The 53,627-nt window shown below is 37.3% G+C and carries 46 protein-coding genes; 40 read left to right on the plus strand and 6 right to left on the minus strand.

Annotated elements, in window-relative coordinates; genetic code table 11:
• Positions 1-17 precede the first annotated feature (17 nt).
• Positions 18-833, minus strand: coding sequence for a pyrroline-5-carboxylate reductase (gene proC, locus DOK81_RS10815; RefSeq protein ID WP_206910788.1), 816 nt, complete (start codon positions 831-833; stop codon positions 18-20).
• A 143-nt stretch (positions 834-976) separates the two neighbouring features.
• On the opposite strand from proC, the gene mprF reads away from it, so the two are divergent.
• Together mprF and ispE are read left to right on the plus strand one after the other, a co-directional pair.
• Complete coding sequence (gene mprF / locus DOK81_RS10820; RefSeq protein ID WP_206910790.1) at positions 977-3,550, plus strand: bifunctional lysylphosphatidylglycerol flippase/synthetase MprF; 2,574 nt, start codon at positions 977-979, stop codon at positions 3,548-3,550.
• Between the two features lie 172 nt (positions 3,551-3,722).
• A complete protein-coding gene (ispE, locus tag DOK81_RS10825) occupies positions 3,723-4,574 on the plus strand; it encodes a 4-(cytidine 5'-diphospho)-2-C-methyl-D-erythritol kinase (RefSeq protein WP_206910791.1) in 852 nt (283 codons plus the stop codon).
• A 220-nt stretch (positions 4,575-4,794) separates the two neighbouring features.
• Here the strand turns inward: ispE and DOK81_RS10830 are convergent, their stop codons facing one another.
• The gene (locus DOK81_RS10830) at positions 4,795-6,003 is read right to left on the minus strand and encodes a multidrug effflux MFS transporter (RefSeq protein ID WP_206910792.1); all 1,209 of its coding nucleotides are present in this window, start codon (positions 6,001-6,003) and stop codon (positions 4,795-4,797) included.
• A gap of 336 nt (positions 6,004-6,339) precedes the next feature.
• Here DOK81_RS10830 and DOK81_RS10835 point away from each other — a divergent pair, with 336 nt between their 5' ends.
• The 6 genes from DOK81_RS10835 (at position 6,340) to DOK81_RS10860 (ending at position 12,362) form a co-directional block, all read left to right on the plus strand.
• On the plus strand, positions 6,340-7,284 hold the full coding sequence (locus tag DOK81_RS10835) for a metal ABC transporter substrate-binding protein (protein WP_206910793.1): 945 nt from the start codon (positions 6,340-6,342) through the stop codon (positions 7,282-7,284).
• A gap of 20 nt (positions 7,285-7,304) precedes the next feature.
• Entirely contained in the window at positions 7,305-7,985 is a 681-nt protein-coding gene (locus DOK81_RS10840; protein WP_206910794.1) for a metal ABC transporter ATP-binding protein, read from the plus strand.
• On the plus strand, positions 7,958-8,785 hold the full coding sequence (locus DOK81_RS10845; RefSeq protein ID WP_206910796.1) for a metal ABC transporter permease: 828 nt from the start codon (positions 7,958-7,960) through the stop codon (positions 8,783-8,785). The genes DOK81_RS10840 and DOK81_RS10845 overlap by 28 nt, the downstream gene beginning before the upstream one ends.
• Before the next feature lie 163 nt (positions 8,786-8,948).
• The gene (gene purR, locus DOK81_RS10850) at positions 8,949-9,770 is read left to right on the plus strand and encodes a pur operon repressor (RefSeq protein ID WP_206899014.1); all 822 of its coding nucleotides are present in this window, start codon (positions 8,949-8,951) and stop codon (positions 9,768-9,770) included.
• A 157-nt stretch (positions 9,771-9,927) separates the two neighbouring features.
• On the plus strand, positions 9,928-11,301 hold the full coding sequence (gene glmU / locus DOK81_RS10855) for a bifunctional UDP-N-acetylglucosamine diphosphorylase/glucosamine-1-phosphate N-acetyltransferase GlmU (protein ID WP_206910797.1): 1,374 nt from the start codon (positions 9,928-9,930) through the stop codon (positions 11,299-11,301).
• Positions 11,302-11,393: 92 nt separating this feature from the next.
• A complete protein-coding gene (locus tag DOK81_RS10860; protein WP_067484661.1) occupies positions 11,394-12,362 on the plus strand; it encodes a ribose-phosphate diphosphokinase in 969 nt (322 codons plus the stop codon).
• 173 nt (positions 12,363-12,535) lie between these two features.
• Here the strand turns inward: DOK81_RS10860 and DOK81_RS10865 are convergent, their stop codons facing one another.
• Positions 12,536-13,312 carry a hypothetical protein gene (locus tag DOK81_RS10865; protein ID WP_206910798.1) on the minus strand — a complete coding sequence of 259 codons (777 nt, stop codon included), beginning with the start codon at positions 13,310-13,312 and terminating at the stop codon, positions 12,536-12,538.
• A gap of 264 nt (positions 13,313-13,576) precedes the next feature.
• Here DOK81_RS10865 and DOK81_RS10870 point away from each other — a divergent pair, with 264 nt between their 5' ends.
• From DOK81_RS10870 to DOK81_RS10955, 18 genes are all read left to right on the plus strand, one after another.
• Positions 13,577-15,289, plus strand: coding sequence for a patatin-like phospholipase family protein (locus tag DOK81_RS10870; protein WP_206910799.1), 1,713 nt, complete (start codon positions 13,577-13,579; stop codon positions 15,287-15,289).
• Positions 15,259-15,477, plus strand: coding sequence for a YdbC family protein (locus DOK81_RS10875; protein WP_067484668.1), 219 nt, complete (start codon positions 15,259-15,261; stop codon positions 15,475-15,477). Before DOK81_RS10870 ends, DOK81_RS10875 begins: the two co-directional genes overlap by 31 nt.
• 16 nt (positions 15,478-15,493) lie before the next feature.
• Positions 15,494-16,384 (plus strand): YicC/YloC family endoribonuclease, encoded by an 891-nt coding sequence (locus DOK81_RS10880; protein WP_206910801.1) that lies wholly within the window; start codon positions 15,494-15,496, stop codon positions 16,382-16,384.
• Positions 16,385-16,416: 32 nt separating this feature from the next.
• Positions 16,417-16,701 carry a hypothetical protein gene (locus DOK81_RS10885; RefSeq protein WP_206910804.1) on the plus strand — a complete coding sequence of 95 codons (285 nt, stop codon included), beginning with the start codon at positions 16,417-16,419 and terminating at the stop codon, positions 16,699-16,701.
• A 231-nt stretch (positions 16,702-16,932) separates the two neighbouring features.
• Entirely contained in the window at positions 16,933-17,547 is a 615-nt protein-coding gene (gene gmk / locus DOK81_RS10890) for a guanylate kinase (RefSeq protein WP_206899008.1), read from the plus strand.
• 4 nt (positions 17,548-17,551) lie between these two features.
• Positions 17,552-17,857 carry a DNA-directed RNA polymerase subunit omega gene (rpoZ, locus tag DOK81_RS10895; RefSeq protein ID WP_206899007.1) on the plus strand — a complete coding sequence of 102 codons (306 nt, stop codon included), beginning with the start codon at positions 17,552-17,554 and terminating at the stop codon, positions 17,855-17,857.
• 181 nt (positions 17,858-18,038) lie between these two features.
• The gene (gene priA / locus DOK81_RS10900; protein WP_206910806.1) at positions 18,039-20,447 is read left to right on the plus strand and encodes a primosomal protein N'; all 2,409 of its coding nucleotides are present in this window, start codon (positions 18,039-18,041) and stop codon (positions 20,445-20,447) included.
• A 13-nt stretch (positions 20,448-20,460) separates the two neighbouring features.
• On the plus strand, positions 20,461-20,952 hold the full coding sequence (def, locus tag DOK81_RS10905) for a peptide deformylase (RefSeq protein WP_206910808.1): 492 nt from the start codon (positions 20,461-20,463) through the stop codon (positions 20,950-20,952).
• Positions 20,945-21,886, plus strand: a complete 942-nt coding sequence (gene fmt / locus DOK81_RS10910) for a methionyl-tRNA formyltransferase (RefSeq protein WP_206910810.1) — start codon at positions 20,945-20,947, stop codon at positions 21,884-21,886. The genes def and fmt overlap by 8 nt, the downstream gene beginning before the upstream one ends.
• A complete protein-coding gene (gene rsmB / locus DOK81_RS10915) occupies positions 21,886-23,244 on the plus strand; it encodes a 16S rRNA (cytosine(967)-C(5))-methyltransferase RsmB (RefSeq protein WP_206910812.1) in 1,359 nt (452 codons plus the stop codon). Before fmt ends, rsmB begins: the two co-directional genes overlap by 1 nt.
• 12 nt (positions 23,245-23,256) lie before the next feature.
• Positions 23,257-23,997, plus strand: coding sequence for a Stp1/IreP family PP2C-type Ser/Thr phosphatase (locus tag DOK81_RS10920; RefSeq protein WP_206910813.1), 741 nt, complete (start codon positions 23,257-23,259; stop codon positions 23,995-23,997).
• The gene (gene pknB / locus DOK81_RS10925) at positions 23,994-26,042 is read left to right on the plus strand and encodes a Stk1 family PASTA domain-containing Ser/Thr kinase (protein WP_206910814.1); all 2,049 of its coding nucleotides are present in this window, start codon (positions 23,994-23,996) and stop codon (positions 26,040-26,042) included. Before DOK81_RS10920 ends, pknB begins: the two co-directional genes overlap by 4 nt.
• 182 nt (positions 26,043-26,224) lie before the next feature.
• A complete protein-coding gene (gene rsgA, locus DOK81_RS10930; protein ID WP_206910816.1) occupies positions 26,225-27,121 on the plus strand; it encodes a ribosome small subunit-dependent GTPase A in 897 nt (298 codons plus the stop codon).
• Positions 27,122-27,132: 11 nt separating this feature from the next.
• A complete protein-coding gene (gene rpe, locus DOK81_RS10935) occupies positions 27,133-27,783 on the plus strand; it encodes a ribulose-phosphate 3-epimerase (RefSeq protein ID WP_206910818.1) in 651 nt (216 codons plus the stop codon).
• A 1-nt stretch (position 27,784) separates the two neighbouring features.
• Complete coding sequence (locus tag DOK81_RS10940) at positions 27,785-28,423, plus strand: thiamine diphosphokinase (protein ID WP_206910820.1); 639 nt, start codon at positions 27,785-27,787, stop codon at positions 28,421-28,423.
• Positions 28,424-28,590: 167 nt separating this feature from the next.
• A complete protein-coding gene (mreC, locus tag DOK81_RS10945; protein WP_206910822.1) occupies positions 28,591-29,448 on the plus strand; it encodes a rod shape-determining protein MreC in 858 nt (285 codons plus the stop codon).
• A gap of 3 nt (positions 29,449-29,451) precedes the next feature.
• Complete coding sequence (gene mreD / locus DOK81_RS10950) at positions 29,452-29,961, plus strand: rod shape-determining protein MreD (protein ID WP_206910823.1); 510 nt, start codon at positions 29,452-29,454, stop codon at positions 29,959-29,961.
• 173 nt (positions 29,962-30,134) lie between these two features.
• Positions 30,135-31,694: an NlpC/P60 family protein gene (locus DOK81_RS10955; protein ID WP_206910824.1), complete on the plus strand. Its 1,560-nt coding sequence runs from the start codon at positions 30,135-30,137 to the stop codon at positions 31,692-31,694.
• 122 nt (positions 31,695-31,816) lie between these two features.
• Here DOK81_RS10955 and DOK81_RS10960 read toward each other — a convergent pair whose 3' ends face one another.
• Positions 31,817-33,616, minus strand: a complete 1,800-nt coding sequence (locus tag DOK81_RS10960) for a M3 family oligoendopeptidase (protein ID WP_206910825.1) — start codon at positions 33,614-33,616, stop codon at positions 31,817-31,819.
• 119 nt (positions 33,617-33,735) lie between these two features.
• Here DOK81_RS10960 and DOK81_RS10965 point away from each other — a divergent pair, with 119 nt between their 5' ends.
• On the plus strand, positions 33,736-34,242 hold the full coding sequence (locus DOK81_RS10965; protein WP_206910827.1) for a VanZ family protein: 507 nt from the start codon (positions 33,736-33,738) through the stop codon (positions 34,240-34,242).
• Positions 34,243-34,310: 68 nt separating this feature from the next.
• On the plus strand, positions 34,311-35,036 hold the full coding sequence (locus DOK81_RS10970) for a YebC/PmpR family DNA-binding transcriptional regulator (protein ID WP_206910828.1): 726 nt from the start codon (positions 34,311-34,313) through the stop codon (positions 35,034-35,036).
• A gap of 48 nt (positions 35,037-35,084) precedes the next feature.
• Here DOK81_RS10970 and DOK81_RS10975 read toward each other — a convergent pair whose 3' ends face one another.
• Together DOK81_RS10975 and DOK81_RS10980 are read right to left on the minus strand one after the other, a co-directional pair.
• Positions 35,085-36,485 carry a L,D-transpeptidase family protein gene (locus DOK81_RS10975; RefSeq protein ID WP_206910829.1) on the minus strand — a complete coding sequence of 467 codons (1,401 nt, stop codon included), beginning with the start codon at positions 36,483-36,485 and terminating at the stop codon, positions 35,085-35,087.
• A gap of 201 nt (positions 36,486-36,686) precedes the next feature.
• A complete protein-coding gene (locus DOK81_RS10980) occupies positions 36,687-37,658 on the minus strand; it encodes an L-lactate dehydrogenase (protein WP_206898990.1) in 972 nt (323 codons plus the stop codon).
• Between the two features lie 350 nt (positions 37,659-38,008).
• Between DOK81_RS10980 and pth the strand changes: the two genes are divergently transcribed.
• The 12 genes from pth (at position 38,009) to lysS (ending at position 53,097) form a co-directional block, all read left to right on the plus strand.
• Positions 38,009-38,569 carry an aminoacyl-tRNA hydrolase gene (gene pth, locus DOK81_RS10985; RefSeq protein WP_206910830.1) on the plus strand — a complete coding sequence of 187 codons (561 nt, stop codon included), beginning with the start codon at positions 38,009-38,011 and terminating at the stop codon, positions 38,567-38,569.
• A 14-nt stretch (positions 38,570-38,583) separates the two neighbouring features.
• Positions 38,584-42,105, plus strand: a complete 3,522-nt coding sequence (gene mfd / locus DOK81_RS10990) for a transcription-repair coupling factor (protein WP_206910832.1) — start codon at positions 38,584-38,586, stop codon at positions 42,103-42,105.
• 15 nt (positions 42,106-42,120) lie between these two features.
• Positions 42,121-43,719, plus strand: a complete 1,599-nt coding sequence (locus DOK81_RS10995; RefSeq protein WP_206910834.1) for an oligosaccharide flippase family protein — start codon at positions 42,121-42,123, stop codon at positions 43,717-43,719.
• Positions 43,720-43,728: 9 nt separating this feature from the next.
• Positions 43,729-43,995, plus strand: coding sequence for an RNA-binding S4 domain-containing protein (locus tag DOK81_RS11000; RefSeq protein ID WP_206910836.1), 267 nt, complete (start codon positions 43,729-43,731; stop codon positions 43,993-43,995).
• 71 nt (positions 43,996-44,066) lie between these two features.
• A complete protein-coding gene (locus DOK81_RS11005) occupies positions 44,067-44,492 on the plus strand; it encodes a septum formation initiator family protein (protein WP_206910838.1) in 426 nt (141 codons plus the stop codon).
• A gap of 44 nt (positions 44,493-44,536) precedes the next feature.
• Positions 44,537-45,019, plus strand: coding sequence for a S1 domain-containing RNA-binding protein (locus DOK81_RS11010; RefSeq protein ID WP_206898984.1), 483 nt, complete (start codon positions 44,537-44,539; stop codon positions 45,017-45,019).
• Between the two features lie 153 nt (positions 45,020-45,172).
• Entirely contained in the window at positions 45,173-46,588 is a 1,416-nt protein-coding gene (gene tilS, locus DOK81_RS11015) for a tRNA lysidine(34) synthetase TilS (protein WP_242590003.1), read from the plus strand.
• On the plus strand, positions 46,569-47,114 hold the full coding sequence (gene hpt, locus DOK81_RS11020; RefSeq protein ID WP_206898982.1) for a hypoxanthine phosphoribosyltransferase: 546 nt from the start codon (positions 46,569-46,571) through the stop codon (positions 47,112-47,114). Before tilS ends, hpt begins: the two co-directional genes overlap by 20 nt.
• 88 nt (positions 47,115-47,202) lie before the next feature.
• A complete protein-coding gene (gene ftsH, locus DOK81_RS11025; protein ID WP_206910845.1) occupies positions 47,203-49,356 on the plus strand; it encodes an ATP-dependent zinc metalloprotease FtsH in 2,154 nt (717 codons plus the stop codon).
• A 241-nt stretch (positions 49,357-49,597) separates the two neighbouring features.
• Entirely contained in the window at positions 49,598-50,485 is an 888-nt protein-coding gene (gene hslO, locus DOK81_RS11030; protein WP_206910850.1) for an Hsp33 family molecular chaperone HslO, read from the plus strand.
• A complete protein-coding gene (gene dusB, locus DOK81_RS11035) occupies positions 50,486-51,484 on the plus strand; it encodes a tRNA dihydrouridine synthase DusB (RefSeq protein ID WP_206910853.1) in 999 nt (332 codons plus the stop codon). It begins immediately after the preceding gene.
• Positions 51,485-51,600: 116 nt separating this feature from the next.
• A complete protein-coding gene (gene lysS, locus DOK81_RS11040) occupies positions 51,601-53,097 on the plus strand; it encodes a lysine--tRNA ligase (protein ID WP_206910856.1) in 1,497 nt (498 codons plus the stop codon).
• The last annotated feature ends 530 nt before the right edge of the window (positions 53,098-53,627 follow it).

The following is a 53,627-nucleotide window of genomic DNA, read 5'->3' on the forward strand; positions in this document are numbered from 1 at the left end:
CATTGGTCTTTTTTTATTTATTTTTGATCTTTTTGTGCAAGCATTTCTTGATCTTTTTCAATAGTAGTATTGATTCCCTTGATGATTGCTGGAATAAATCCAGCTTCTTCGAGGGCAACGACTCCGGCAACTGTCGTTCCTCCTGGAGAAGAGACCTGGTCAACTAATTCCCAAGGATTTTCATTGCTCTCAAGGAATTTTTCACATGAACCTAAAATTGCTTTGGCAGAGATTTCAGTGGCTATTTTTTTGGGTAATCCGTTGAGCACCCCGGCTCTTCCCATAGCATCAATGAGCATGTAAACAAATGCAGGCGAACTTCCAGCTAAGCCAATGAAAGTACTGAAATCTGATTCAGGTAAAGGATACACACTACCAATTGCTTCAAAAATCTGTGTTGCTTGTGTTAATTGTTCTTCTGTAGCAACAGAATTTTTACAAATGGCTGAGACTCCGGCACCAACACTCACATTCACATTTGGCATAACACGAACAATCGCGGCTTGTGAGCTATTTAAAGCTGCTTCAAGATCACTTAAAGTTGTACCAGATGCAATAGAAATGAAAAGGATTTTTTGACTATAGTCTTGTAATTCATGAAGTACGGTTGAAATAATTTTGGGTTTTACTGCGAGTAAAAGAATGTCTACTTGTTCAGCAACTTCTTGGTTTGTTTGACAAGCAGTGACTCCCGTTTGTTTGGCAAAGGCTTGTGCGTTTTCAAAATGACCACTCGAAACAAAAATCTCATTTTTTGAAAAGGTTTCTTTTTCGAGTAGACCACGAATAATTGCTTGTGCCATATTTCCTGTTCCAATAAATCCAATATTCATTTTATTTCCTCCCTTTTGATTTTAGAATAGCTTTGTTTGCTAGGAATCGCAAGTAACGTGTTAAGCAAAAGTGGAAAATTATAATTAAATAAGCTAACATTAGTGTTATGAAATGAAAGTACATGAGTATGGAAGGTAAAAATGTGAAAAATAAAATACAATGGATCCTTCAATGGATGAAAAATCATAGTCTGATTTTAAAGTTGATTTTTTTTGGTTCAGTGTTAGTCTTTGTCGCAAATCAGGTTGCTAATATTGCAAACGGCATGAGCTGGCAAGATATTTGGGAAACGATGGATAAACAGAATCACGTAACCATTGTTTTGATGACGTTACTGGGATTGCTTGGGGTGTTGCCGATGCTTTTATATGATTGGGTGACACTTAGCGTATTGGAAAAGCAAGGAAAACCCAAGATGCCAAGGCAAGAGTTTTTTCTAGCAGCTTGGATCACGAATACAATCAACAATTTGGCAGGATTTGGCGGTGTCGTGGGCGCTAGTTTGCGAGCTAATTTTTACGGCAAACAGACGGATCGAAAAAAGGTACTAGCAACCGTTTCAAAAGTGGCAGTGTTTATGATAACGGGTCTATCAGTTTGGTCGCTGTTCACTTTTGTAGATGTCTTTTTTATTCAAACAGAAAGTATTTTTCGAAGTTACTGGATTTGGCTACTAGGTGGCAGTTTCGTTGCACCAGTTATTTTCTTTTTTGCATATCTTAAAAGAAGAACATTGTTTTCAGAGTTTTATCCCAAAGGCTTAGCAGGTTTGTTTTTTGCTTCATTTGGTCAGTGGACAGGTGCGTTAACCGTGTTTTTATTGATTGGCAAGCTGATGGGAATCGACATATCACTTCATTCGATATATCCCATGTTTATTGTAGCAACGTTGATTGGTATGTTAACGATGGTACCAGGTGGCATGGGAACATTTGATGTGTTGATGATTCTTGGCATGAGTCAATTATCTGTTCGTCAAGATGTTGCAGTTGTGTGGTTATTGTATTATCGCTTATTTTATTATGTAGTTCCGTTTTTAACAGGGATTCTTCTGTTTATTACGCATACAGGTGTAAAAGTAAACCGATTTCTTGATAATATTCCACGCTTGTTTTTCCAAAAAGTGGCACATATTATTTTAGTTAGTGCTGTTTATTTTGCGGGAATTATGATGGTTTTATTGTCAACAATTACAAATTTATCTGCAATTAGTCGCTTGTTTCAAATATTATTGCCTTTTTCATTTAATTTTTTAGATCAGACACTCAATTTACTTGTCGGATTTTTACTGTTAGGTTTGGCTCGTGGTTTAGCAATGAAGGTGAAAAAAGCTTATTTGCCAACTATCATCTTACTGATTTTTGGTATTTTGAATACAATTACTCGAACCTTGTCATGGGAATTGATTTTAGTTTATGTACTCATTTTGTTAGCAGTTTGGCTAGCACGCAAAGAATTTTATCGCGAAAAGTTTGTCTATTCTTGGGGCGCAATTGTTTTTGATGCTTGCTTGTTTGGTTTCTTGTTTATTGTTTATGCAATTGCAGGTTATCATAGTGGACAATTTTGGGTAGGACGAATGACTGCAAATAATTTTATTTTGTTTCCTTCAGATGAAGTCTGGTTTTCTGGACTGATTGGCCTAGGTATCTCGTTGTTAGCGTTGGTGGCATTATATCAATATTTAGCAACGGCAACGAATGAACTTGGAACGGAGTTAGAGGTAGAAAGATTGAATCGACTGATTGATCGATATGGTGGAACTGCTTCTAGTCATTATTTGCAACTGCCTGGTTATAAATATTTTTATTATCAAGAAGAAGGTGAGGATCAAGTAGTTTTCGGCTATCAGGTAAAAGGAAATAAATGCTTTGTGCTGGGAAATCCAATTGGCAATCCAGCTATGTGGCGAACAGCAACCAAAAGTTTCCTCAAAAAAGCTGATTGCTTGGGTTATCAACTGGCTTTTTATAAAGTTTCGGAAAAATATGTCGTGATGTTGCATGAAGTTGGTTTCCGTTTTGTCAAAGTAGGGGAAGCTGGGATTGCTGACTTAACGGTTGCAGATGTTCCTTGGTTCAATCAACAATTAGAATACCAACGATTAACCAATGAGGGTTATCACTTTACTTGGTATGATAAAATTCCTGATGAGCTACTTCCAACGCTGGAAGAGGTTTCGCAAGCTTGGCTGAATGGTGAAACAGAAAAACATTTTTCTGTTGGGCGATTTGACACAGAGTACGTGAAGACCAGTGGTGTGGGCGTTGTTCGAAAAGAGCAACAAGTAGTTGGATTTGTGACAGCACAACCAATGACACAAACACAAGTAGGATATGATTTGCTACGTGTGTTGCCGGGAGAACCTGTTGCATTGAGTGATTACTTGTTAGCCAATTTGTTTGTTGAATATCAAAAACAAGGGTACTTGGAAGCAAATCTTGGTTTAGCACCTTTGGCGAATGTTGGAGAAACAGACTTTTCATTTATTCAAGAAAAAATGATGAATATCGTTTATAATTATGGGAATTTTTTCTATGCTTTTCAAACAACATATGAAAGAAAATCAAAGTATGTCAGTCATTGGGAAGGTCGTTACTTTGCTTATATGAAAGGGAGCAATTTTGTATTCGCAACTCTTCAATTATTTATTCTGATTGGTCGAGGAAAAGGAAAAAATCCAAGTTTAGCTCAAGAAGTTTTGATTGAATTATAAAAATGAAATGAGTATGAGATATAAGGAGAGGATAAGATGTCATTCATTCTAGTCCTCTCCTTTTTCTTTTTGTATTAGTTGAAATAGGAATTTAAGGCGGAAGTTAGCTATACTTTTATTTTCCCCTATGATAGAATACTTTCGACTTAGACTTTTCGAATGGGTGAGAGGTATGGAACTAATTGAAAAAGCACCAGCCAAAATAAATTTAGGATTGGATGTATTATATAAGCGACCAGATGGGTATCACGAACTTGAAATGGTTATGTCGAGCGTGGACTTAGCAGACCATTTGATTTTTGAAGAATTACCTGAAGATCAAATCATTGTAGAAACAAATAAAGCTTTCTTGCCTGTAGATCAACGAAATAATGTCTATCAAGCAGCCTTATTATTAAAAAATAAATTTAAAATCAAAAAGGGTGTTAAAATCGTTGTTCAAAAAAACATTCCAGTGGCTGCTGGCTTAGGTGGAGGTAGTACCGATTGTGCTGCAGCCTTGCGCGGAATCAATCAATTGTGGGATTTGGGTTGTTCTTTAGAAGAACTCGCAGAAATTGGATTAGAAGTTGGCACAGATGTTCCTTACTGCGTATATGGGAATACGGCATTTATTGGTGGCAAAGGGGAGAAAGTAAACCTGATTCCATCCATGCCACAATGTTGGGTCATTTTAGTCAAACCAAGAATGAGTGTTTCCACGCGAACGGTATTCAGAGATCTTGACACGCAAGCCATTCAGCATCAGGATGTTGCCGGATTGGTGGAAGCAATCCAGCAGCAGGATTATCAACGAATGATTCAAAAAATGGGCAACAGTTTAGAAGATGTGACGGGTAAAAGGCATCCTGTGATTCATCAGATCAAAGAGCGAATGATTAAGTATGGGGCGGATGTGGCATTGATGAGCGGTAGTGGGCCAACTGTTTTTGGTTTATGTCAGCATTATTCGAGAGCACAACGAGTATATAACGGATTAAAGGGATTTTGTGATGAAGTTTATCTTGTACGCACATTGCGTTAAGTATAACGAGTTTAGTAAAAGCTTCTTTGTAGTCGATTGACTAACTGTAAATCAATTAAAAAAGCATATACGTTTAGTTTTCTTTTGCGACTAAACTTATGTGCTTTTTTTTTCTATTTATACTAGCTATAAGTTGCTAATTCTAATTAATGAGTAATCGAATAAATTAAAAAGTTGTACGAAACAATGGATTGTCTCGTACAACTTTTATTAATGGCTCTTATTTTTCTTTTTTTATCGTTACACTTTTGATACAAAGCAGTGAAATCAGTAGTAAAACGAGGCAAAAGAGTGGTAGTACAAAAAGAGAACCATTATGCAACAAGCTGATCAAAAAAGTACAGAGGCTGACAACAATGTAGTATCCAAGACTAAGAAATGCGCCAGCCGTGCCAGCTATCGATGCAAATTTTACAAGTGCTAGGCTTAGGCAATTAGGTAATGCCATACCTACACCAGCCAGTAAAATAAAAATCCCAAGAATGTACATCGTTACTTGGCTGACGAAATGAACTGGCAGAGACGCTGTTAGTCCAAGGAAAATAGCTCCAAGCAAGGCAAGTTTAATTCCATTTGTAATAATGGTTTCAGGTGCTAAATGATTTAATTCGCGATTTGATAGCCACGCACCAACTACTGTGGCTAAAGCCACGATGCTTCCCATGAACCCATATTGACTCTGAGTAAAATGAAACTTTTCGATAAAGATCGTGGGTGCTTCTGAATGGTAACTAAAAAGAATCCCATTAAAAATCCCAATCAGTATTCCAAATGAAATTGTATAACGATCTAACAACATTTTTTTACCTACTGAAAAAACTTTTTTCGTATCGACTCTAGTTTGAGTAAACATAGCTGTTTCTGGTAATCCTTTAAGACTCCAGAAAAGAAGAATCATCCCCATGATCACTAAGAACAAAAAGACAGCTCTAAATCCATAAAATTCACCTAGAAGTCCACCAATCAAAGGACCAATGGCTGGCGAAAAAGCGAGCGCCGCAGAAATTTTTGCAAATAATTGATGTCTTTCGTTGCCTGAGTAGTTATCACGTAAAATGGTTTGTGTGGTTACAGATCCTGTACTTGCACCAAATGCTTGAATGAAACGACCAACAAAAAGTAGTTCGATAGTTTTAGATGCTAAACAGAGGAAACAACCAAGAACATACACTAGAATTCCTAGGTTCATTGCTTTTCTTCGACCAAAAAAATCTGATCCAATTCCCCAAAAGAAGACACCAAGTGCAAAGGAAATGAAATAGATGCTCAACGTCATTTGAGCAATATTGAGTTGGACACCATATTTCTGAGCGATTTCTGTCAAAGATGGCGTATAGATTGTCTCACTGATTTGTGGAAACCCAACTAAGCAAATTAGTAGCGATAAATTTATTTTTTTATTTTTATTTTTTTCGATGTTTTTTTCCAATGTTAAAACTCCTACTAGTTTATTTATCTAGGGAAAAAACATCCATTCCAGGGAAATGGTGGAATCATGATTTTTATCCAATTGTAAAAATTCATGGAATCACCCCTTTCGTAAAGTTCACCGCCATTCTATCCGAGATGAGAATGATTGTCTAGTTTGTAGAAAATTAGTCCATTCTATGAGAAAGTATTCAAATGTTTTACGGTTTATCTCCAAATATACGTCGTAAATCAGAAGATTTCCGAATTCTATTGACTGTAATTTTTTATTTTGATACATTAGTTCACGTTGATAAATCGTAAAATTACGATTTGCTATTTTAGAGAGGGGTAAACAATGATTAAAAAATATGTATGGGCAACGATAGCTGTTGCAGGAATGTTGTTATTTGCTGCTTGCGGACAAACTGAAAAGAAAAGTGAGTCAAAGACAGACGAATTAACCATTATTACTTCTTTTTATCCAATGTATGATTTTACGAAGGAAGTTGTTGGTGACGAAGGAAACGTTGAGTTACTGATACCTGCAGGAACAGAGCCACATGACTTTGAACCGAGTGCGAAAGAAATGGCGAAAATTTCGGATGCAGATGTTTTCGTGTATAATAGTTCAGACATGGAAATTTTTGTTGATTCAATGAAGAAGTCGGTCGATCAGGAAAAAACATTGATGATTGAGGCAGCTAAAGGAATCGAACGCTTAGAAGGATCAGAAGACCATGATCACGAAGCCGAAGCGGAGCATGATGCGCATGACCATGAATATGATCCTCATGTATGGTTAGATCCAGTCCTAGCAATCCAAGAAGTTCAAACAATTGCGAAAGAGTTGGGAGATAAATATCCTGAGAAGAAAGCAACATTTGAAGAAAATGCGGAAGCTTACATCAAAAAATTAGAAGAGTTAAATCAAAAATATGTAACAGAACTAAAAGACGCAAAAAATCGAACTTTTGTTACGCAACATGCTGCATTTGCCTATTTAGCGAATCAATATCAGTTAACTCAAAAATCGATTTCAGGTATTTCACCAGATCAAGAGCCAACCCCAAGTCGTTTGGCAAAATTGAAAGAATTTGTTGAAGAAAATCAAACAAAAGTCATTTATTTTGAAGAAAATGCTTCTTCGAAAGTGGCGGAAACGCTAGCCGCTGAAACAGGCGTGAAGCTTGAAGTATTAAATCCACTGGAAAGTCTAACGGAAAAACAAATAGCTGCGGGTGAGAATTATATTTCTGTGATGGAAGAAAATTTAGCGGTATTGAAAGAAAGTATCAAGTAAGTTTAGAAGGAGGTCTAGTGATGCATTATATCGAAGTATCTGATTTGACCTTTTATTATGAAGAAGAGCCAGTGTTAGAGGATGTATCTTATCATGTCGATGCTGGGGAGTTTGTCATTTTAACTGGAGAGAACGGAGCAGCAAAGTCAACGCTGATTAAAGCAACCTTGGGTTTATTGAAGCCAACCAAAGGAACTGTCACGATTGCTGCAGAAAATCAAGAAGGAAAAAAATTGAAGATTGGTTACATTCCCCAACAAGTGGCATCATTTAACGCGGGATTTCCAAGCACAGTGATTGAGTTAGTTCGTTCAGGGCGATTTCCTCGAGGTAAATGGTTCAAACGTTTAACTAAAAAAGATCACGAATATGTAAAACTTGCCTTAGAGTCTGTTGGAATGTGGGATATGCGGCATCGTCGAATTGGGGAGTTATCAGGCGGACAAAAACAGCGAATTAGTTTGGCACGTTTGTTTGCAACTGATCCAGATTTATTTATTTTAGATGAGCCAACGACAGGAATGGATGAAGAATCTAGAAATGAATTTTATCGATTGTTGCGACATAGCGCACATGTACATGGAAAATCTGTCTTGATGATCACTCACGACCATGAAGACATCAAACAGTATGCAGATCGACAAATTCGTTTGGTAAGGAAGGAGGACTCACAATGGCGTTGCTTTCATATGAATTCATGAGAAGAGCCTTTCTGGCTGCGATTTTTATTGCAGGGATTGCTCCGATGTTGGGGGTTTTCTTAGTAATTAGAAGACAGTCGTTGATGGCTGATACACTTTCTCATGTTTCGTTAGCAGGGGTAGCGTTGGGGTTCTTTCTCAATTTGAACCCAACAATTACCACAATGATTGTTGTAGTCTTAGCTGCAATTGTTTTAGAATATTTACGTACGATTTATCGAACATACTCTGAGATTTCGATTGCAATTTTAATGGCTGGTGGATTAGCGTTAGCGTTAGTTTTGATGAATTTAAGTGGTGGAAATTCTGCAACGAGTATCCAATCTTATTTATTTGGCTCAATCGTGACGATCACATGGGACCAAGTCATTTTCTTGGGCATTTTATTTGTGGTCATTGGTGTCATGTTTGTTTTATTCAAACGTCCAATGTATGTCTTAACTTTTGATGAAGATGTGGCACATGTTGATGGGCTACCCATTCATGCAATGTCAATGATGTTCAACGTGATAACTGGTGTTGCAATTGCAGTGATGATCCCAATAGCAGGTGCATTGTTGATTTCTGCAATCATGGTGTTACCTGCAGCAATTGGTATGCGTTTAGGTCGAAGCTTTAACGTCGTAATTGCGATTAGTATTTTTGTTGGATTTATCGGGATGCTTTCTGGGTTAGGTAGTTCCTTTTATTTGGACACACCACCTGGAGCAACAATCACGTTAGTCTTTATTGGCTTATTCTTACTCGTTAATATAGTCAAACGACTATCGATTGGTGTAAAACGAAAAAATCGAGTATAAAATAGCCTGAGAGGAACAGTGGAAACGAAATATTTCCGCTGTTTCTTTTTTTATAAATCAGAAATACCGAACTATTTTCTTCTTTTTTTATAAAATGCTCGAATTTTTGAAAAAAAACTTATATAATGAAAAACGACAATTTTAAAAAAGGGAGCTGGAATATGTGAAAGTACGTCGCAGTGAGCGTCTTGTTGATATGACTCAATATTTATTAGATCATCCACATGAATTGATTTCGTTAACAAGTTTTGCCGAACGTTATGAATCTGCTAAATCTTCCATCAGTGAGGACTTAGGGATTATCAAGAAAACATTTAAAGAAAGAGGTTACGGCACACTAGAGACAATTCCTGGTGCGGCGGGTGGTGTCTTGTTTATTCCTGAGATTCCTTATGAAGAAGCAAAAAAATATATTGAATCTTTAGCCGAACGCCTATCAGAGCAAGACCGTTTGTTGCCAGGTGGCTATGTTTACCTATCGGATTTATTAGGGGAACCTGAGTTATTAAGACAAGTTGGAAAAATCATTGCATCAAAATATTTAGGTGAAAAAATTGATGCGGTGATGACAGTTGCGACAAAAGGCGTACCAATTGCCCAAGCTGTTTCTTATTATTTAAATGCGCCATTTGTCATTGTTCGACGTGATTCAAAAATCACGGAAGGATCAACTGTAAGCGTAAATTACGTTTCAGGTTCATCAGAACGAATTGAAAAAATGGAGCTTTCTAAAAGAAGTTTAAAACGTGGTTCAAGAGTTCTTGTCGTCGATGACTTTATGAAAGGTGGCGGAACAGTGAACGGGATGAAGAGTTTGATTGAAGAATTCGAGTCTGAATTAGTTGGTATCACTGTTTTTGCCGAATCAAAATTCCACGGACATCGTGCAATCGATGATTATACTTCTCTACTTTATGTGAAAGATGTGGATACAAAAACGAAAAATATTACTGTTGTTCCTGGAAATTATTTTTCAGAAGAATAAATTTTTAGCGAAATGAACTAAGTGTAGAAGAGGTTGGGACAAAAATTTGTCCCAACTTTTTTGTTTTTAATTGAATTTTTTAAAATAATCGTTAGTTGAAAAAAAGCGAGCACTGGGCTAAACTTAACACAGGAAATGATAACTAGGAGTGAAGTAAGTGGAAGCACGTTATGCAATTATTTTGGCAGCGGGGAAAGGAACCCGCATGAAGTCAAAACTCTATAAAGTATTACATCCAGTTTCTGGAAAACCAATGGTCGAACACATCATCAATCGAGTAAGCGAAACAAACCCTGACGAAATCATCACAATTGTAGGTCATGGTGCTGAGCAAGTGAAAGCACAACTGGGTGAACGTAGTGAATATGCTTTACAAGCAGAACAATTAGGAACTGGACACGCAGTTTTACAAGCAGCTTCTTTCCTAGAAGGCAAAAAAGGAACGACTTTAGTCATCAGTGGGGACACACCTTTACTAACGACGGAAACATTAAATAATTTATTTGAATACCATCAAGGGAAAAATGCTAGTGCAACGATTTTAACAGCACATGCACAAAATCCTACCGGTTACGGACGAATTATTCGTGATCATGTTGGGATTGTAGAAAAAATTGTTGAACAAAAAGATGCTTCACCAGAAGAAGCTCGTGTACAAGAAATCAATACCGGTACTTACTGTTTTGATAATGAAGCTTTATTTACTGCATTGAATAAAGTTGGGACGAATAACGCTCAAGGTGAATATTATTTAACCGATATTATTGAAATCTTAAAAGAAGATGGAAATACAGTTGCTGCTTATCAAACGGAAGATTTTGAAGAGTCTATGGGTGTGAACGATCGTATCGCATTGGCAAAAGCAAATGAAATTATGCGTAAACGAATTAATGAAGCACACATGACTAATGGTGTTAGTTTTGTTGATCCAGCGTCAACTTATATTGATGCGGGTGTCGTGATTGGTTCAGACACAGTGATTGAAGCAGGCGTACAATTGCAAGGCGAAACGGTCATTGGAATGGATTGTATGATTGGCGCACATTCACGAATCGTAGATAGTGTAATTGAAGATAACGTTGTAATTACCAATTCTGTGGTTGAAAGTAGCCATGTCAAAAAATCAGCAGATATCGGTCCATTTGCTCATTTGCGCCCAAATGCTGAAATTGGCGAAGGCGCACACATTGGGAACTTTGTTGAAGTCAAAAATGCTGAAATTGGTAATCATACAAAAGTTGGTCATTTGACTTACGTTGGGGATGCAACGCTAGGTGAAGACATCAATGTTGGCTGTGGCGTTGTTTTCGTTAACTACGATGGCAAACAAAAACACCATACAAAAGTCGGTGCACATAGTTTTATCGGCTCAAATTCAAACATTGTTGCACCTGTGACGATTGAAGAGAACAGTTCAATTGCAGCTGGTTCAACAATTACAAATGACGTTCCTGAATATGCACTTGCAATCGCACGTGCGCGACAAGTAAATAAAGAAGGATATGCGAAAAAACTCCCTTATCTCAATTAGTTTTTTTTAAAATAACTTGATTTATTTAAAAAATATGTCTACTATTTACTAGGAAGAATTTCAGAGTTGTGAAAAAGAAAGTGGAGGTCCCCATGTCAAATCATTATTTTGATCCAAGATTAAAGATTTTTGCGTTAAACTCAAATCGCCCGTTAGCTGAGAAAATCGCAGCAGCTGTTGGTGTGGAATTAGGAAAGTCATCTGTTACTCAATTCAGTGATGGTGAGATTCAAGTAAACATTGAAGAAAGTATCCGTGGTTCACATGTGTATGTTATCCAATCAACAAGTAGCCCAGTAAATGACAATTTAATGGAATTGTTGATTATGATCGATGCTTTGAAACGCGCTAGCGCAAAAACAATTAATGTAGTTATGCCGTATTATGGTTATGCACGTCAAGACCGTAAAGCGCGTGCTCGGGAACCAATTACCGCTAAATTAGTTGCAAACATGATTCAAAAAGCAGGAGCAACAAGAATGTTGACCCTAGACCTTCACGCTGTTCAAATTCAAGGTTTCTTTGATATTCCTGTTGACCATTTAATGGGTGCACCATTAATTGCTAATTATTTCTTAGAAAAAGGAATCAAAGGGGACGATGTTGTTGTTGTTTCACCTGACCATGGTGGCGTAACTCGTGCACGTAAATTGGCTGAGTTCCTAAAAGCACCAATTGCAATCATCGACAAACGACGTCCTAAAGCAAATGTTGCTGAAGTAATGAATATCATCGGTAAAGTTGAAGGAAAAACTTGTGTCTTGATCGATGACATGATTGATACGGCAGGTACTATCACATTAGCAGCTAATGCGTTGAAAGAAGCAGGAGCAACAAGTGTTTATGCTTCTTGTACACATCCAGTTTTATCTGGTCCAGCTTTGCAAAGAATTGAAGATTCAGCAATCGAACGCTTAGTTGTAACGGATTCAATTTATCTACCAGAAGATCGTAAAATTGATAAAATCGACGAAGTTAGCGTAGGTGGTTTGATGGGTGATGCAATTAAACGCATTCACGAAAACAAACCAGTTAGCCCACTTTTTGAAACAAAAAAATAAGAACTTAAAATGAGGCTGTGGTACAAAATACTCAGCTACGACAAGTGGTTCTGAGAACAGTGTTCATTCGAAAGAAATAGGTATGACAAGATTTTTGTCATACCTATTTCTTTTTTGCAAAAAAAGAACGTAACATCTAGATGCTACGTTCTTTCACACAGATAAAACTTTTTTTAACTTAATGTGCTGTAAGCAAGGTCATCAACTTCACTGATTAAACGCCAACGTCGGTCAAGTGTATTGTAAACCAGTGTTCCAATTACAGGTTCTTCACGATAGCGAGTCCCTTTTAGTTTCCAAATGTAGTCTTCAATCACATAGATAGGGATTCGATACTCATCATTGATCAAACCAGCTTGTTCAAATGAAAAAATGATTCCTTCTTGCATCAATGGACGCATTTCTTTTAGTAAATCCCCATTGATTTTTTCAACAGTGATGCCACGACGAAAGAATGATTTCTTTTCGTTAATTTTATCCGCAAGAATTTGGCTCATTTTGTCTGCAAAAATTCGATAAAATTCGTCTAAATAGCGATAATAAATACGGTTCAACTGATCGCTTAAATCAAAATAGACAAAATTATTTTGTAATTTATAGAAAAATGGTGAGTGCAGATGGGTTTTCATATGCCCAAAATACAATAATTCTGAAATCTCTAATGGGGATAATTCTTTTAACATTGTTAAATCTGTAAAGTCTATCCACTTTAAATCGTCTGTGTTGTGGCGATTACGAAGTGAGGAAAAGAAATGTTGTATGTTTTCTGTCCCACGAATAATTTTTAAGCCAGTGTGAGGCTCATATTCTCCTGCTGAAGCAGCAGGATCTAACAGTAGCAAGTTTTGAGGATAATGCACGATGCTGTTTGAAAAATCATTCGCAGTTAATCCTTTGGTCAAAACAGCGTTACTCGTTGTATCGATATGTACATAAACTGAATCAGTCATCATGCCCCTCCTCACTTGATTTCTCAACTATTTTATTTTACAACAATTGTAAGAAAAAAGCTTGTTTCTTTTATTTTAAAATTCCATTACAAAGTCACGCTTTCATTGAAAATAACCGTAGCTTTCAAATCGCTGGAAATTTGGTGTCAGTTATTTTTCAGAAAAGAATAATGAATTATTTTGTCTTCATACATTTTAGATGTATTTGTTCAGACAAGAATTTTTTTTAAGAGACTGCTATACTTGAAGAAAAAGGAGAGAGCAATGGATATCCAACCGATTTATTGGTCAGAAAGGCAACGACTACACAGCGAAAGTCAAAAAATGACGCAACCATTTCCATTTTTCAGTGAACAACAAAAAAGTCGCGACTCTTTTTGGCAAACGACCAAAAAGAAAAATGCATGGCGAGTCAAAGTCGGTAAGCTAGTCCTCTATTTTGAAAAGAAAATGGGAGAAGCAAGTGAGTCAGATCATTTAGTTATAACGAATGTATTGGTCAATGAAGCTTTTCAACAATGGCGCCAACTATTTACGTTGCTAGAAAGCTGCACGCGTTACTTTTTGAAGTCTACTTGTCAATTTTCTTTTTCGCAATCAGTTTCTTCACAAATGACTGAACTATTTATCCAGTTTGGGTATCAGAAAGTTGATACTACGGCAACTCGATGGGTGAAAAATATTTCTGGACATCTTGCTGTGGTTTTTGGTGGGGGTGGGGCACACGGCGCGTATCAAATTGGTGTATGGAAAGCCTTGCAAGAAGCTGGATTTTCAGTTGAGATCATTACGGGTACGTCAGTCGGTGCAATCAATGGTATTTTGATGTTGCAAGGTGATTTGAATCAAGCCGAATTTTTATGGACGAATTTATCGACCAATCAGATTTTGGCTGTGCCAGAAAACTTACCTTTAACTGATTTGCGCCAACAATTGTTGAATGATATTCGTCAAATGACTAAGACGGCTTTTTTGACTCGCGGTATTTCTTCAATGCCGTTAGAAGAATTGCTGAGAAAATCATTGGATTTGAAATATCTCATTCAAAAAACGAAACCAAAACTATTTACAGTTGCGACTAAAATCCCTGAAATGATTGAGAAAGTGGTGCCTATTCAAAAGATGCCACCAGAACAAATTCCTAATTGGATCGTTGCTTCTGCTTCTTTTTATCCAGCGATGACCTATAAAAAAATTGACAAAGATCGGTATATTGATGGCGGGTATAAAAATAATCTGCCAGTAGATGTTGCGATTGAACAAGGAGCAACTGAAGCTTTTGTGGTAGATGTTCAGGGCCCTGGGATTACGAAAAAAGTCAAAAAACCATTAGGATTTGTTGAATGGCATTGTCGCTCACTTTGGACACTGGGGACATTTTTGATTTTTGATGGGCAGCGTAATTCATTGAATTTACAATTAGGTTATTTGGAAACAAAGAAGCAGCTACACCAATATGAAGGACATTGGTATACCTTTGATTCGACTGTTTTGGCTGAAAAAGTTTGGAAAAAATTCTTACGTATATTAGCCAAGGAAAAAAAATTAGATCTTTCTTTTTTCTATGACGTAAAATTTTGGGAGGATTTGCGTAATGTATATAAAGACAGGGTCGTCATTGAAACATGCGGATTAGCGATGCTAGAACTTTTGGCAAAACAAATGTATCTATTACCTAATAAAGTTTATCGAGTACCAGAAATGCTTGCGTTGATTCGTGAGAAAGAGCAACGCCCCTTTACAGAAATTGTTAAGAAAGAAATCGGGTTGCTGAGTCTGGAAGAGTGGTGGTCTTCTTCGAGAGAACAACGTTTAGAACAAAAATTGACGATACTAGCAAAAAAGCTTTATGCTAGTACACAAGAAAAGGTTCAAGTGTTACTTAACGAACAACCAGTGGACACATTATTTGTTTTATATGCACATTATCTTAAGGAGGAACAAGAATGGCACAAGAATTTTCCTATGAAATCATAGAAGAGATTGCAATTTTATCTGAGAACGCAAAAGGTTGGCGTAAAGAATTAAATTTGGTTAGTTGGAATGGTCGTCCGCCAAAATTTGACTTGCGTGACTGGTCACCAGAACATGAAAAGATGGGTAAAGGATTGACATTGACTAATGAAGAATTTGAAGCACTGCAAAAAGCAATAGAAAACATGTAAGAAAGGACCCTGTCGAATGAAAAGTATGACCGGTTTTGGCAAAGCAATCCGCGAAACAAAAGAGTATCAATTAGATATCGAGATTAAAAGTGTCAACCAACGTTTTTTAGATATTCAATTACGCAGTCCGAAACTTCTAAATTTTCTCGAAGGTGACATGCGGCAGTTGATTAAACAACAGCTTACTCGTGGACGTGTTGAAGTTTTTGTAAATATAACGCACATTGGAGAGAATGCGAAACAAGTTGAAATCGACTGGTCATTGATTGATTCATTAGTGACGCAACTTTCTCAAGGGGTACATGATCGTTTCGGTGGAGAAGTTCAACTTTCGGTAGCATCCTTGATTGAGCGTCTAGCATTACAAGAAAAATTTGTCTCGGTCAGTGAACCAGAAAAAGCAGATGAAGAAGAACTAAGGCTACTAGTTCAAGAAACATTGTCTGAAGCATTAGGTGGAATTGAACGTAGTCGTGAAGCAGAAGGTCAGGCGTTAGCTGCTGTATTATTGCAGAATCAAGCCGAATTTTCGCAAGTGCTAGACAATCTATCAGCCTTTGTTGAAACATATGAACAAGAATTCCAAATACGTTACCAAAAAAAATTGGAAGAATTTTTAGGTGATAAAGTTGATGAGCAACGATTGTTGACGGAGTTGGCCATTTTATTAGAGCGTGGGGATATTCATGAAGAACTAGATCGTTTGTTTATCCATCTCGGAAAATTAAATGACTTAATTTTGATGCCTACACCAGTTGGTCGAGAACTTGATTTTCTAATCCAAGAAATGAATCGAGAAGTGAACACGATTGGATCAAAATCAAGTGCAATTGAAATCAAAAACCAAGTAGTCCAATTAAAAACGATTTTAGAAAAAATTCGTGAGCAAGTTCAAAATATTGAATAATTGCACGAAACAAAAAAAGGAGGAAGTTTATAATGAACTATTATGATATTACTTTTCATGAATTAAGTGGCAAAAGTGTGGTTAAAAGAAATGTCCCATCAGATAAAGAAGGATTCGATGTTTGGAAAGACGCATGTGTAAAAATTTCAGACCAAGAACTAAATATTTTAATCAATGACGGGACATATGTAACGCTTAACCGAAAATTTATTGTACGCATAGATACACAAGAAGTTAGTGATCCAACAGAAAAAGTACTCAGCCGCAAGGACGAAATCATTGGCGTCGTGAATACTTTGTCCAATATGGGCTTTTAATTTTTTAATTAAAATCAATTGTGTTGGCTTATCAATGATATCAAAAGTTGCACCAGAAGCTTGGTTGCAGCTTTTTTGTTTTGTGAAAGAAACAAGCTTTTCTTCTCTAGTTTCAAGCAAAGGTGGCTTTTTTAGGAAAATCTGTCTATAATAAAGAGAACCTTGAAAGTTGCAGAAAAAAAGTGCAAAATAAACGATAAGCAAGAAAAGACTAGTTGAAAGGACGTCGTCATGTCAGAGCGTGGATTATTAATCGTATTGTCAGGTCCATCCGGTGTAGGAAAAGGAACCGTACGTAAAGCAATTTTTGAGAGTGAGGATAATGATTTTCAATATTCAATCTCAATGACTACTCGTAAAATGCGAGAAGGAGAAGTCGAAGGAGTGGACTATTTCTTTCGAAGCAAAGAAGAATTTGAAGCGATGATTGAAGCTGGTGAAATGCTTGAATACGCAGAGTATGTTGGAAATTATTATGGCACACCATTATCATATGTGAATCAAACCTTGGACGAAGGAAAAGATGTATTTTTAGAAATCGAGGTTCAGGGAGCACAGCAAGTGAAAGATAAAGTGCCAGATGGTGTATTTATCTTTTTGACACCGCCCGATCTAGTAGAATTAAAATCACGAATTGTCGGTCGTGGAACGGATGCAGAAGAAGTAATTGAAGAACGTATGAGAGTTGCTAAAGAAGAAATCGAAATGATGGCCCTTTATGATTATGCCGTTGTAAATGATGAAGTTCCGTTAGCTGTTAATCGGATTAAAGAAATCATTGCTAGCGAACACTTTCGAGTAGATCGGGTAATCGGAAAATATATTAAAATGTTAAAGGAGATGTAGTCTTATGATGTTGAAGCCTTCAATTGACTCATTGTTAGACCGAGTAAATTCAAAATACTCATTAGTAATTTTATCAAGTAAACGTGCCCATGAATTAGATGCTGGAGCACAGCCAACATTAGATTCATTTGAATCTGTAAAAAGTGTTGGACAAGCACTTGAAGAAATCGATGCAGGAAATGTGATCAACGATCCACATCCCGAATTGAAACGTGAACGTCTACGTATGGAAAATGAAGAACGCCAAGCAAAAAAAGAACGTGAGCAACAAGAATTAGAATCACGTATTCGCGAAGAACAAAAACTATAATTTCAAGGGCTGTGACTAGAGTCACGGCTCTCTTTTTAATTTTTTAAATAAAAGAAGAAGTGAGTTAGCTGGTTTATTTTTTTGTTACGAAATAGTAGAAATTAGGACAAAACAAGGGTTTTCTAGTAAAATAAGCTCGGATCTTTTTCACTAAAAATGGGTATCAAAGGAGGGGAAAGTTGTGGGAGTAATTGCAGAAGTGATTGTAGACGTACCGACGATGCAAACGGATCAACCTTTCACGTATCTCGTTCCCTTCGTGTTAGAAGCGGAGTTACAAGTGGGAATGCGTGTGGAGGTTCCTTTCGGAAAAGGAGATCGTCATGTTCAAGGATTTGTTATTGGTTTGAATAATGAAGTTGCTCAGACTGATGTTCAATTGAAATCAATTATTCGCGTGCTGGATTTAGCACCCGTTGTTAATCAAGAACTATTAGCATTAGCCGACTACATGAAAACAATTACCTACGCATTCAAAATCACTTGTCTTCAAACGATGCTACCAAGTGTAATGAAGGCAGAGTATGATAAAATCATTTATCCTTTGAAACCATCAGTTGAAACACAAGAATTTTTTCGAGAACGAGAAGTGATTTCTTGGAAAGAAGCAGAGTCGTTAGGTGTTGTTTCGCAGTTGATGCATTGGCGAAACAAGAAATTAGTTGATATCCGTTATGAAGTTCATACTAAAAATAAAGTGAAGACAATTCGAATGGTTCACTCACTTTTACAAGAAGAGCAGATCGAAGAAGAGTGGGGAAAACTACGTCAAAATGCTAAAAAGCAAAAAGAATTATTACTTTGTTTGTCTGAAGTAGTTAAGGATGAACCACTTGCGTACTTTAAAGATAAAGGAATCAGTAGCGCTGTATTGAATCAAGGAAAAGAGAAGGGCTGGCTTCGTTTTGAAGAAGTCGAGCATTATCGTGATCCATATCAACATCGTTCGTTTGAACAAACTAGTGCGTTAGATTTGAACCAAGAACAACAATTCGCAGTCGATCAAATCACTGATGCGTGTCAAACACAAAAAGAAACGATTTTTTTATTAGAAGGTATTACCGGAAGTGGAAAAACAGAAGTCTATCTGCAAAGTATTGCCGAAGTTTTAGATGCAAAAAAGACAGCTATCATGTTAGTACCTGAAATCGCATTGACCCCACAAATGGTTGAGCGATTCAAAGGACGTTTTGGAGAAGCCGTTGCGGTGTTACATAGTGGACTATCGCAAGGAGAAAAATATGACGAGTGGCGTAAGATCGAACGAAATGAGGCACAAGTAGTCGTTGGTGCCCGCTCAGCGATTTTTGCACCGTTAGAAAATATTGGTCTAATTATTATCGATGAAGAACATGAGTCGAGTTATAAACAAGACGAAACCCCACGCTATCATGCAAGGGACTTAGCTATTTGGCGGGGGAAATACCACCATTGTCCAGTATTATTAGGAAGTGCGACACCTTCTCTTGAATCACGTGCAAGAGCACAAAAGGGTGTATATCAACTTCTGACTTTGAATAAACGAGCAAAAAGTAGTGCGCAATTACCTGTAATTGACATTGTGGATATGCGAGAAGAATTTCAAAAACATAAAGCCGCAACTTTTTCTAGCCAGCTACAAGATAAAATTCAAGATCGTTTAGAGAAGAAGGAGCAGACGGTTCTATTATTAAATCGTCGCGGTTATTCTTCATTTGTTATGTGTCGCGACTGTGGTTTTGTTTTACCTTGCCCAAACTGTGATATCTCTTTAACATTGCACATGGACAGTAAGTCAATGCGTTGCCATTACTGTGGACACGAAGAAGCAATTCCTCATCGTTGTCCAAATTGTGGTGGGAATAAAATTCGCTATTATGGCACAGGTACACAGAAAGTGGAAGAAGAATTACAAACTTTGTATCCTGAAGCTCGTATTTTACGAATGGATGTTGATACTACTCGGAAAAAAGGAGCACATGAACGGATTTTGCAAAAATTTGGTGCGAAAGAAGCAGATATTCTTCTAGGAACACAGATGATTGCCAAAGGACTAGATTTTCCAGATGTAACTTTGGTAGGCGTTTTAAATGCGGATACGTCACTAAACTTGCCTGACTTTCGATCAAGTGAGCATACTTTTCAACTGTTAACACAAGTTTCAGGACGAGCTGGACGAGCTGAAAAAGCTGGTGAGGTAGTTATCCAAACCTTTAATCCAGAACATTACGCGATCGAGTTAGTAAAAGAGCAGAATTACGAACGTTTTTATCAAAAGGAAATGCAAGTTCGTCATCGTGGGGGCTATCCACCGTATTACTTTACAGTGAAAATTACTACGAGCCATCCAGAAGAACAAGTAGCTGCAAAAAAAATCTTCCAGATTGCGCAATTGCTCAAACAGACGTTAAGTAACCAGAGTTTGATTTTAGGTCCAACACCAAGTATGATTTTGCGTGTGAAGAATCGTTATTATTATCAATTGATTATTAAATACAAGCACGAACCTCAGCTAGCAAATGTGTTGGATGATATTTTAGATAAAAGCCAAAAAGAACAACGCCAAGGATTATTTGTGGCGATCGATAATGAACCATTACATTTTATTTGAGAAAGGACACTATATGCGCTACCCAATCTTGATTCACCCAAATGATAAGTTAAAACGAACAGCTCAACCCATCGATGTCATCACCGATGAAACAGTTGCACTACTAGACGACCTGTATGAAACAATGGTTGCAATGGACGGTATTGGTATTGCAGCACCACAAGTAGGAAAAAATCTTCGTTTAGCAATCGTTGAAGTTGACGAAGGGGACAAATTTGAATTGATCAATCCTGAAATTATCGAAGCAAAAGGAGAAAGTTTAGATGTGGAAGGCTGCCTGAGTATTCCGCATGTTTATGGAACTGTGAAACGTGCAGATGAAGTAACCGTGCGTTATTTTGATCGTGAAGGTCAAGAAATGGAAGTAACAGCATTCGACTACTTAGCACGAGCATTTCAGCATGAAATCGATCATTTAGATGGTGTTTTGTTTGTTGAAAAAATGATTGAACAAATTCCTGAGGAAGAACTTGAAAAATATATGGAGGAGCACCTAAATGACTAATATTGTATTTATGGGAACACCAGCTTTTTCTGTCCCAATACTAGAAGGATTATTGGAAGCTGGCTATACAGTTCAAGCTGTAGTGACACAGCCTGACCGACCAGTCGGTAGAAAAAAAGTGATCACGCCAACACCAGTCAAAGAAGCGGCATTAAAGCATGGGTTACTGGTACTACAACCAGAAAAAATCTCCGGCTCAGAAGAAATGAAAAAAATCATCGAATTACAACCAGACATTTTGATTACGGCTGCGTTCGGTCAATTTTTGCCAGAAAAACTACTTCAAGTTCCTAAACACGGAGCAATCAATGTCCATGCCTCTTTATTACCTAAATATCGTGGAGGAGCACCTGTGCACTATTCGATTATCAATGGTGAAAAAGAAACTGGTGTAACCATTATGGAAATGATAAAAAAAATGGATGCAGGTGGTATTTTTGCGCAAGAAAGTTTGCCGATTACCAAACAAGATGATGTTGGGACAATGTTTGATAAATTAAGTTTATTGGGAAAAGAACTCTTATTAAAAACATTACCAAGTATTTTAGATGGTAGTTTAGCACCAACTCCTCAAGATGAAGAAAAAGTGACCTTTTCTCCTAATATTACAAGAGAGCAAGAAGCAATCGACTGGAATAAAACAGCCGAAGAAGTTGATAATCAAGTACGCGGAATGCGCCCTTGGCCAATTGCTTTTACAACGTATGAAGATGTTCGTTGGAAATTACTAGTGGTGGAACCACTTCAAGAGAAAACAACCGAAGTTCCCGGTACGATTATTCGCAAAGACAAGAAGAATCTTTGGATCGCGTGTGGTAATCAAACAGTATTAGCAATCAAAGAATTACAACCTGCAGGTAAAGGGAAGCAGACCATTCAAGCGTTTCTAAATGGCAGCGGACAACATGTAACGGTTGGACAGCAGGTGAAATAATGGCAAAAATCCCAAATAGTATGAAGAAATCTGTACGCTATATGGCTTTAATGACCTTAGAAAGAGTTTCTAAAGGTGGGGCGTATTCCAATCTTTTATTAAATGAAATGATTAACAAAGGAAAGCTTAATCCAAAAGACATTGGCTTATTTACAGAACTTGTTTATGGAACGATTAGTCACCAATTATTACTTGAATTTTATATCACGCCTTTTATTGCTAAAGCAAAAAAAGTAGATGAATGGGTCAAAACATTGCTACTCTTGTCTGTTTACCAGTTGGAATTTTTAGACAAGGTTCCAGACCATGCGATTTTGAATGAAGCAGTAGAAATTGCAAAAGTAAAAGGAAACCCTGGAACAGGAAAATTCGTGAATGGCGTATTGAGAAGCTACCAACGTCAAGGAAAACCTGATGTAGAAGCAATCAAGGATCCCATAGAACGATTGGCAGTGAAAATCAGTTTACCTGTTTGGTTGACGCAACGTTTTATCGATCAAATTGGGTTTGATGAAACAGAAAAACTGGGTCATTCACTTTATGTGCCGAGTCATGCAAGCGGACGCGTTGATGTTCGTCGTCTTTCACGTGAACAAGCAATTGCTGTTTTAAATGAAGAAGAGATTTCTGTGAAAGAAAGCCAAGTTAGCCCTTATGGTGTTGTTGCCGAAAAAGGTCATCTAGCTTCTAGTTCATTATTTCATGACGGTTTGCTAACAGTTCAAGATGAGAGCTCAATGCTAGTTGCACCAGCAATGCAAATTGAACCAGAACATCACGTACTGGATGCGTGTGCTGCGCCTGGTGGCAAGACGACGCATATTGCGACATTTTTAGATTCAACATGTGGCGGCGAAGTGATTGCTCTCGATGTCCATGATCATAAAGTAAAACTCATTGAAGAAAATGCAGCTCGTTTAAATGTCTCTTCAGCAGTTTTTGCACAAAAAATGGATGCGCGAGAAGTACAACAAACTTTTGAACCAGAACAATTCGATCGTATTTTAGTCGATGCGCCATGTTCAGGTTTAGGCTTGTTACGTCGAAAACCAGACATCCGCTATAAAAAAAATCCACAAGATTTAGAAAATTTACCTAAAATTCAATTAGCAATTTTGGAAAGCTGTGCTCCTACGTTAAAAACGTCAGGAATCTTGACTTATAGCACATGCACCATTCTAGCTGATGAAAATCAAGGGGTCATTGCGGCTTTCTTGAAACGCCACCCTGAATTTGAAAGGATTGATGTTTTAGTGAGTCCTGTGCTAAAATCATCAATCGAAGATAAAATGTTAACTTTGTATCCACATCAATTTAATACAGATGGCTTTTTTATCTGTTGTTTGCGTAAAAAGTAATGAGGTGAAGAAATGCAAATTGAATTTCAATCAGATGTAGGAAGACGCCGTAATACAAACCAAGACTATGCGAATGTATTTACTAATCAAGAAGGAATTAAGCTGGCAGTTTTAGCTGATGGAATGGGGGGGCATCGTGCAGGTGACATTGCCAGTCAAATGGCTGTGACCAATTTAGGTGCTGACTGGGAAGAACAAACACTAAAAGATAGTGAGAAAATTGCCCAGTGGTTTATTCAAACAATCCAAAATGAAAATGTTAAAATTTATCAGCGAGGACAGGAAAAGTCAGAATACAATGGGATGGGCACAACAATTGTTGCTGTTGCTTTATCAGATACAAGATTTACGATTGCAAATGTTGGAGATAGTCGTGCCTATTTAGTGCGCGAAGATCAACTAAAACAGTTAACAGAGGATCATTCATTAGTAAATGAACTAGTTAAGTCTGGTGAAATCAGTCAAGAAATGGCAGTGAACCATCCAAGAAAAAATATTTTGACACGATCGGTAGGAATGCCGGGAACGGTTGAAGTAGATGTCGCAACTTATTCTTGGCAACTTGGGGATCGATTATTACTTTGCTCAGATGGGCTTACTAATATGTTGTCGGAAGAAATGATTGGATCAATTATTGATGGTACAGGTTCGCTTACGGACAAAGTAAAAGAATTGATTGATCGTGCAAACGAGGCAGGTGGTGCTGATAACATTACTGCACTCCTTATCGAGTATAAGGAGGACTGTGCATGATCGAGTTAGGCAAGAAACTAAATGGACGTTATCAAATTACTGGCAATATTGGCAGTGGCGGAATGGCAAATGTCTTCTTAGCCCATGATTTAATCTTAGATCGTGATGTCGCTGTCAAGGTTTTGCGATTTGACTTTCAAAACGACAAAACTGCTATCCGTAGATTTCAAAGAGAAGCGTTAGCAGCAACTGAATTGGTCCATCCCAACATCGTGAGTGTATACGATGTTGGGGAAGAAGCGGATATGCAGTATTTGGTAATGGAATATGTGAAAGGGATGGATCTCAAACGATACATCCAAACCCATTATCCAATTCCTTATCAAACAGCTGTTGATATTATGCAACAAATTTTATCAGCGATTTCGTTGGCACATAATCACCAAATCATTCATCGCGATTTAAAACCTCAAAATATTTTAATTGACCACGAAGGTGTCGTGAAGATTACTGATTTTGGTATTGCGATTGCATTATCTGAAACATCAATTACCCAAACAAATACAATGCTAGGCTCCGTACATTACTTGTCACCTGAACAAGCAAGAGGAAGTATGGCTACTAAGCAATCTGATATTTATGCGCTTGGAATTATTCTTTATGAAATGTTGACAGGAAGCGTGCCGTTTGATGGTGAATCAGCAGTAACGATTGCCTTGAAACATTTTCAAGATGAATTACCTTCGATTAAAGCAATTGACCCTGGAGCGCCACAAGCATTGGAAAACGTTGTATTGAAAGCAACTGCTAAAGAACCAACTGATCGTTATTTGACAGCTGATGAAATGAATGAAGATTTAGCAACCGTTCTTTCGCCTGCGCGTGCGAATGAGCCGAAGTGGGAACCACAAGCTATGTTGAACGAGACAAAAGTGCTGACGCCAATTGATGCAGATTCGCCAATGCCAGATTCATTTAAATCGATGCGTTTACCAGATGAACATGACGTTTGGGAACAACCGAATCAACCGCCAGAAGAAGAGGAAGAAAAACCAAAGAAAAAACGAAAAAAATGGTGGATTTTACTCCTTCTTGTTTTACTCGGATTAGGTATCGGTGCTGGTGTGTTTTTTGCTTCTGGCGGCCGAGGTGAAGTGGAAGTGCCAGATGTTTCAGATTTAACAGAAGCAGCAGCTCGAACAGTTTTGGAAAATGCGAATCTAAAAGTAGCAAGTAAAACAGAAGAAATTGCTGATGATAAAATTGAAGAAGGAAATGTGGTTAAAACAGATCCTGCAGCAGAAACAACTGTGAAAAAGAATCGCGAAATAAAATTATATTTAAGTAGTGGCTCTAAAAAAATCAAATTAAAAGATTACACAGGCGTAAGTTATGATGAGGCGAAAGCCAACTTAATTGACTTAGGATTTTCAGAGGAACAAATTAAGTCGGAAGAAGAGTATAGTTCTGAAGTTGAGAAGGACATGATTATTTCTCAGACACCTACAGACGGAGAAGTTGATCCAGATTCTGATACGATTACTTTCAAAGTGAGCAAGGGAGTCAAACCTGTCTTTTTATATAATCATACGGGTGAAAACTATGATGAAGTTTATAGTACACTCCTAGCTGCAGGATTTTTAGCATCAAATATTAGTGTGAGTTATGACTATAGTAATACAATAGCTGCGGGAAATATTATTAGCCAAACTCCTAGCTCAGGAGAATTTACAGCGGCTGAAACAGCTGTTAGTTTTGTAGTCAGCCAAGGCGCCGAAGAAAAACCAAGTCGTCTAAATGATATCTCAGGTTATTCGAAGAGCGAAGCACAAAATTATTTATCTGGAATTGGTGCTGAATATATTGGACACGAAACTTCTGAATACTCGGATACTGTTGACAAGGATAAAGTTATTCGAACTAATCCAGGAGTCGGTGCAAGTATTAATAAAGGTGACATCGTAAGCGTTGTTTATTCTAAGGGACCAGATCCAACGAAAGTTTCTTCAAAAGATTCTTCGGAAAAAAATTCCTCAAGTAGTTCAACAAAAGAAACAACAGATGGGTCAGAAAAATCAACCGAAGAAAATAAATCACAAGAGTAAATGCAGATGTCTTGAAACAGTAATTGAATTAAGTACAAAAGAATTATGTTGTTAGTGAAAATCTAATGACATAATTCTTTTTTTGTGCACAAAGGAAAAAAGAAATTTTTTAGAGCGTAATAAGTTTGCTTGTTAAGGCATAAGAATTCTTTTTCCTGTGTTAAAATAAATAAAAAACGGAGGTGGCACAAATCAGAGGACAAATTAGAAAAGCAATCAGTGGTTTTTATTATGTTTACGCAGATGGGAAAACCTACCAAACACGAGGAAGAGGGAATTTCCGTAATCGAAATATCAGTCCATTAGTTGGTGACCAAGTCATTTTTGAAAGTGAAAATAAAACAGATGGCTATTTACTAGAAGTTTTGCCACGAAAAAATCAATTAGTAAGACCGCCTGTGACGAATGTTGATTTAGGTGTGATCGTCACAAGTTTAGTTGAACCGAATTTTTCAGCGAATTTATTGGATCGTTTTTTAGTGATGCTCGAATATGAAATGATCCGACCAATTATTTTTCTAACAAAAACGGACTTAGCACCGAACGATCCAAAAATTGAAGAGATCAAAAAAGTCTATGAAAAAATTGGTTATCCAGTCATAGTACCGAAACAACCAGGAGATACAGACGAATTAATTCGTTATTTTCCAGACCAGTTAACTGTTTTTATGGGGCAGTCAGGGGCAGGTAAATCAACTTTACTTAATCAAATTTCGCCAGAATTACAGTTAGCAACAGCAGAAATCTCAGATTCTCTTGGCCGAGGAAAGCATACAACGCGTCATGTTGAATTAATTCCGTTGTACGATGGATTAGTCGCTGATACACCAGGTTTTAGTTCGATTGACTTTCTGACGATTGAAGCAACGGAATTACCAAAGCAATTTCCAGAATTTGTTGAAGCGTCTACACACTGTCGTTTCCGTGAATGCATGCACGCGAAAGAACCTGGGTGTGAGGTCAAGCATCGAGTGGAAAATGGAGAAATCGCACAAACACGCTATGATAACTATTTGCAATTTTTACAAGAGGTTGAAAAACGAAGACCCATTTACAAAAAAGAGAGTAAAAGAAAATAGGGGGAAATCAAATGAAATTAGCACCATCAATTTTAAGCGCAGACTTTGCCAATTTACAACGTGATATTGAATTGGTAGAAAAAGGTGGAGCAGATTACATCCATGTCGATGTTATGGATGGCCAATTTGTACCAAACATTACATTAGGACCCAATGTTGTTCAAGCAATCCGTCCAGTGACCAAATTACCTTTGGATGTCCATTTAATGATCGTAAATCCAGAAAATTATATTACGGATTTCGCGAAAGCCGGTTCCGACATTATTACTGTCCATGCTGAATCAACACCACATATTCATCGAGCTGTTCAAATGATCAATGATCTAGGAGTAAAATCGGGTGTGGTAATCAATCCCGGTACACCGGTTTCTGCAATTCAACATGTATTGTCTATTGTGGATCAAGTCTTGGTTATGACGGTAAATCCTGGTTTTGGAGGTCAAAGTTTTATTGAAGAAACAGTTGTTAAAATCGTTGAATTAGATTTGCTTCGTCAAGAAAACGGATATCATTACGCAATCGAAGTTGACGGTGGAATTGTTCCAGAAACAGCGAAAATTTGTAAAGAGGCAGGAGCGGATGTTTTTGTAGCAGGTTCCTACATCTATGCCTCAGAAGATCCAATCCATCAAATCAATCAATTAAAAGAGGCATTGAGCTAAAATGAAAATTTTGTTAGCAGCAGGAGGGTCACCTCGAAAATGGCCAGAGATAACAAGCTCTGAGTATGACTATCATGTTGGTATTGACCGTGGAGCGTTATATTTGTTGCAACAAGGGTTATCTGTGGAAATCGCTGTAGGTGATTTTGATTCGTTGAACGAGGAAGAACGTACTTATGTTTTTTCGCAAGCAGAGTTGATCATCCAATCACCAGCAGAAAAAGACGACACGGACACTCAATTAGCATTGGCTTCCACATTCGAACGCTACCCTGAGGCAGAATACACTTTAGTGGGGGCTACTGGTGGTCGCTTAGATCATTTGCTATCTAACTTGTGGTTGGGACTGGAACCACGATTTCAGCCATATATCCAGCGATTGACTTTGGCAGATCGTCAAAACAATTTGAGTTATTATTTGCCAGGCAGTTATTCGATTAAAAAAATACCAGAAATGAAATACTTGGCTTACTGTTGTTTGACGCCTGTCAGTCATCTGAATATCAAAGAAAGTAAATACGAATTGGAAGATACCACTGTTGCTCAGCCAACTTCATATGCAAGTAATGAATTTGTTTCTGATACAGCTAAATTTTCATTTGAAACGGGTGTAGTAGCTGTAATTCAAAGCAAAGATTAAGGCACTTCCTTGGCTAGAATTTCACAAATGTGGACACTTGAACAACTAAAGTAAGTAGAGTGAAAAAGATTTGCTAAAAAAAGATTAAGAGAAGCAACTTGCCTTTTGTTTCAAGGTGTTTAGTGCTAAAATTAAATGTAAGAGTCTAATTAATTCGAGGTGTCTTTGTGAAGAAGTTCAATCCCAATAAAAATATTATTATTACGTTGATTATTGTCATTATTGTGGTGACAATTTTAAGTGTAACAGCTGCTCAACGAGCAAATGAAGGAAAAACCAATTTATTTCAATCTGTTGTCAATGACAGTGTTGCAATTATTGACAAAGCCGTTTTTGCACCAGCAAGATGGGTCGGAAACGGTGTGAATTCTGTACACAATTTATTTTCTACTTATTCTGAAAATGAGCGACTAAAAGAGCGCTTAGACAGTTATGATGAAGTGGCGCAGCAAAATAAAAATTATCAAAAAGAAATTGAATCATTGAAGAAAGAGCTTGATTTGAATCAAACCTTGACTAGCTATGAGAAAGTCACGGCTAACGTGATTACCCGTTCACCTGATAGTTGGCAAGATATGCTGACTGTTGATAAGGGTTCGAAAGATGGTGTCAAAACAAATATGGCTGTTATGTCACAAAAAGGTTTAGTTGGACGAGTAGTTGAGGTAAATGTAGCTTCTTCCAAAGTTGAATTACTAACTTCAGCTAATGAAAGCTCAGATCATTTTCCAGTAAAAGTGAACTCTGCAAATGGGGATGCTTTTGGTTTGCTTAAGGGATACGATGAAACTGGACAAGCATTGGTTGCAACACAACTGACTGGTGATACAGACATCAAAGAAGGCGATGTTGTACAGACATCTGGTTTAGGTGGTAATTCACCTGCTAACTTGCCAATCGGAACAGTTACAAAAGTCAAACCTGACAGTAATGGCTTAGATCGAGAAGTTTATATCAAACCTTATGCACAGATGTATGACTTATCCGTTGTAACGATCATCCAACGTTTAGTGGAGGATGAATAGTTTATGCTGAAAAAAGAAACGATGAAGTATTACTTGCCTGTCGTCTTATTCTTTCTTATGCTTTTAGATGGACAGGTAACTAGAGTTTTAGGTGAGTGGACCAAGGGTGTCTACATGGCAAATGCACATTTTTTGATTCTGGCGTTACTATTTTGCAGCCTGAGTTTTTCAAAAAGATACCTGTTGATTACGACAATTATTTTAGGCGCTGTTTTTGATATGTATTATATTGGCGTCATTGGCATCTACGCTGTAGCACTTCCACTAATTATTTTTATTATGTACTCAATGAGTCAAACTATTCATACAAACATATTTACTGAATTTTTTAGTATGATTATTTTTGTGACTGGGTATGAACTATTCACGTTAATCATCCAGTTGATTTTCAAACTTGCAATAGTTAATACGAATTACTTTATTACCCAGTTTTTAGGACCAACATTGCTATTAAATATGATTATTTTTGCTATATTTGTATTCCCATTTAAGAAATTATTCAGCGATGAATAATTTCTTTTTTTTATTCCTAACAGTTTTGTCATTTTATAATTGTATTTTGAAATATTTTTGTAACATAACTATTATATCGTTGACATACAGCTATGGTACAATTTTCATATCGTTAAGAAAGACTTAAATATTTTTAGATATTTATTAAATTAAGCCAGTCGGAGGAATGAAGAGTGAAAAAGAGTTTATTATCAGCAGTAATGGTTTGTTCAATGACTTTAACTGCCGTAGCATCACCGATCGCTGCCGCGGCAGATGATTTCGATTCACAGATCCAACAACAAGATAAGAAAATTGCGGACCTACAAAACCAACAATTAGATGCACAATCACAAATTGATGCTTTGGAAAGTCAAGTTACTGATATTAACACACAAGCTCAAGATTTATTATCAAAACAAGAAACTTTGCGTAATGAATCTGCACAATTAGAAAAAGAAATTGCAGATTTACAAGAACGTATTGAAAAACGCCAAGATACAATTCAAAACCAGGCGCGTGAAGCACAAGTAAAAAATACAAGTTCAAATTACATTGATGCTGTAATGGATGCAGATTCATTGGCAGATGCTGTTGGTCGTATCCATGCGATGACAACAATCGTTAAAGCAAACAATGAACTAATTGAACAACAAAAAGAAGACAAAAAAGCTGTTGAAGACAAACAAGCTGAAAACAAACAAAAACAACAAGAACTTGCTGAAAATCAAGCAACTTTAGAAGCTCAAAAAGGTGATCTTCTATCTGCGCAAGCTGACTTAAACGTAATGAAAACTTCATTAGCTGCTGAACAAGCAACTGCTGAAGATAAGAAAGCTGAATTAAACCGTCAAAAAGCAGAAGCTGAAGCGGAACAAGCTCGTATTCGCGAACAAGAACGTTTAGCAGAACAAGCACGTCAACAAGCTGCTCAAGAAAAAGCTGAAAAAGAAGCACGTGAACAAGCAGAAGCTCAAGCTGCTGCTCAAACAGCAGTTTCTGAATCTACAGCTACTGAACCAACTGTAGTATCTGAATCTTCAGAAGCAGTAACATCTGAGTCTTCAGTAGTAGAAGAATCAACAACGCCAGAATCTTCAGTAACAGAAGAATCAACAGTACCTGAAACTTCAACACCTGAAGAATCAACAGTACCTGAAACTTCAGCACCTGAAGAGTCAACTACACCTGAAACTTCAGCACCTGAAGAATCAACAACACCGGAAGCTCCTGTAACAGAAGATTCATCTTCAGAAGCTCCTGTAGTTCAAGAACCAACAACACCAAGTACTGGCGATAACAGTTCAAATACTGGTAACAACAGTTCAAATACTGGAAACAGTGGTTCAACTACACCATCTACACCTGTTACACCTCCATCAACTGGTGGTTCATCATCTGTTAATGGTTCAGCTATCGTAGCAGAAGCTTATAAATATATTGGTACACCGTATGTTTGGGGTGGAAAAACTCCAGCAGGATTTGACTGCTCAGGATTCACACGCTATGTATACTTACAAGTAACTGGTCGTGACATCGGCGGCTATACTGTTCCTCAAGAACAAGCTGGAACAAAAATTTCAGTTTCTCAAGCTAAAGCAGGAGACTTATTATTCTGGGGTTCAGCTGGTGGAACTTACCACGTAGCAATTGCTTTAGGTGGCGGACAATATATCCACGCACCTCAACCAGGTGAAAGTGTAAAAGTTGGCTCAGTTCAATGGTTTGCACCTGACTTTGCAGTTAGCATGTAATTTTAATTGAAAAAGTAAAAGCGTTAGGCAAAGGCCTAACGCTTTTTTGTTTTTGCTTAACGGAAAAGCATGGATGACTCTTTGATTGAAAGTCGCCCATGCTTTTTATGATAGAAAAATGATTATACAAATTCTTCTGTTAATTCCATAAATTGCTGAATATCATCTAAAACCATGTCAATTCCAGCTTGCCAGAAATCTGGTTTTGTTAAATCAACACCAAGGTGTTTTTCAGCTAATTCTTCAGTCGTCATGGATGCTGTATCTCTTAACAAATCAATATATTCTTGTTCAAAGTTTGTGCTTTTTTGATTAGCATAAGCATAAATTCCCATACTGAATAGATAACCAAATGTGTACGGAAAGTTATAAAATGGTACATCATCAATAAAGAAATGTAGTTTTGCTGCCCAGAAATATGGATGATAACTAGCTAATGAATTTTGATAGCCTTCTTTTTGTGCATCAACCATCATTGATGTTATCTCTTCTGCGGCAACTAATCCTTTTTGACGAGCTGCATAAAAATTATTTTCAAAAATAAAACGTGAATGAATGTTCATGAACATTGCTAAAGCATTTTGCAACTTAGTATCTAGTAAGTTGATTTGTTCTTCTTTGGATTTTGCAACTTTTAAAGTGGCATCAGCTACTATCAATTCTGCAAAAGTGCTCGCAGTTTCTGCGACATTCATTGCATATTCGCGGTTCAACGAAGGAAGATCCCACATCGTACTACTGTGGAAGGCATGACCAAGTTCATGTGCTAAGGTAGCAACCTCGTTTACGGAGTTACTATAGGTCATGAAGATTCTTGATTCTTTTGTTTCAGGCAATTCGGTACAGTAACCACCTGGGCGTTTTCCAGGACGATCTTCCGCTTCAATCCAACTTTTTTCAAATGCTGCTTGAGCAAAGTTAGCCATTTTAGGACTGAATTTTTTGAAGTTTTCGATGATAAATGCTGCAGCTTCATCAAAGGTAAAAGTTTTTTCTTCCAGATCACCTAAAATAATTGGCGCATCTTGGTCTTGCCATTCCATTTTTTCTTTACCGAAAAGATTTGCTTTTCTTGTCAAATAGTCTACTAAAGGTTGTTTGTTTTTCTCAATTGTTGACCACATAACATCAAGAGTTTCTTTTTTCAAACGATTGTACTCTAGCGGCTTTTGCAGATAATCAGTAATACCGTGAAGTTTGTAAGTAGATAGGCGGAAACCATCTAAATGATTTAGCGTATCGGCAAATAGTGGTGCTTTTTCTTTCCATGCTGCTTCCCAAGCAACGAATAAAGTTTTTCTAATTTCGGAATCAGGATCGCTCATCATTTTATTGAATGCTTGTCCAGCAGAAAGCTCGATTGTTTCGCCATTTTGAGTGAAAGGAATTGTGATACTGGCAACGATGGTATCGTAATGGCTACTCCAAGCATTTAGTCCATCAAGTGATAGAGTATTGATAATATTTTCTTCAGATTCTGATAATAATTGTGCGCCATCACGACGAATTTCATCTAAACGAAATGCAAGTGGTTGAAAATCTGAATTTGCGAGTAAGGTTTGCCAATGTTCTTCATTTATTTTTGCAAATTTTGTCGAAAGAACTGTTTCTGCTGATTGTAGTTGAGGAAGAAGTGCATAAAGTTTTCCAGATAAAATTTTTGCTTGTGAATCGTTTACATTTGCAGATAACAAGGCTGTGATGTAACTATCACATTGAGTAAATCCATCAGAAATTTTTGCTTGTAGTTGTAAAATAGTTTGTAGTTGCTCAAAATTCTCTGATGAAAATTCCCAATCACCGACTAATTCATAGTAGTCATTCATTTGTGATTCAAGCTCAGTCAGGCGTTCGTTTAATGCTAAAGAATTACTTCCTCCAGAAAAAATAGAGTCAAGATCCCAGTTTAATGAATAGTTCATAAAAAATCTCCCTTCAATTTTTTGTTCAACGTTTAGTATAGCATTATCTAGTAAAAGAAGTCTTTTTTTAGATTGTTGTTTCCGTAAAAAAAAGCTAAGATAGGTTAAAGAGGTGACTTATGAATTCAATTCAAAAACAAATGAAAAGTGGAAACTTTTACTTGGTCGTTGCTTTGCTGATTGCAGTTATATTGTTTTATAGTTCGTCGCAAACGTATGTAGAGCAGTCACAAGTTTCCCGTTTAGAGAGCTGGTTATCTTCGCAGCCGTTTAAAGATGCATTGACAACGATTCGCTTTGATTATGGTGGAAGTGAAGTAAGTATCGAGCATTTAGGTTATTTCAAATTTGTAGAGTTCTTTATGCGAAAAGCTGCTCATTTTGGCACGTATTTTATTTTAGGCGGTAGCTTGTTCTTGGGTGTATTTCCTAAACTAAAGATTTGGTGGTTGACTGGGATTTTAGCTTGGTTATCAGCTACAGGATACGCAGGGTTAGATGAGTTTCATCAAATGGTGACTGGTGGAAGGTCACCGATGTTTCAAGATGTGATGCTTGATTCAATGGGAGCATTGACGGCTGTCTTTTTATGTATCTTGATGAAAGCTTGGAAAAAGAAATTGTAGATTTGTGTGATTGCATTTTCTACCAGAGGGTCTAAAATGAGTAGTGTGAACACAAAGGAGGAATAGGAATGTCAGGACACAGCAAATGGCACAATATTCAAGGAAGAAAAAATGCCCAAGATGCAAAACGGGGTAAAATTTTTCAAAAGCTTTCACGAGAAATCTATATGGCAGCAAAATCAGGTGGACCTGATCCTGCGATGAATCCTGCACTACGTTTAGTGGTAGATAAAGCAAAGGCTGCTAATATGCCAAATGACAATGTGGAACGTGCCATCAAAAAAGCAACAACTGCGGCGGATGAAGCAAACTATGATGAAATTACTTATGAAGGATATGGTCCAGGTGGTGTGGCTATCTTGGTACATGCGTTGACAGATAATCGAAATCGGACAGCAACCAACGTGCGTGTAGCTTTTACACGTAATGGAGGATCATTGGGAGAAACTGGGTCTGTTAATTATTTATTTGATCGAAAGGGTTACCTAGTGATTCAACGTGAAGGTCTAGCAGTAGATGAGGAGACAATGTTTGAAGATGTCTTGGAGGCTGGAGCAGAAGATTTGCAGACTTCAGCTGAAGTTTTTGAGATTTATACAGCGCCAGAAGATTTTGTAGCTGTTCGTGATCAATTAGAAAAAGATGGCTTTCATTTTGTACAGGCTGAGTTGACAATGATTCCACAAACGATGATTGCACTAACAGAGGAGCAGCGCGAACAACTAGATAAACTAGTCGACAAATTGGAAGATGATGATGACGTTTCAGAAGTCTTTACTTCTGCTGAGATGTAAAAAAAGGAGTCAAACGAACATAATTGTTCGTTTGACTCCTTTTGACTATTAGAATACCAAAACAGGTGTACCTACTTCGACCATTCCAAACAACTCTTTCATGACACTTGGGGGCGTATTGATACAACCGTGTGATCCACGGGTTTTCCATAATTCACCACCGTATTCAGGTTGCCAGTCAGAGTCATGAATTCCGACGCCTGTCCAGTCAATTGGCATCCAGTAATCTACTGGACTGGCATATGGTGTACCATCATCGTTGGTTCCTTTTAGAACGGAATTGGTTTCTTTGTTCCAAACATAAAAGACACCAGCTGGGGTTTGTGTTGTTGGCTTACCAGAAACGATATCTGTTTCAAGTGCGACTTTGCCGTCTTTGTAGTACCACATGTGTTGATTTTGTAAATCAACTTCAATGTAAGTATCTTCAATTAAAGCATGATCAGCAGTTGTACTACCTTGGACAATCGGTGAGCGAGTAAAATCTTGCCCAGCTAAAATTTGTTTCTTTAGAGCTGCGACTTCGTCTTCTGTTTGAATAGTCCAACTGTACGTTCCTGTTGGAACATTTACTTCGCCACGTTTTGTACTGTTAAACACAGTATCATTTGTACTTGTATTATATTCTTGACCTAACTCAGTTACATATTGTGTCACTTTGTCAGTATCTAAATCGATTTTTCCGTCGGAATAAATTAGCCAATTAGCTAAATCATTTGTAGGAATTTGGAATGTTTTTCCATTGATACTATAAGTTGCTTTGACTTTAGCAATGTTATTCATAGATGTCAATTGTTGGTTTAGCTCTTTGTCGTCAGCAGTAACTTTAGCTTTTGGTTTAAAATCATTCAAATCAATTTTCTTTTCATTTGTAGCAGCAACTTCTTTGATTTCTTTTACTGTTGCATCTACATCGATTGAATCACCATTGACTTCAGGTGTAATAGCAAATCCGTCGTCTGTTTTTTTGATGCTTGCATCTTGGGTCTGTTTTCGATTGCTATTTAAATCATTTAGCTTTGTTGTCAGTTCATCAATTGTAGTGTCTAGTTTTGAATGGTCCTGACTAACAGGATCAATTTCTTGTTTTTCAGCTGCGGAAACATAAGTCATACCCCAAGTCCAGCCGTTTTGTTTGGATAAGAGTTTACTTAAATCATTTGAGAAATCATCACGATAACCTAATTCTGATTTGGCGATTTCTTGCCAAACCTTACCATTTTCTTCAATAGATAGAGTTGTATTAGAATAAGTCTCTTTTAATTTATTGTTTGCCTGATCAACAGTCATATTACTTACATCAATTTCGTTGATCTCAGTATGAGGTAAGAAATGACTCGTGTAATATGTACTGCGGAAGGTATAGAAGCTGACTAATATTAACAAAACACCAAGTGCAGAAAGAATGCCAATGTGTATCTTTTTTTTATGTTGAGAAGATCTTGTCATAGAACGATAACTCCTTGAATAATAGAATAGGGTGCATATCGAGTTCATCATAGCACAATTTATTTGAAAAGACGAAATTTAAATATTCATTATAAAAAAAATTAAACAAAATCTTTTTTGATAATTGTTTCAAAATACTAAAAAAGCCGAGACAATCATTTGTCCCGACTAGATAGTTAATTTTTACAAAAAAGAAAGTAATTAGTCTTCTAATTTTGAGAATGCTTCGTCTAAAATTTCTTTTAATTGTTTAGCTGAAGCGTTCATACGATCTTGTTCTGCATCAGATAAAGGAATTTCGATAACTTTTTGAACACCTTGAGCATTGATAACAGCAGGTGCACCGATATAGATGTCATTCAATCCATATTGATCTTCCATGTAAACTGATAAAGGTAATACAGCATTTTCATCATCAAGGATAGCACGAGTGATACGAGCTAATGCAACTGCGATACCATAGAAAGTAGCGCCTTTTTTCTCGATGATTGTATAAGCTGCGTCACGTACGCCGAAGAAGATATTTACTAATGCTTCTTCATCTACTTCTGGATTATTTTTAACCCATTCGTAAATTTGTAGTCCAGCAACGTTTGCGTGTGACCAAACTGGGAATTCTGAGTCACCATGTTCGCCAAGGATGTAAGCATGAACGTTACGAGCATCAACATCAACTAATTCAGCAATCTTTTGACGGAAACGAGCTGAATCAAGAGATGTACCTGAACCAATAACGCGTTCTTTAGGGAATCCAGAGAATTTCCAAGTTGAGTAAGTTAAGATATCAACTGGGTTAGCAGCAACTAAGAAAATACCATTGAAACCTGATTCAACGATTTGTGTAACAACGTCGCGGTTGATTTTTAAGTTTTTGTTTACTAAGTCTAAACGAGTTTCACCTGGTTTTTGTGGAGCACCAGCAGTAATAACTACAAGGTCAGCGTCATGTGCATCTGCATAAGTAGCTGAGTAGATTTTTTTAGGTTGTGTCCAAGCAAGAGCATCAGTTAAGTCTAATGCGTCTCCTTCAGTTTTAGCTGTGTTAATATCTACAATTCCAACTTCTTGAGCGATATTTTGAGTAACTAGAGCGAAAGCATAACTAGAACCTACGGCACCGTCTCCAACAAGAATAACTTTTTTGTGATCTTTAATTTCTGCAGTTGCAGTCATATGTGTATCAATCCTTCCATTGATTTGTTTTTCTTTTTCCCTTGACTATGCTATCATGGATCAGGCTTGCTGTCACGCTATTTGGCTAGGAAATATAACAGATAACAAGGTTGTATCATATGTAAAAGCTTACATGTGCGTTATTTCACTATTTCTTGAAACCAATGATTTCATTAAGTTTTGAAGAATTTTTTAATATTTTTATCATTTATTAAACATTCTGTTTTAGTCGAAACAGCTGTTTATGTGTTATACTGTTTTTAAAATAAAAAAGAAGAATGAACCTTTTAACTGGACTGCTCGTTAGCTGTCCAGCATTTTGTGTTCTTTAGAATTAGGTGAATAAACAAATGAAAATGATCGTAGGATTAGGTAATCCAGGAACGAAGTATGAACAAACAAAACACAACATTGGATTTATGGTTGTTGATCGTCTTGCAAAAGAGCATCAAGCAACATTTAAAAAAAATAGTTTTGAGGCGGAAGTCGCAGAATTTTTTTACAAAGGAGAAAAGATTTTACTTGTAAAACCACAAATGTTTATGAATGAATCGGGTCGTTCAGTTGGACCGTTAATGACTTACTTTGGTATTTACCCAGAGGAATTGATTGTTGTATATGACGATTTGGATTTAGCAATCGGAAAGATTCGTTTGCGTCAAAAAGGAAGTGCTGGCGGCCACAATGGAATGAAAAGTATTATTTCACACTTGGATACGAATGTTTTTGATCGTGTAAAAGTTGGGATTGGTCGACCAGAAGGTAAGAAAACGGTGGTTTCACATGTGCTTAGCCCATTTAGCAAAGAAACACAACCTTTAATAGAAGAAAGTATTCATCGATCGGTTCAAGCAATCAATTTTGTTCTCGATGGGCATTCATTTATTGATACAATGAATCAGTTTAACTAAGAAGGAGAAACATAATGGATATTGTTCAATTAGTGGGCCAAGAACCTCAAGTAAAAGAATGGGTGGCTCAATTAGAAGCAAATACGCCACGGCAATTGATTACTGGGCTAGCAGGTTCTGCTAAAACATTGCTGATTGCTCACGTTTTCGAAAAAACGGACAAAAATATAATTGTTTTGTTACCAAATCTATATTACGCAAATCAATTAGCGGAAGATTTACAACACATCGTTGACCCAAATAGCATTCATTTGTTTCCAGTGGATGAAGTTTTGTCTGCAGAGATGGCTTTTTCTTCACCAGAAGCAAGAGCAGAACGAGTAGCAACGTTAAATGCATTACAAGAAAAGCGTACAGGAATTTATCTTTTGCCAGTAGCTGCGTTACACAAGAAATTACCAAGTAAGAAGGCTTGGATTGAAGCACAACTCAACTGGAAAGTTGGCGATGAGATTAATGCAGAAAACCTACCACGTCAATTAGTCCTAATGGGATATGAGCGACAAGAAATGGTTGCAAAACCGGGTGAATTTAGTATTCGTGGAAGCATTGTCGATATTTATCCTTTAACGATGGAACATCCTGTACGAGTCGAATTGTTTGATGTTGAAATTGATTCGATGCGTTACTTTGAAGCAGAAACGCAACGCTCTATTGGGCCAACAGAAGAAATTTGGATTTCGCCAACATCAGAGCAAGTCTATACAGAAACTGATTTGGAACATGGGATGAAAGAGTTAGAAAAATTACTTGAAAAAAGATTAGCTACAACTGTTGAAAAGGTCGATCAAGTATTTTTACAAGACTATTTCGGACAAATTTTGTCAAATTGGCAAGCGGGAGTACCGACGGAGGAGGCAAAACTTTACACAGATCTGCTTTATCCAACATCAACCACGATTTTAGATTATTTTCAATCTGATAGTTTGTTGATGGTGGATGATTATCCGAGAATGATGGAAACAAATCGAGAAATTGAACGAGAAGCCGCCGAATGGCAGACACAAAAAATTAGTGAACTGCGTGTTTTTTCTGAACAAGTCTTTGTTATAGATGTTCATAAATTGATCCAAAAAGAACATTTTTCGACAACTTTTTTTGCTTTGTTCCAAAAAGGGATGGGCAATTTGAAGTTTCATGCCATTCATTCGTTCCAATATCGAACGATGCAGCAATTTTTTGGGCAAATGCCTTTATTGAAAACGGAAATCGATCGTTGGCGTAAGCAAAAACAGACAGTTATAATCTACATTCCAACTAAAGAACGAATTCGCAAAGTAGAAGAATTATTGCGCGACGATGACATTTTAGCCATTGAAACGGCAAGTGATGAGTTAATCGTTGGTCAAGTACAGTTAGTTGAAGGTGCATTACAAAATGGTTTTGAATTACCACAGGAAAAAATCGTGGTTATTACTGAAAAAGAAATTTTCCAAAAGACAACGAAAAAACGAGCTCGCCGACAAACAGTTACGAATGCAGAACGATTAAAAAGTTATAATGAATTAAAAGCTGGTGACTATGTTGTTCATGCAAATCATGGGATTGGAAAGTATATTGGGATGGAGACGCTCGAAGTTGATGGCGTCCATCAAGATTACATGACGATTCTATACCAAAATGATGACAAATTATTTATTCCTGTCACTCAATTAAATTTGATTCAAAAATATGTTGCGTCTGAATCAAAAGCTCCACGAATTAATAAGCTAGGTGGTAGTGAGTGGACGAAAACCAAACGTAAGGTTTCTTCTAAAATTGAAGATATCGCGGATGATCTAATCAAACTATACGCAGCTAGAGAATCTGAGATCGGCTATGCTTTTGGCCCAGACGATGGTTACCAAAAAGAATTTGAAGAAGCGTTTCCTTATTCTGAAACGGATGATCAATTGCGTAGTTCTTCAGAAATCAAACGTGATATGGAAAAAGAAAAACCGATGGATCGTTTGCTTGTAGGCGATGTAGGGTATGGTAAGACAGAAGTCGCTTTGCGTGCTGCTTTTAAAGCAGTGAAAGAAAGTAAACAAGTGGCATTTTTAGTTCCAACGACCATTCTTGCACAACAACATTACGAGACGATGCTGGAACGTTTTGAAGGTTTTCCAATTAATATTGGTTTGTTGAGCCGTTTTCGAACGAAAAAGCAACAGAAAGAAACGATTGAACAATTGCGTACAGGGCAAGTAGATATTGTTGTCGGAACGCATCGTATTTTATCAAAAGATATTGAATTTAGTGACTTGGGCTTATTGATTATAGATGAAGAACAACGATTTGGCGTGAAGCATAAAGAACGATTGAAACAGCTTCGGGCGCAAGTAGATGTACTGACGTTGACAGCGACACCAATACCAAGAACACTGCATATGTCGATGCTTGGCGTACGAGACTTATCAGTTATTGAAACACCACCGGCAAATCGTTACCCCATTCAAACTTACGTTATGGAGAAGAATCCTGGAGCAATACGAGAAGCAATTCATCGTGAAATGGGACGAGGCGGGCAAGTTTTTTATCTTTATAATCGAGTGGAAACGATTGAGCAAAAAGTGGAAGAAATCCAAGAGTTAGTTCCAGAAGCGAGGATTGGCTACGCTCATGGTCAAATGACAGAAGTTCAATTAGAAAATACATTATTTGATTTTATTGAAGGACAATACGATGTGTTAGTAACGACCACAATTATTGAAACAGGTGTAGATATTCCCAATGCGAATACTTTATTTGTTGAAAATGCTGATTATATGGGATTATCAACTCTTTATCAGCTACGAGGTCGAGTAGGGCGAAGCAATCGAGTAGCTTATGCTTACTTTATGTATGAACCACAAAAGATTCTCAATGAAGTGAGTGAAAAAAGATTGCAAGCAATCAAAGATTTTACAGAACTAGGATCAGGTTTTAAAATTGCCATGCGTGATTTATCGATTCGTGGTGCTGGAAACCTATTAGGTGCACAACAACATGGCTTTATTGATGCAGTTGGTTTCGATATGTATTCACAAATGTTAAGTGAAGCTGTTGCTCGTAAACAAGGGAAAAATAATCAAGTTGAAAAAACAACGGTGGAAATCGACCTTGGTGTGGACGCTTATTTACCAGATACTTACGTTTCAGATCAACGCCAAAAAATTGAAATCTATAAACGAATCCGGGAACTTGAATCACAAGAAATGTTGGACGAGCTTGAAGATGATCTATTGGATCGTTTCGGTGAATATCCTGAAGAAGTTGCCCATTTATTAACAGTCGGACAATTAAAAATGGACGGAGATCGTGCACTGCTAGAAACGATGCGTAAGCAACAAGATACAGTGGTCTTCACGTTAAGTAAGGTAGGCACAAAGCGTTATTCTGTTGAACAATTGTTTGAAGCATTAAGTGAAACAACGTTGAAAGCAGGATTAGGTGTGGAAAAGGAAAAGATGGTTATCCGTTTAACCATCCCAAAAACAATGAACGAAGCTGTTTGGTTATTAGAAATCCAACAATTTGTTAAAGCATTACGACAACAAAAATATTTGTCGGTATAGGAAGGAGCGATTCCCTTGGACCACAAAGAAATGCGTCAAGTGATGCAAGGAGCGGTGATTTTGACCGTAGCTTCTTTTATTGCTAAAGTTTTAAGCGCGCTTTATCGAATTCCTCTTCAAAATTTGGTTGGTGATGAAGGATTTTACGTTTATCAACAAGTATATCCGATTTATGGAATCGCGATGACCTTGGCTTTATCAGGGTTACCCCAATTCATTTCAAAATATGTCGCAGAAAAAAAGGAGCCATTGAAACAACGAGAGGCGTTAAAAGAATTATACCCTTTGGTCTTTTGGACAGGTGTTTGTTTATGGCTAGGTGTCTGGTTATTTAGTGGTGTTTTAGCGCAAATGATGGGTGATTATCAACTGAAACCCTTGATTGAAGTCGTTTCTTTCACATTTCTATTGATGCCAGGGTTATCTTTTTATCGAGGGAATTTCCAAGGACATTTTTTGATGGAACCAACTGCTATATCACAAGTGGTGGAACAAATCGTTCGCGTGTCGATTATCGTGTTTAGCGCATTCGCATTTAAACAGTATAGTTGGAATGTTTATGAAACTGGCACAGCAGCAATGAGTGGCGCTGTGGCAGGTGGGCTATGTGCATACCTTGTTCTTTATTATTATGAACAAAAAATTCATGGAGGAGCAATGAGTTTCCGAAGTTTTCCCATCTTCTCACAACCAAGTAAATGGTTGATACGTCGTTTCTTGGTTGAGGGTGGTTTAGTTTCGATTTACAGTGGGTTATTGATTTTCTTTCAATTAATTGATTCATTTTTTGTAAAGAATGCGTTACAAATCTATGGCTTAAGTGAACATGCGTCTAAAATAGCTAAAGGGGTTTACGATCGTGGACAGCCATTAGTACAATTAGGACTGGTCATTGCAACGGCATTAAGTGCTACTTTTTTACCGACATTGACTAGGTATTTAGCAGGCTCCGTCTATGGACAATTCGTGAAGACTGCTAAGATGTATTTGCGATTAACGACGGCATTAGCTTTGGCGGCTTCCGCTGGTCTAGCAATGCTGCTTCCTTATATCAACTATGCGTTGTTTAAAGATTACGCTGGGAATGCTACTTTAGTGTTGTTTGTGTTTGCGATTGTTTTAACAGCTGTGATTCAAGCTTATCAAAGTATTGCGCAAAGCAAAAACTCTTTTCGTCCATCGTTGAAAGGTGCGGGCTGGGGACTATTAGTCAAATTATTAACAACGGCAGTATTTACTCAATGGTTTGGGACGGTTGGAGCAAGTTTATCAACCTTGCTTGGTCTAGTCGTGACTCTTTGGTATTTTATTCATATAGAAACAACTGAAGTAAATGCTTTTTGGAAAGAACGGGCTTTTGGGAAAAAATTATTACAGAGTTTAGCTTGGATGATTTTTGTGCTATTCACTTATTATGGAGTGATCCAAGTAATTGTCGGATCAGTTACACATCGTTCAGGTGCATTGTTCATCAGCCTTATTGGTGTCGTGATTGGCGGATTAACATTTGTCTTTGCGGTCATCTCGTTGAAAGTTTTTACGATTCGGGAATGGTTGTTGTTGCCTTTTGGTAAAAAAATTCTACGATTCAATCAAAAATTCAAGAAAAAGTGAGGATATATTATGCGATTAGATAAATTTATGAAAATTTCTCGTATTATCAAGCGACGTTCCGTAGCAAAAGAAGTGGCTGATAAAGGTAGAATTCAGGTGAATGGTAAGTTAGCAAAATCTTCGAGTGATGTCAAAGTTGGCGATATATTAAAAATCCAGTTTGGAAACAAAACAATGGAAGTCAAAGTCAATGAACTTCACGAATCAACAAAAAAAGAAGATGCACAAAAAATGTATGAAATTATTTCAGAAACAAGAACAGAAAACACAAATTAATAGATTAGACAAGCTTTATTGATATTGGTATAATAGAAAAGACAAGCCAAAACAGATTGGAGCGAAAGCAAGTGGCAAAAAAAGGCAATAAAATTGCTGCGTTAGATACAGATTACACAAAGAAAAAATATGCTGAATTTCAAAAGCAACAACGACAGCTCGTTTTTCGTAGACGTCGGTTAGCGGTCATCTTATTAGGCGCTTTGTTCATTTTTTCAATCATTGGTGTGCAAATTTTCCGGGATATGCAACGTCTAGATAAACTAGCCGAGTTAAAGGTCGAAGCTACCACGGAAATGAAAGAAGTCAAAGCAGACGTCACGCAATTAAAAGCAGATGTCTCGCTGCTGAAGGATGACGACTATGTGGCAAAACTTGCCAGAAGCAAATTCTTTTATTCCAAAGAAGGCGAGCAAGTTTATCCAGTATTGGAATCTAATACAAGCAGTTCAACAGAAGGAACAAACCAATCAACGAGTTCTACAACTGCAAAATAAGCAGGAATATAAATTGGGTAATAAATAGGAGGAACATTTTTTTTATGTCAATCGAGGTAGGAGCAAAACTGCAAGGAAAAGTATCAGGTATTACAAATTTTGGTGCATTTATTGATTTAGGTTCTGGTAAAACAGGTTTAGTCCATATCAGTGAAGTATCAAACGGTTTTGTAAAAGATATTCATGATGTATTAAGTGTTGGCGATGAGGTGACAGTGAAAGTTACATCTGTTGGTGATGACGGAAAAATTGGATTATCCATTCGTAAAGCACAAGAACAACCAGAAAGTGCTGGTAAAGAAACAAATCATAATGCAAAGAAATTTCAACATCAAAATAAGGAACCTCGGGAAAATCGTACGCGCTCAACACAAAAAAAATCTTTTTCTCGCAGTCAACCTTCAAATACGAAAGAAGACTTCGATTCATTGATGAGTTCATTTTTGAAAGATAGTGATGATCGACTAACTTCACTAAAACGTAACACTGAAGGAAAACGTGGTGGTCGCGGCGGACGTCGTAGCTAATAAAGATGAATAATCACCCTAACGTTTTTCTTACTAGCTAAGGTGAACATTTATTGAACACATCATTATTCGTACCAAATAAAAATATAGCTGGGACAAAACATTGGCTTCGTTTTGTCTCGGCTTTTCTTTTTTGAAAGGAGGAAGATTGTCTTGAAAGAATGGTTTGGCCAATTAGGACAACAAAAACATTTCTGGTCAGAAAAAACCAAAATTTTAGTTGCTGTTTCTGGCGGAGTAGATTCAATGGTTTTGTTGGATTTATTGTTAGCTGCACAACAAAAAGATTCCTTTACTTTGGGCGTTGTTCATGTCAATCATCAATTACGGGTAGAATCTGTTGAGGAAGAACAGTATTTACAAAAGTATACGAAAGAAAAGAATCTTCCTTTTTATTCCGTTACGTGGGAACTACCTGCTGAAACTGGTGTTGAGACAGCCGCACGGCAATTTCGTTACCAAACCTTCTCTCGTATCATGTACGAGAAAGGGTATGACACGTTGATGACCGCCCATCATGGAGATGACCAAATTGAAACGATTTTGATGAAAATTTTAAGAGGGGGACAATTGAATAGTTTTGCTGGAATCAAAGAAATTCAACCGTTCGCAACAGGAAATTTGATTCGTCCATTACTAAGTTATAGCAAGGAACAATTATATGAATATGCGAACGAACAACAGCTGATTTATTTTGAAGACGCAACAAATCAGGAATTAGATATACAAAGAAATCGACTGCGTCATTTAGTTGTTCCACAATTAAAAGAAGAAAATACACAAGCTTTACGTCATTTCCAACGATTTTCAAATCAGATTCAATGGGCAGATGAATTGATCCGAAAACAGATGAGTAAAAAGGTAACTGAACTTCTTCAACCATTAGCCAATGGCTGGGCAATTTCCGCGACAAACATTTCGGCAATGGCTGAAAGTGAACGTTACTTTTTTCTCCATACACTTTTCGAACGGTTGTTCAACGAAACGACTGTCGCAGTAAAAGAGCAACAAATTTTATTTCTAGTCAATCAGTGGCAAAGTGAAAAAAGCCAATGGCAGGTTGATCTAGGTAAAGGTTGGGTGTTCAAAAAAGAATATATGAATGTAAGAATTGAACAGTCACGACCAGTGCAAAGTTTCACACCAAGAGATCTGCTTCCAAACCAACCGATTTATTTAAGTGATTCACAATGGATTGGCTTGTTTTCGAGTGACAAAATAGCTGTACCAGAAAATCTTGCTGATTGGTCAGAATTTAGACACGATTTGTGGCTCGAAAAGGGAACAGAACTTCAGGTAGATCGACGACAACCTGGTGATCGGATTCGTTTGACCGAAACGCTTACGAAAAAAATTTCTCGTTACTTTATCGACAAAAAAATCCCTGATGTACAAAGGAAACAAGCGTACCTGATTACAGATGAACAAAGAAACGTGTATAGTGTTGCTCCTTTTGTCTTTTCTTATTTGAGTATTGCCAAAGAAACTGATAAAATACACTACATACTTCTTTACAAATATCAAAAGAAGCAACTGGAAGGAGAACCCAATGTTAGAAAAGGATATTGAGAAAGTTTTGATTTCAAAAGAAGAAATACAAGCTCGTTGTGAAGAACTGGGCAAAGAATTAACTGAAACTTATCGTGATAAAAATCCACTAGTAGTCGGCGTATTAAAAGGAGCCGTTCCTTTTATGGCGGACATCGTGCGCTCAATTGACACTTATTTAGAGCTAGATTTCATGGATGTTTCAAGTTACGGAAATGCTACTGTGTCTTCCGGTGAAGTAAAAATCGTAAAAGACTTAGATACAAATGTAGAAGGTCGCGACTTGCTGATTGTTGAAGATATCATCGACAGTGGTCGAACACTTGCGTACTTAGTTGATCTTTTTAAATATCGTAAAGCCAATTCCGTGAAAATCGTTACTTTATTAGATAAACCAGAAGGACGCGTTGTGAACATTGAAGCTGATTATGTTGGGTTTAATGTGCCTAATGAATTTGTTGTAGGCTACGGTTTGGACTATGCAGAAGCTTATCGAAACCTTCCTTATGTTGGGGTCTTAAAACCTAGTGTTTATCAGTCAAATTAGTGCCTTTTCTGAAATGAGTTATGTTACAATGAAATGGTCAGGATTGATAAAAATTTCTAAATCAAATTAGTGTTTAAGGAGGGTAACTATGAACAAAAAGAATAACGGCATGATGAAAAATGCCTTATATTATGTCCTCGTGATTTTGGCGATGGTCATGGTGGTCTATTTTATCTTTGGTAACAATGGCCAGCAGTCGTCAGACATCGAGTACTCAAAATTCACTGAACAATTAGAGTCAGGGAAAATCAAAGAATTTAGTGTTCAACCTGCAAATGGTGTGTATAAAATCACTGGTGAATACAAGGAGAAACAAACAGTCAGCAACAGTGGCGGTTTAGCAATCCTAGGCTCAACTGATGTATCAACAACACACTTCACAACAATCATTTTGCCAAATGACACGACGTTAAGTCAGGTAACAGATTTGGCAAAACAACATGATGTAGGAACAACAATTAAAGAAGAGTCAAGTAGTGGTATTTGGGTATCTCTACTATTAAGCTTCTTGCCAATTGTAATCATCATTTTCTTCTTCTATATGATGATGGGTCAACAAGGCGGTGGCGGTGGCGGCGGTGGCCGAGTGATGAACTTCGGTAAATCAAAAGCCAAAGAAGCCGACAAAAAAGCGAACCGTGTTCGTTTTTCTGATGTTGCTGGTGCGGAAGAAGAAAAACAAGAACTTGTTGAAGTCGTTGAGTTTTTGAAAGATCCTCGTCGATTTGTTGAATTAGGTGCAAGAATTCCAGCTGGTGTTCTTTTAGAAGGACCTCCAGGAACAGGTAAAACGTTATTAGCGAAAGCTGTTGCCGGTGAAGCTGGTGTACCTTTCTACTCAATTTCTGGTTCTGATTTCGTTGAAATGTTCGTCGGTGTTGGTGCAAGTCGTGTACGTGATTTGTTTGAAACAGCGAAGAAAAATGCACCAGCAATCATTTTCATTGATGAAATTGATGCTGTTGGTCGTCAACGTGGAGCTGGTATGGGTGGCGGACACGATGAACGTGAACAAACATTGAACCAATTATTGGTGGAGATGGATGGATTTGATGGAAATGAAGGCGTAATTGTGATTGCTGCAACGAACCGTTCAGATGTCTTAGACCCAGCGTTGTTACGCCCAGGTCGTTTTGACCGTCAAATTTTGGTCGGTCGTCCAGATGTCAAAGGTCGCGAAGCCATTTTACGTGTTCATGCTAAAAATAAACCTTTAGCTGACGACGTTGATTTAAAAGTTGTTGCACAACAAACACCAGGATTTGCTGGTGCGGATTTAGAAAATGTTTTAAATGAGGCTGCTTTAGTAGCTGCTCGTCGTAATAAAAAGAAAATTGACGCATCTGATATTGATGAAGCAGAAGATCGTGTTATCGCTGGTCCTGCTAAGAAAGATCGCGTAATCAACAAAAAAGAACGCGAAATGGTTGCTTACCATGAAGCTGGACATACAATCGTTGGTTTAGTCTTAAGTCGCGCACGTATCGTTCATAAAGTAACAATCATTCCTCGTGGTCGTGCTGGCGGGTACATGATCGCTTTACCAAAAGAAGATCAATTCTTGATGACCAAAGAAGATATGTTTGAACAAATCGTTGGATTACTTGGTGGTCGTACAGCTGAAGAAATTATTTTTGGCGTTCAATCAACAGGTGCTTCAAATGACTTTGAACAAGCGACTTCATTAGCTAGAAGCATGGTTACTGAATATGGAATGAGTGATCGACTTGGACCAGTTCAATACGAAGGAAACCATCAAGTATTTGTTGGCCGTGATTATGGTCAAACAAAAGCTTACTCTGAACAAGTTGCATTTGAAATCGATCAAGAAGTTCGCAAGATTTTGATGGATGCTCATCAAAAAGCACATGAAATTATCGAAGCACACCGTGAACAACATAAATTAATCGCAGAAAAACTTCTTGAATTTGAAACACTGGATGCGAAAGCAATTAAATCATTGTTCGAACATGGTGTGATGCCAGAAGGAACAGAATCTGCTGATTATCCAAGTGAAAAAGAAGCACAAACATTTGAAGAAGCAAAACGTGCTTTAGAAGAGAAAGATGCGGAAAAACAAGCAGAAGAAAAACAAGATTTTGAAGAAACAAAACAAGAACTAAAAGACGAAGCCGAAGAAGTAAAATTGGCTAGTGAAGAAACTGGTTCGGAAGTTGCAAAAGAAGAAAAAGACAAAGAGTCTGATTACGACAAAAACAACTTTGAAGATCGTTATAAATAGTAAAATGTTTTGAAGCTGGGACAAATCAATGTCCCAGCTTTTTTTCTTTGAATCCATTTAATTTAGTTTTCTATTGAGCAGTTTGAAGCAAATTAAAGCAAAAACTTATATGTAAAAATTATTTTCTCTTTTGTTTAATTTGATTTATTATTAAGCTCTGATTTCAAAAGTTGAAAAAAATGAAAGTTGCTAGTATGATTCACTAGGAGCTGAAAAACCAAAAAAAGGGGTACATACAATAATGGAAGATTATTTAGTTAAAGCACTAGCACATGATGGTTTTGTTCGTGCTTATGCAGTACAAGCAACAAATACAGTCGCAGAAGCACAGCGTCGCCACGATACATGGCATACATCGTCGGCAGCGTTAGGTCGCACACTAGTTGGTAGTTTATTATTAGGAGCGACACTAAAAGGTGAAGATAAATTAACGGTTCGTATTCAAGGAGACGGCCCAGCTGTTGGAATTGTTGTTGATGCAAATGGGAAAGGTGATGTAAAAGGATATATTAAAAATCCGCATTTAAGCTTACCGTTGAACCCCGAGGGAAAAATTGATGTCCGTGGTGCAGTGGGAACACAAGGGATGTTCACAGTAACTAAGGATTTGGGATTAAAAGAACCTTTCTCTGGGCAAACTCCCATCGTCTCGGGTGAAATCGCAGAAGACTTTACTTACTATTTAGCTATTTCTGAGCAAATTCCATCAGCGGTTGGTCTAAGCGTCTTAGTGAATACAGATGACAGTATTAAAACTGCTGGTGGATTTATGATTCAAATCATGCCTGGTGCGGATGAAGAAATGATTTCTAAAATCGAAGAACAACTGAAAACAACACCAAGAATCTCAACATTGCTTGATGAAGGGCACACACCTGAAGAAATTTTAAAAGGGTTACTGGGAACAGAAGAATTAAATATTTTAGAAAAAATGCCTGTTCAATTTGCTTGTGATTGTTCAAAAGAAAAATTTGCAGAGGCAATCATTGCACTAGGTACAGAAGAAATTCAGGCGATGATCGATGAAGATCATGGGGCAGAAGCTGTTTGTTCATTTTGTAATAATAAATATGAGTATTCTGAACAAGAACTATTAGATCTGAAGGCAGAAGCAGTAGGAGGAATTTAGTTGGAACATCAATGGAGAATTGGGAATGTTGAAATTCCAAATCGTGTAGTTGTTGCACCAATGGCTGGAATTAGTAACTCTGCTTTTCGAGTAACGGTTAAAGAATTTGGTGCAGGACTAGTCGTTTGTGAGATGATTAGTGATCAAGGCATCCATTTTCGGAACAAAAAAACGCTAGAGATGCTTCATATTGAAGAGGCAGAGCATCCACTAAGCGTCCAAATTTTTGGCGGCAATAAAGACAGCTTAGTTGAAGCAGCACAATTTGTTCAAGAAAATACAACGGCAGATATTATTGATATCAATATGGGATGTCCAGTAAACAAAGTGATCAAGGCAGAAGCGGGAGCTAAGTGGTTACTTGATCCAGATAAGGTCTATGAAATGGTTCATGCTGTTTCTGCTGCTGTAGACATACCTGTCACAGTTAAGATGCGAATTGGTTGGGATAATCAACACGTTTTTGCCGTTCAAAATGCCTTAGCTGCAGAGTCAGCTGGTGCGGGTGCGATTGCTATGCATGGTCGTACTAGAGTGCAAATGTATGAAGGACAAGCTGATTGGGAAGTCTTGAAAGAAGTCAAACAACATTTGACGATTCCTTTTATGGGAAACGGGGACGTAAAAACGCCTGAAGATGCGAAACGTATGTTGGAGTATGTCGGAGCAGATGGCGTAATGATTGGGCGTGCAGCTTTAGGCAATCCTTGGATGATTCATCGTACGCAACATTATTTGGAAACAGGTGAGCTGATTCCTGAGCCAACACCTGCTGAGAAAATCGCAACTGCGAAACTTCATCTGCGACGTTTGGCTGATTTAAAAGGTGAACAAATAGCATGTCGTGAATTCCGAACACATGCTTCCTACTATTTAAAAGGAATTCCTCGCGCAGCTAAAGTAAAAGTAGCAATCAATCATTCTGAAAACCAACGAGAGATCAATGATTTGCTTGACGCTTTTTTAGAAAAAACAGAAAAGGTTGCTGTAAAACATTAAACTGATTTCTAAGATTTTTGTGAATTTCAAGCCGAAAATTTAAGTTCGGCTTGCTTTTTTTGTGTTTCATTGGCATTATTAGAACTGAGAACTACTAGGAGAATGGAGGAACTTTTGTGACTGAGGAACAACAACATCAAGTAGAAGATTTAAATGATCAAATGCTTGTTCGCCGCCAAAAGATGGAAGAACTAAGAGAAACTGGAATCGATCCGTTCGGGAAGCGATTTGAACGTACACATAACTCAGAAGAGTTACATGAATTATTTGATTCAAGAACAAAAGAAGAATTAGCTGAGATGAGTTTGACTGCTAGCGTAGCAGGACGAATGATGACTCGCCGTGGAAAAGGGAAAGCGGGCTTCGCGCATCTTCAAGATCGTGAAGGCCAAATCCAAATTTACGTGCGTAAAGATCAAGTGGGTGATGATGCCTATGAGATTTTTAAACATGCTGACTTAGGGGACTTCTTCGGAGTTACAGGTCAAATTATGAAGACTGATACAGGTGAAGTAACGATCAAAGCAACAGAATTTACAATTCTTTCAAAAGCGTTACGTCCATTACCTGATAAATATCACGGATTGACAAACATTGAGCAACGTTACCGTCAACGCTACTTAGATTTGATTAGTAATCGTGAAAGCTTTGATCGTTTTATGAAACGCAGTCAAATCATTAGTGAAATTCGCCGTTATCTAGATGGAAATGGCTACATTGAAGTAGAAACACCTGTTTTACACAATGAAGCTGGTGGAGCGGCAGCTCGTCCATTTACTACACATCACAATGCTCTAGATATTGATTTATATTTACGTATTGCACTAGAGTTACACTTGAAACGTCTAATTGTTGGTGGAATGGAAAAAGTTTATGAAATTGGTCGAGTTTTCCGTAATGAAGGAATCGATACAACACATAACCCTGAGTTCACAATGCTAGAAGCTTATACTGCTTATACAGATTATCGCGATGTCATGAATCTAACTGAGGGGATTATTCGTAATGCTGCTGAAAAAGTTTTAGGAACAGCGCGTATTACTTATGATGGTCAAGCAGTTGACCTTGAAAGTGACTTCAAACGTGTTCATATGGTAGACGCAATTAAAGAACAAACTGGGGTTGATTTCTGGAAAGAAATGACATTAGATGAAGCTCTTGCAATTGCTAAAGAACATAACGTGGAAGTAACAGATGCAATGGGTGTGGGACACGTAATCAATGAATTCTTTGAAGAATTTGTTGAAGAAACCTTGACACAACCAACTTTTATTTATGGACATCCAGTCGAAGTCTCACCATTAGCGAAGAAAAATCCTGAAGATCCACGTTTTACTGATCGCTTTGAATTGTTTATCATTGGTAGAGAATTTGCAAATGCCTTTACTGAATTGAATGATCCAATTGATCAAAGAGAACGCTTTGAAGCGCAAGAAAAAGAGCGTGAACTAGGTAATGATGAAGCGCATGGTGTAGATGAAGATTTCTTGGAAGCTTTAGAATACGGAATGCCACCAACTGGTGGATTAGGAATTGGAATTGATCGCTTGGTAATGTTGCTTACAGATGCACAATCAATCCGCGATGTTTTGTTGTTCCCGACAATGCGCTAAGCCAAATAGTAAAATAAATAATAGAAGATGGCTGTCTGATTATCCAGATAGCTGTCTTTTTTGTCGTTCAAGAATTTAAAAATAGTTTTAACGAAAATTATCTCTTTATTTAAATTGATATCATTGATATTTGGTTGAAAAGCGAACGAAAAATACATTATAAATAGTAATGATCGGACAAATAAAAAAAACGAAAAAAAACAAAAAAATTCATTGACCCGACTTGTTTTAGTTGGTATATTATTATTTGTTCGTAAGACGGACAACCACTGAAAGATGAAAGTTTTTTCAGAAAATAAATTTCAAAAAGTTATTGACGTGTGAGTTATCACATGATAAGATAACTAAGTCGTTTAAAAAGAACCTCTTAAGAAGCTTGATTTCATCAAGAAAAACTTCAAAAAAGTTCTTGACAAATAACAAACGATGCGATATGATAAATGAGTTGCTGAAAGATTTCTTAAACGGAATCGAAAAAAACTTTTTTCAAAAAAGAGTTGACATTCAAACGTCACTCTGATATGATATAA

Source organism: Enterococcus sp. DIV0660C (assembly GCF_017316125.1).
Taxonomy (GTDB): domain Bacteria; phylum Bacillota; class Bacilli; order Lactobacillales; family Enterococcaceae; genus Enterococcus_B.

Bases quoted from the DNA above. Each gene is read 5' to 3' on its own strand.
- def (WP_206910808.1), top strand. From the start codon at position 20,461: ATGCGCTACCCAATCTTGATTCACCCAAATGATAAGTTAAAACGAACA.
- rsmB (WP_206910812.1), top strand. From the start codon at position 21,886: ATGGCAAAAATCCCAAATAGTATGAAGAAATCTGTACGCTATATGGCT.
- DOK81_RS10960 (WP_206910825.1), bottom strand. From the start codon at position 33,616: ATGAACTATTCATTAAACTGGGATCTTGACTCTATTTTTTCTGGAGGA.
- pth (WP_206910830.1), top strand. From the start codon at position 38,009: ATGAAAATGATCGTAGGATTAGGTAATCCAGGAACGAAGTATGAACAA.
- pknB (WP_206910814.1), top strand. From the start codon at position 23,994: ATGATCGAGTTAGGCAAGAAACTAAATGGACGTTATCAAATTACTGGC.
- DOK81_RS11010 (WP_206898984.1), top strand. From the start codon at position 44,537: ATGTCAATCGAGGTAGGAGCAAAACTGCAAGGAAAAGTATCAGGTATT.
- DOK81_RS10880 (WP_206910801.1), top strand. From the start codon at position 15,494: ATGAAAAGTATGACCGGTTTTGGCAAAGCAATCCGCGAAACAAAAGAG.
- proC (WP_206910788.1), bottom strand. From the start codon at position 833: ATGAATATTGGATTTATTGGAACAGGAAATATGGCACAAGCAATTATT.
- fmt (WP_206910810.1), top strand. From the start codon at position 20,945: ATGACTAATATTGTATTTATGGGAACACCAGCTTTTTCTGTCCCAATA.
- gmk (WP_206899008.1), top strand. From the start codon at position 16,933: ATGTCAGAGCGTGGATTATTAATCGTATTGTCAGGTCCATCCGGTGTA.
- DOK81_RS10860 (WP_067484661.1), top strand. From the start codon at position 11,394: ATGTCAAATCATTATTTTGATCCAAGATTAAAGATTTTTGCGTTAAAC.
- DOK81_RS10835 (WP_206910793.1), top strand. From the start codon at position 6,340: ATGATTAAAAAATATGTATGGGCAACGATAGCTGTTGCAGGAATGTTG.
- rpe (WP_206910818.1), top strand. From the start codon at position 27,133: ATGAAATTAGCACCATCAATTTTAAGCGCAGACTTTGCCAATTTACAA.
- DOK81_RS10920 (WP_206910813.1), top strand. From the start codon at position 23,257: ATGCAAATTGAATTTCAATCAGATGTAGGAAGACGCCGTAATACAAAC.
- DOK81_RS10885 (WP_206910804.1), top strand. From the start codon at position 16,417: ATGAACTATTATGATATTACTTTTCATGAATTAAGTGGCAAAAGTGTG.
- DOK81_RS10940 (WP_206910820.1), top strand. From the start codon at position 27,785: ATGAAAATTTTGTTAGCAGCAGGAGGGTCACCTCGAAAATGGCCAGAG.
- rpoZ (WP_206899007.1), top strand. From the start codon at position 17,552: ATGATGTTGAAGCCTTCAATTGACTCATTGTTAGACCGAGTAAATTCA.
- DOK81_RS10840 (WP_206910794.1), top strand. From the start codon at position 7,305: ATGCATTATATCGAAGTATCTGATTTGACCTTTTATTATGAAGAAGAG.
- DOK81_RS10980 (WP_206898990.1), bottom strand. From the start codon at position 37,658: ATGACTGCAACTGCAGAAATTAAAGATCACAAAAAAGTTATTCTTGTT.
- hpt (WP_206898982.1), top strand. From the start codon at position 46,569: ATGTTAGAAAAGGATATTGAGAAAGTTTTGATTTCAAAAGAAGAAATA.
- hslO (WP_206910850.1), top strand. From the start codon at position 49,598: ATGGAAGATTATTTAGTTAAAGCACTAGCACATGATGGTTTTGTTCGT.
- DOK81_RS10870 (WP_206910799.1), top strand. From the start codon at position 13,577: ATGGATATCCAACCGATTTATTGGTCAGAAAGGCAACGACTACACAGC.
- ispE (WP_206910791.1), top strand. From the start codon at position 3,723: ATGGAACTAATTGAAAAAGCACCAGCCAAAATAAATTTAGGATTGGAT.
- DOK81_RS10970 (WP_206910828.1), top strand. From the start codon at position 34,311: ATGTCAGGACACAGCAAATGGCACAATATTCAAGGAAGAAAAAATGCC.
- DOK81_RS10965 (WP_206910827.1), top strand. From the start codon at position 33,736: ATGAATTCAATTCAAAAACAAATGAAAAGTGGAAACTTTTACTTGGTC.
- DOK81_RS10975 (WP_206910829.1), bottom strand. From the start codon at position 36,485: ATGACAAGATCTTCTCAACATAAAAAAAAGATACACATTGGCATTCTT.
- mreD (WP_206910823.1), top strand. From the start codon at position 29,452: ATGCTGAAAAAAGAAACGATGAAGTATTACTTGCCTGTCGTCTTATTC.
- DOK81_RS10845 (WP_206910796.1), top strand. From the start codon at position 7,958: ATGGCGTTGCTTTCATATGAATTCATGAGAAGAGCCTTTCTGGCTGCG.
- DOK81_RS10875 (WP_067484668.1), top strand. From the start codon at position 15,259: ATGGCACAAGAATTTTCCTATGAAATCATAGAAGAGATTGCAATTTTA.
- mfd (WP_206910832.1), top strand. From the start codon at position 38,584: ATGGATATTGTTCAATTAGTGGGCCAAGAACCTCAAGTAAAAGAATGG.
- DOK81_RS11000 (WP_206910836.1), top strand. From the start codon at position 43,729: ATGCGATTAGATAAATTTATGAAAATTTCTCGTATTATCAAGCGACGT.
- ftsH (WP_206910845.1), top strand. From the start codon at position 47,203: ATGAACAAAAAGAATAACGGCATGATGAAAAATGCCTTATATTATGTC.
- DOK81_RS10865 (WP_206910798.1), bottom strand. From the start codon at position 13,312: ATGACTGATTCAGTTTATGTACATATCGATACAACGAGTAACGCTGTT.